Origin of the sequence: Thioalkalivibrio sp. ALMg13-2 (genome assembly GCF_000381185.1) — a bacterium.
Taxonomy (GTDB): Bacteria; Pseudomonadota; Gammaproteobacteria; order Ectothiorhodospirales; family Ectothiorhodospiraceae; genus Thioalkalivibrio; species Thioalkalivibrio versutus.
Map to the genome: position 1 here is coordinate 112,933 of NZ_KB906100.1, position 57,248 is coordinate 170,180.

51 protein-coding genes and 2 pseudogenes (2 of these 53 only partly in view) are annotated in these 57,248 nt (G+C 64.8%); 24 read left to right on the forward strand and 29 right to left on the reverse strand.

The genetic code is table 11. The features are described 5' to 3' along the window. The 7 genes from F618_RS0100535 to F618_RS0100565 all read left to right on the forward strand — a co-directional run. Positions 1-746, forward strand: the 3' end of a protein-coding gene (locus tag F618_RS0100535; protein WP_018950924.1) for a cytochrome c biogenesis protein ResB. It extends 1,327 nt beyond the left edge of the window; only the last 746 of its 2,073 coding nucleotides appear in the window; its start codon lies beyond the left edge, outside the window; the stop codon is at positions 744-746. A 26-nt stretch (positions 747-772) separates the two neighbouring features. Then, a complete protein-coding gene (ccsB, locus tag F618_RS0100540; protein WP_018948216.1) occupies positions 773-1,945 on the forward strand; it encodes a c-type cytochrome biogenesis protein CcsB in 1,173 nt (390 codons plus the stop codon). After that, on the forward strand, positions 1,946-2,578 hold the full coding sequence (locus F618_RS0100545; protein ID WP_019567479.1) for a thiol:disulfide interchange protein DsbA/DsbL: 633 nt from the start codon (positions 1,946-1,948) through the stop codon (positions 2,576-2,578). 27 nt (positions 2,579-2,605) lie between these two features. Next, complete coding sequence (locus F618_RS0100550) at positions 2,606-4,246, forward strand: acetolactate synthase large subunit (RefSeq protein ID WP_018950923.1); 1,641 nt, start codon at positions 2,606-2,608, stop codon at positions 4,244-4,246. Between the two features lie 37 nt (positions 4,247-4,283). Beyond that, positions 4,284-5,165 (forward strand): endonuclease/exonuclease/phosphatase family protein, encoded by an 882-nt coding sequence (locus F618_RS0100555; protein ID WP_019567480.1) that lies wholly within the window; start codon positions 4,284-4,286, stop codon positions 5,163-5,165. 117 nt (positions 5,166-5,282) lie between these two features. Next, positions 5,283-6,569: a GGDEF domain-containing protein gene (locus F618_RS0100560; RefSeq protein WP_018175966.1), complete on the forward strand. Its 1,287-nt coding sequence runs from the start codon at positions 5,283-5,285 to the stop codon at positions 6,567-6,569. Positions 6,570-6,588: 19 nt separating this feature from the next. Further along, a complete protein-coding gene (locus tag F618_RS0100565) occupies positions 6,589-7,473 on the forward strand; it encodes a carbohydrate kinase (protein ID WP_019567481.1) in 885 nt (294 codons plus the stop codon). 423 nt (positions 7,474-7,896) lie between these two features. Here F618_RS0100565 and F618_RS14655 read toward each other — a convergent pair. The 13 genes and pseudogenes from F618_RS14655 to F618_RS0100625 form a co-directional block, all read right to left on the reverse strand. Continuing rightward, positions 7,897-8,220 (reverse strand): annotated as a pseudogene (locus tag F618_RS14655) (hypothetical protein); the annotation flags it as partial. 882 nt (positions 8,221-9,102) lie between these two features. Next, positions 9,103-9,840, reverse strand: a complete 738-nt coding sequence (locus tag F618_RS0100575) for a hypothetical protein (RefSeq protein WP_155997964.1) — start codon at positions 9,838-9,840, stop codon at positions 9,103-9,105. 248 nt (positions 9,841-10,088) lie between these two features. Beyond that, on the reverse strand, positions 10,089-10,481 hold the full coding sequence (locus tag F618_RS0100580) for a hypothetical protein (protein ID WP_019567484.1): 393 nt from the start codon (positions 10,479-10,481) through the stop codon (positions 10,089-10,091). A 45-nt stretch (positions 10,482-10,526) separates the two neighbouring features. After that, a complete protein-coding gene (locus F618_RS0100585; protein ID WP_019567485.1) occupies positions 10,527-11,498 on the reverse strand; it encodes a hypothetical protein in 972 nt (323 codons plus the stop codon). 39 nt (positions 11,499-11,537) lie between these two features. Continuing rightward, positions 11,538-12,559: pseudogene (locus F618_RS14660) on the reverse strand (hypothetical protein). 281 nt (positions 12,560-12,840) lie between these two features. Next, the gene (locus tag F618_RS0100595; RefSeq protein ID WP_026331099.1) at positions 12,841-14,181 is read right to left on the reverse strand and encodes a calcium-binding protein; all 1,341 of its coding nucleotides are present in this window, start codon (positions 14,179-14,181) and stop codon (positions 12,841-12,843) included. 747 nt (positions 14,182-14,928) lie between these two features. After that, positions 14,929-15,492: a hypothetical protein gene (locus tag F618_RS15890; protein WP_155997966.1), complete on the reverse strand. Its 564-nt coding sequence runs from the start codon at positions 15,490-15,492 to the stop codon at positions 14,929-14,931. A gap of 423 nt (positions 15,493-15,915) precedes the next feature. Further along, entirely contained in the window at positions 15,916-16,041 is a 126-nt protein-coding gene (locus F618_RS16515) for a hypothetical protein (protein ID WP_019567489.1), read from the reverse strand. 6 nt (positions 16,042-16,047) lie between these two features. Then, the gene (locus F618_RS0100605) at positions 16,048-16,344 is read right to left on the reverse strand and encodes a hypothetical protein (RefSeq protein ID WP_019567490.1); all 297 of its coding nucleotides are present in this window, start codon (positions 16,342-16,344) and stop codon (positions 16,048-16,050) included. A 6-nt stretch (positions 16,345-16,350) separates the two neighbouring features. Next, the gene (locus F618_RS0100610; protein WP_019567491.1) at positions 16,351-17,016 is read right to left on the reverse strand and encodes a hypothetical protein; all 666 of its coding nucleotides are present in this window, start codon (positions 17,014-17,016) and stop codon (positions 16,351-16,353) included. Further along, the gene (locus F618_RS0100615) at positions 17,013-17,960 is read right to left on the reverse strand and encodes a hypothetical protein (protein WP_019567492.1); all 948 of its coding nucleotides are present in this window, start codon (positions 17,958-17,960) and stop codon (positions 17,013-17,015) included. The genes F618_RS0100610 and F618_RS0100615 overlap by 4 nt, the downstream gene beginning before the upstream one ends. Positions 17,961-18,057: 97 nt before the next feature. After that, entirely contained in the window at positions 18,058-19,110 is a 1,053-nt protein-coding gene (locus F618_RS0100620; protein ID WP_026331100.1) for a hypothetical protein, read from the reverse strand. Between the two features lie 103 nt (positions 19,111-19,213). After that, positions 19,214-20,245 carry a hypothetical protein gene (locus tag F618_RS0100625; protein ID WP_019567494.1) on the reverse strand — a complete coding sequence of 344 codons (1,032 nt, stop codon included), beginning with the start codon at positions 20,243-20,245 and terminating at the stop codon, positions 19,214-19,216. 388 nt (positions 20,246-20,633) lie between these two features. Here F618_RS0100625 and F618_RS0100630 point away from each other — a divergent pair, with 388 nt between their 5' ends. Genes F618_RS0100630 through ubiB form a run of 4 tightly spaced genes read left to right on the forward strand, consistent with a single transcriptional unit; the run spans position 20,634 to position 24,075 of the window. Beyond that, the gene (locus tag F618_RS0100630) at positions 20,634-20,999 is read left to right on the forward strand and encodes a gamma-butyrobetaine hydroxylase-like domain-containing protein (protein WP_019567495.1); all 366 of its coding nucleotides are present in this window, start codon (positions 20,634-20,636) and stop codon (positions 20,997-20,999) included. A gap of 13 nt (positions 21,000-21,012) precedes the next feature. Beyond that, the gene (gene ubiE, locus F618_RS0100635) at positions 21,013-21,762 is read left to right on the forward strand and encodes a bifunctional demethylmenaquinone methyltransferase/2-methoxy-6-polyprenyl-1,4-benzoquinol methylase UbiE (RefSeq protein ID WP_018168865.1); all 750 of its coding nucleotides are present in this window, start codon (positions 21,013-21,015) and stop codon (positions 21,760-21,762) included. 7 nt (positions 21,763-21,769) lie between these two features. After that, positions 21,770-22,390, forward strand: a complete 621-nt coding sequence (locus F618_RS0100640) for an SCP2 domain-containing protein (protein WP_019567496.1) — start codon at positions 21,770-21,772, stop codon at positions 22,388-22,390. After that, on the forward strand, positions 22,390-24,075 hold the full coding sequence (gene ubiB / locus F618_RS0100645) for a ubiquinone biosynthesis regulatory protein kinase UbiB (protein ID WP_019567497.1): 1,686 nt from the start codon (positions 22,390-22,392) through the stop codon (positions 24,073-24,075). Before F618_RS0100640 ends, ubiB begins: the two co-directional genes overlap by 1 nt. Positions 24,076-24,138: 63 nt before the next feature. On the opposite strand, the gene odhB is transcribed toward ubiB, so the two are convergent. Both odhB and F618_RS0100655 read right to left on the reverse strand, forming a co-directional pair. Next, positions 24,139-25,482 carry a 2-oxoglutarate dehydrogenase complex dihydrolipoyllysine-residue succinyltransferase gene (odhB, locus tag F618_RS0100650; RefSeq protein WP_019567498.1) on the reverse strand — a complete coding sequence of 448 codons (1,344 nt, stop codon included), beginning with the start codon at positions 25,480-25,482 and terminating at the stop codon, positions 24,139-24,141. Positions 25,483-25,517: 35 nt separating this feature from the next. Further along, entirely contained in the window at positions 25,518-28,328 is a 2,811-nt protein-coding gene (locus tag F618_RS0100655; protein WP_019567499.1) for a 2-oxoglutarate dehydrogenase E1 component, read from the reverse strand. A gap of 189 nt (positions 28,329-28,517) precedes the next feature. Here F618_RS0100655 and uvrD point away from each other — a divergent pair, with 189 nt between their 5' ends. After that, positions 28,518-30,722 carry a DNA helicase II gene (uvrD, locus tag F618_RS0100660; protein WP_019567500.1) on the forward strand — a complete coding sequence of 735 codons (2,205 nt, stop codon included), beginning with the start codon at positions 28,518-28,520 and terminating at the stop codon, positions 30,720-30,722. Between the two features lie 207 nt (positions 30,723-30,929). Here the strand turns inward: uvrD and F618_RS0100665 are convergent, their stop codons facing one another. After that, complete coding sequence (locus F618_RS0100665) at positions 30,930-31,460, reverse strand: DsrE family protein (RefSeq protein WP_019567501.1); 531 nt, start codon at positions 31,458-31,460, stop codon at positions 30,930-30,932. A 158-nt stretch (positions 31,461-31,618) separates the two neighbouring features. Between F618_RS0100665 and rpsT the strand changes: the two genes are divergently transcribed. Next, complete coding sequence (gene rpsT / locus F618_RS0100670; protein WP_019612252.1) at positions 31,619-31,888, forward strand: 30S ribosomal protein S20; 270 nt, start codon at positions 31,619-31,621, stop codon at positions 31,886-31,888. A gap of 167 nt (positions 31,889-32,055) precedes the next feature. On the opposite strand, the gene ggt is transcribed toward rpsT, so the two are convergent. Genes ggt through coaD form a run of 3 tightly spaced genes read right to left on the reverse strand, consistent with a single transcriptional unit; the run spans position 32,056 to position 34,547 of the window. Beyond that, entirely contained in the window at positions 32,056-33,765 is a 1,710-nt protein-coding gene (ggt, locus tag F618_RS0100675; protein ID WP_019563768.1) for a gamma-glutamyltransferase, read from the reverse strand. Between the two features lie 8 nt (positions 33,766-33,773). Then, positions 33,774-34,025: a YfhL family 4Fe-4S dicluster ferredoxin gene (locus F618_RS0100680; RefSeq protein WP_018145021.1), complete on the reverse strand. Its 252-nt coding sequence runs from the start codon at positions 34,023-34,025 to the stop codon at positions 33,774-33,776. A 33-nt stretch (positions 34,026-34,058) separates the two neighbouring features. Beyond that, the gene (gene coaD / locus F618_RS0100685) at positions 34,059-34,547 is read right to left on the reverse strand and encodes a pantetheine-phosphate adenylyltransferase (protein WP_018939163.1); all 489 of its coding nucleotides are present in this window, start codon (positions 34,545-34,547) and stop codon (positions 34,059-34,061) included. 103 nt (positions 34,548-34,650) lie between these two features. Here coaD and F618_RS0100690 point away from each other — a divergent pair, with 103 nt between their 5' ends. Further along, positions 34,651-34,878, forward strand: a complete 228-nt coding sequence (locus tag F618_RS0100690) for a hypothetical protein (protein WP_018937461.1) — start codon at positions 34,651-34,653, stop codon at positions 34,876-34,878. A gap of 96 nt (positions 34,879-34,974) precedes the next feature. Here the strand turns inward: F618_RS0100690 and F618_RS0100695 are convergent, their stop codons facing one another. From F618_RS0100695 to F618_RS0100705, 3 genes are all read right to left on the reverse strand, one after another. Next, positions 34,975-35,985, reverse strand: coding sequence for a PA2778 family cysteine peptidase (locus tag F618_RS0100695; RefSeq protein ID WP_019567502.1), 1,011 nt, complete (start codon positions 35,983-35,985; stop codon positions 34,975-34,977). 12 nt (positions 35,986-35,997) lie between these two features. Then, positions 35,998-36,411: a PA2779 family protein gene (locus tag F618_RS0100700; protein ID WP_018145017.1), complete on the reverse strand. Its 414-nt coding sequence runs from the start codon at positions 36,409-36,411 to the stop codon at positions 35,998-36,000. 104 nt (positions 36,412-36,515) lie between these two features. Next, entirely contained in the window at positions 36,516-36,953 is a 438-nt protein-coding gene (locus F618_RS0100705; protein WP_018145016.1) for a hypothetical protein, read from the reverse strand. Between the two features lie 152 nt (positions 36,954-37,105). On the opposite strand from F618_RS0100705, the gene F618_RS0100710 reads away from it, so the two are divergent. Together F618_RS0100710 and merB are read left to right on the forward strand one after the other, a co-directional pair. Next, positions 37,106-37,330, forward strand: coding sequence for a GDCCVxC domain-containing (seleno)protein (locus tag F618_RS0100710; RefSeq protein ID WP_019567503.1), 225 nt, complete (start codon positions 37,106-37,108; stop codon positions 37,328-37,330). Then, a complete protein-coding gene (gene merB / locus F618_RS0100715; protein WP_019563766.1) occupies positions 37,327-37,962 on the forward strand; it encodes an organomercurial lyase in 636 nt (211 codons plus the stop codon). The genes F618_RS0100710 and merB overlap by 4 nt, the downstream gene beginning before the upstream one ends. Here merB and F618_RS0100720 read toward each other — a convergent pair. After that, positions 37,959-39,224 carry a 6-phosphofructokinase gene (locus F618_RS0100720; protein WP_018145013.1) on the reverse strand — a complete coding sequence of 422 codons (1,266 nt, stop codon included), beginning with the start codon at positions 39,222-39,224 and terminating at the stop codon, positions 37,959-37,961. The two genes, merB and F618_RS0100720, sit on opposite strands and share 4 nt — an antisense overlap. A 217-nt stretch (positions 39,225-39,441) precedes the next feature. On the opposite strand from F618_RS0100720, the gene F618_RS0100725 reads away from it, so the two are divergent. After that, entirely contained in the window at positions 39,442-40,455 is a 1,014-nt protein-coding gene (locus F618_RS0100725; RefSeq protein ID WP_018168849.1) for a class 1 fructose-bisphosphatase, read from the forward strand. A gap of 135 nt (positions 40,456-40,590) precedes the next feature. After that, positions 40,591-41,934, forward strand: coding sequence for a chromate efflux transporter (gene chrA / locus F618_RS0100730; RefSeq protein ID WP_019567504.1), 1,344 nt, complete (start codon positions 40,591-40,593; stop codon positions 41,932-41,934). Between the two features lie 36 nt (positions 41,935-41,970). Here the strand turns inward: chrA and F618_RS0100735 are convergent, their stop codons facing one another. The 3 genes from F618_RS0100735 to F618_RS0100745 form a co-directional block, all read right to left on the reverse strand. Beyond that, positions 41,971-42,972 (reverse strand): 2-hydroxyacid dehydrogenase, encoded by a 1,002-nt coding sequence (locus F618_RS0100735; RefSeq protein WP_018937466.1) that lies wholly within the window; start codon positions 42,970-42,972, stop codon positions 41,971-41,973. 238 nt (positions 42,973-43,210) lie between these two features. Continuing rightward, on the reverse strand, positions 43,211-45,238 hold the full coding sequence (locus F618_RS0100740; RefSeq protein ID WP_019567505.1) for a CocE/NonD family hydrolase: 2,028 nt from the start codon (positions 45,236-45,238) through the stop codon (positions 43,211-43,213). Then, positions 45,235-46,557 carry an acetyl-CoA carboxylase biotin carboxylase subunit family protein gene (locus F618_RS0100745; RefSeq protein ID WP_019567506.1) on the reverse strand — a complete coding sequence of 441 codons (1,323 nt, stop codon included), beginning with the start codon at positions 46,555-46,557 and terminating at the stop codon, positions 45,235-45,237. Before F618_RS0100745 ends, F618_RS0100740 begins: the two co-directional genes overlap by 4 nt. Positions 46,558-46,743: 186 nt before the next feature. On the opposite strand from F618_RS0100745, the gene F618_RS0100750 reads away from it, so the two are divergent. The 6 genes from F618_RS0100750 to F618_RS0100775 are packed head-to-tail and all read left to right on the forward strand — an operon-like array spanning position 46,744 to position 51,971. Then, a complete protein-coding gene (locus F618_RS0100750) occupies positions 46,744-47,856 on the forward strand; it encodes a 4Fe-4S dicluster domain-containing protein (protein WP_026331102.1) in 1,113 nt (370 codons plus the stop codon). Next, entirely contained in the window at positions 47,853-48,326 is a 474-nt protein-coding gene (locus F618_RS0100755; protein ID WP_019567508.1) for a cyclic nucleotide-binding domain-containing protein, read from the forward strand. The genes F618_RS0100750 and F618_RS0100755 overlap by 4 nt, the downstream gene beginning before the upstream one ends. Continuing rightward, positions 48,316-49,176, forward strand: coding sequence for an FAD/NAD(P)-binding protein (locus tag F618_RS0100760; RefSeq protein WP_019567509.1), 861 nt, complete (start codon positions 48,316-48,318; stop codon positions 49,174-49,176). The genes F618_RS0100755 and F618_RS0100760 overlap by 11 nt, the downstream gene beginning before the upstream one ends. Then, positions 49,173-49,985 (forward strand): oxidoreductase, encoded by an 813-nt coding sequence (locus F618_RS0100765; protein ID WP_019567510.1) that lies wholly within the window; start codon positions 49,173-49,175, stop codon positions 49,983-49,985. Before F618_RS0100760 ends, F618_RS0100765 begins: the two co-directional genes overlap by 4 nt. Beyond that, the gene (locus F618_RS0100770; RefSeq protein WP_019567511.1) at positions 49,982-51,280 is read left to right on the forward strand and encodes a Ni/Fe hydrogenase subunit alpha; all 1,299 of its coding nucleotides are present in this window, start codon (positions 49,982-49,984) and stop codon (positions 51,278-51,280) included. The genes F618_RS0100765 and F618_RS0100770 overlap by 4 nt, the downstream gene beginning before the upstream one ends. A gap of 40 nt (positions 51,281-51,320) precedes the next feature. Beyond that, a complete protein-coding gene (locus F618_RS0100775) occupies positions 51,321-51,971 on the forward strand; it encodes a hydrogenase maturation protease (RefSeq protein ID WP_019567512.1) in 651 nt (216 codons plus the stop codon). Here F618_RS0100775 and F618_RS0100780 read toward each other — a convergent pair. The 3 genes in view from F618_RS0100780 to F618_RS0100790 are tightly spaced (at most 13 nt apart) and all read right to left on the reverse strand, a layout consistent with a single transcriptional unit that may run on beyond the window. Beyond that, positions 51,968-55,030: a type I restriction endonuclease subunit R gene (locus F618_RS0100780; RefSeq protein ID WP_019567513.1), complete on the reverse strand. Its 3,063-nt coding sequence runs from the start codon at positions 55,028-55,030 to the stop codon at positions 51,968-51,970. The two genes, F618_RS0100775 and F618_RS0100780, sit on opposite strands and share 4 nt — an antisense overlap. Before the next feature lie 13 nt (positions 55,031-55,043). After that, positions 55,044-56,282 carry a restriction endonuclease subunit S gene (locus F618_RS15165; protein ID WP_019567514.1) on the reverse strand — a complete coding sequence of 413 codons (1,239 nt, stop codon included), beginning with the start codon at positions 56,280-56,282 and terminating at the stop codon, positions 55,044-55,046. Next, a protein-coding gene (locus tag F618_RS0100790) for a virulence RhuM family protein (protein ID WP_019567515.1) crosses the window boundary here: on the reverse strand, positions 56,279-57,248 show its 3' portion. 44 nt of this gene lie beyond the right edge of the window; 970 of the gene's 1,014 nt are visible here — the last part of the coding sequence; its start codon lies beyond the right edge, outside the window — the gene reads right to left on this strand; the stop codon is at positions 56,279-56,281. The genes F618_RS15165 and F618_RS0100790 overlap by 4 nt, the downstream gene beginning before the upstream one ends.

Here is a 57,248-nt window from a genome sequence, read left to right on the forward strand (position 1 = left end):
TCCATTACCTGTTCCTGCCGGCCGATGCCGACAACTCGCTGGAACGTTTCCGCACCTATCTGGCCATGCTGCACAACCCCGAGGTGCGCAACGAGATCGCCCGCCAGGTCGCCCGTGACGACGACACCGTCGAGGGGTCGCAGAACCAGGCGATTGCGCAAACCGCGGCCGAGTTGATGGGGCTGTTTGCCCAGGGCGGCTACATGGCCGTGCACAACGAGATCGAACGCCGCGTCCCGGCCGATCGCATCGAGGAAGTACGTGACCTGATGGTCCGCATCCTTCACGCCGGCCTCCAGGGGCTTTACATGGAGGTCCTGCAGGACGAGGGTGTGGTCTCGATCCAGGAAGAAGAACAGCGCTTCCTGGAGGACACAATCTCGGCGATCAACGCGATCAGCCTGTATCAGTCGCCGTTCTTCTTCCACCTGAAGGACTTCGAGCACCGCGAGGCCTCGGGCCTGCAGATCGCCCGCGCCCCGGGCCAGAGCACGGTGTACGTCGGCAGCACCATGCTGATTGTCGGGATCTTCCTGCTGTTCTACGTGTCCTATCAGCGCCTGTGGATCATGGCGCGGCGGCGCGAGGACGGCGAAGGCACCCACGTGGTGATGGCCGGCACCAGCAACCGCCATCAAGTGGAATTCGAGGAACGTTTCGCGCATCTTAAGCGCTGGATCATCGATCAGAAGCCAGTCGGCAACGCCGATGACAGCACCCGTGAATCAAACAACAAGAACGACTAGAAGTTAATCAGTCGGAGGAGCGATCCATGTCAGTACCCCACGAGGCCCTGGATTTCGAACGGCCCGGCATCTTCCGGCGCATTCAGCTGCGCGACTGGGCGTATATCGCCCTGACCATCGCGGTCGGCGTAATTGCCTTCTGGCAGTACGGCCACATGATGGACCGCTACGACACCGGCGGCCTGATCCTGGCCGTGGGTCTCAGCGCCTGGATGGGCTGGTTCTGGCGACCATGGCAGGCCTTCTCGATCATCGTGGGCGTACTCGCACTGTTCGGGATCTGGTTATACGCCGATGACCTCGCCCGCGGCAGCACCAACTTCTGGCTGAACTACGTCGGTTCCGGTCAGGCCGGTGTCATGTGGATGAGCGTCTTCCTGTACCTGTCCACAGTCGCCTACGTCACGGGCCTGTTCAGCCGCTCCGACTTCCCCACCCGCGTCGGCGGGGCTTTTGCCTGGATCGGCGCCGGCGCCGGCTTGATGGCCCTGCTCGTGCGCTGGCGCGAGATCTACCTGACCGACCCGACCTGGGGCTACATCCCGGTGGCCAACCTCTACGAGGTGTTCATCCTGCTGGCCGCCATGACCACCCTGATGTACCTGTACTACGAGAGCCGCACCGGCCAGCGCACCATGGGTGCGTTCGTGATGCTGGTTATCGCCGCGTCGGTCACCTTCCTGCTGTGGTACATGTTCAGCCGCGGCGCGCAGGAGATCGAACCCCTGGTCCCGGCGCTTAACAGCTGGTGGATGAAGATCCACGTGCCCACCAACTTCGTTGGTTACGGCGGCTTTGCCATCGCCGCCATGCTGGGCGTGGCCTACCTGATCAAGCACCGTCTGGAACGGACCCGCCCGGACGCCGCCATCACCCAGCGCATTCCCAGCAAGGAAGCGCTGGATAGCGTGATGTACAAGGCCATCGCAATCGGCTTCGCCTTCTTCACCATCGCCACCGTGCTCGGCGCGATGTGGGCCGCCGAGGCCTGGGGCGGCTACTGGACCTGGGATCCGAAGGAGACCTGGAGCCTGATCCTGTGGCTGACCTACGCGGCCTGGCTGCACATGCGCTTTACCAAGGGCTGGCGCGGTCCGGTCATGGCCTGGTGGGCGATCATCGGCCTGTTCGTCACCACCTTCACCTTCCTGGGTGTGAACATGTTCCTGTCCGGCCTGCATTCCTACGGAGAACTGTAAATGAAGCGTCGTGAATTCATGGGCGCTCTGGGCGGCGCCGGCCTGCTGCTCGCCACCGGTACCAGCCTCGCGGCCGAATACCGCGAAGGTCAGCACTACCGCGCCATCCAGCCGCCGCTCGACACCGGCCTGGAGGACGGCAAGATCCAGGTCGTCGAGATCTTCTGGTATGGCTGCCCGCACTGCTACGAATTCGAGCCCAAGGTCCAGGCGTGGAAGCCCGGCCTGGCCGACGACGTACAGTTCGAATACCTGCCAGCACCGATGAACGATGTCTGGGCGCTGCATGCCCGGGTCTACTACACCGCACAAAAGCTGGGCGTGCTCGACGAAGTGCATCAGGCGTTCTACGACGCGATCCACGATCAGGGCCGCCAGCTGCGCTCGGAAAGCGCCATCCTGCGCTTCATCAACCAGCGCGGACTGGACGCCGACGAGTTCCGCGAAACCATGCGCTCCGACGCGATTCGCCAGCGGATCGTCGAGGCCACCGAGGCGGTGCAGGACTACGGCGTGGGAGGCGTCCCCACCCTGGTCGTCAATGGCGAGGCTATCGTCTCGGCCAGCATGGCCGGCGGGCACGACGAAATGCTGGAGGTTGCCGACTACCTGATCGAACGTGCCCGCGGCTAACGCGGGCCCGTTCCGGCGGGTTCGGCCATGAGCGATCCGACCACCGCGCAACGTCTGGTCGAGTGCCTCGAACAGGAGGGCGTGGAACGCATCTTCGGCCTCCCCGGGGAAGAGAACATGGCCGTTCTCGACGCCCTGGCCGATTCCCCCATCGAGTTCGTCACCACCCGTCACGAGCAGGGCGCGGCCTTCATGGCCGACGTTCACGGGCGGCTGTCCGGCAAGGCGGGCGTCTGCCTGGCGACCCTGGGGCCCGGTGCCACCAACCTGATCACCGGCGTCGCCGACGCCAACATGGATCACGCCCCCCTGGTCGCAATCGCCGGCCAGGCCAGCACCCATCGGCTGCACAAGGAATCGCACCAGGTCCTCGACCTGAAGGGCCTGTTCCAGCCGATCACCAAGTACAGCTCACAGGTGCTGGAACCCGAGATCCTGCCCGAGGTGATCCGCAAGGCCTTCAAGTGGGCCGAAGGCGGCAAACCCGGTGCCAGCTTCATCGAGCTGCCAGAGAACATCGCCTCGCTGCCGTGCCCGAATCCACCCTTGCCGGTACATGCCGGCCCGGCCGCCGTACCGGCCGAAGCCTCCCTGGAGGCGGCCGCGCGCCTGCTGAACGAGGCCCGGCACCCGCTGATCCTGGCCGGGAACGGCGTGATCCGTTCCGGCGCCAGCGGCGCCCTGGCCATGCTCGCCAGCGCCCTGAACATTCCGGTCGCCAACACCTTCATGGCCAAGGGCGTACTGCCGTTCCGCCACCCGCTGGCGCTGGGCTCGGTCGGCCTGCAAAGCCAGGACTTCGTGAATTTTGGCTTCCACAAGGCCGATGTGATCGTCTGCATCGGCTACGACCTGGTCGAATACCCGCCCAGCTTCTGGCATCCGGACGCCGACCGGACCCTGATCCATATCGACTCCGCGCCGGCCGAAATCGACGGTCACTACAATGTGACCGCCGAGGTACTGGGCGATCTGACGACCTGCCTGCACCGCCTGGCGGAACAGGTGAGCCCCCGCGAAGAGACCATCCTGCGCCCGCTACGCCAGAGCCTGATCGACGACATGAACGAGCACCGCAACGACACCCAGGTGCCGCTCAAGCCGCAAAAGCTGATCTGGGATCTGCGCACCGCCGCCGACCTCGACGCGATCATGATCACCGATGTGGGCGCTCACAAGCTCTGGATGGCGCGCATGTTCCGCTGCGAGCTACCCAATACCTGTCTGATCTCCAATGGCTTTGCCAGCATGGGCATTGCGCTGCCGGGCGCCATTGCCGCCGCAAAGCTCCATCCCGAACGCCAGGTGGTCGCGGTCACCGGCGATGCCGGCTTCCTGATGAACGTGCAGGAACTGGAAACCGCCGTGCGCCTGGGCCTCAACTTCGTCGTCCTGATCTGGAACGACAACGCCTACGGCCTGATCGAGTGGAAGCAGGTGCGCGAATATGGCCGCAAGGCCTTCGTCGAGTTCGGCAATCCGGACTTCGTGCAGCTGGCGCAGTCGTTCGGGGCGCACGGCGTGCGCATCGAACCCGGCGACAGCCTGGAGATGGCGCTGCGCGAGGCCCTGGTAACACCCGGCGTAACAATCATCGACTGCCCGGTCGACTACAGCGAGAACATGAAGCTGACGGAACGTTTGGGCGAGCTGGTTTGTCCATTCTGACAACGCGGACTTCCCCGCCAGCAGGAGACGACCCGCGATGACCTCGATCGCGTCCGGCCATGATCGCACCGCGCCCACCGGGCCCGAGGGCGCGACACAACCGGAAGCCTCCACCCCGGAACGCCTGGGATATCACCACGAGCAGGGCCGCCAGCGCCTGCGGCTCTTGAGCTTCAACGCCCAGGTCGGCATCCACTCCTCCCGGTTGCATCACTACCTGACCAACAGCTGGAAGCACGTGCTCCCCTACGGTGGGCGCATGGACAACCTCGACCGGGTGGCGCGCTTTATCTCGGAGTTCGACATCGTCGGTGTGCAGGAGCTGGACGGGGGTAGCCTGCGTAGCAACTTCGTCGATCTGGCCTCCTATCTCTCCGAACGTGCGCATTTCCCGTATACCTACAACCGGATCAACCGCGATCTGGGGCAGTTCGCCAAGCACTCTCTCGCCCTGTTCTCGCGCCTGGAGCCGGACCGGGTGCAAATGCACCGTCTGCCCGGAGCGCTGCCCGGCCGCGGCGCGATCGAGGCCCGCTACGCCATGGGCGACGGCGAGGAGCTGGTGCTGTTCCTGCTGCACCTGGCCCTGGGCAAGCGCACGCGGAAATCCCAGCTGGCCTATGTCGCGGAGCGCATCCAGGATTTTCCGCATGCCATCGTGATGGGCGACCTCAACTGCCAGCAGGACAGCGAGGAACTGCGGCAACTGATCGCGCGTACCGGGTTGATGGAGCCGATGGCCTGCCCCGCCACCTATCCCGCCTGGGACCCGCGTCGGGTCTTCGACCACATCCTGCTGACCCCCGACCTGCACGTCAGCGACGTGCGTGTCTACAACGTGGCGCTCTCCGACCACCTGCCGGTCGGTATCGAGATCGAACTGCCACAGCGCCAGGCCCTTCATGATCCAGCGCACTAAACCGATGTCGAAAGACGGGTACGGTTCGAGCGCCAGTGTGCACATTAGTCCGTGTTTCCCTGGCATCCACCCCATTTCCGCGTTTAAATAGGCGCGCCTACTACCCGGGATTTCCCGATGTCCGACAGCGATCTGCGCAAGACCATTATCGAGCTCGAGCGCTCGCTGGATCGGGAGCGCGCCCTGCAGGACGCGATCCGCCGTGTCGCCCTGCGATCGCTCGCGGTGGTCTCCGCGAAGGTGCCGGCACTGGAAGGCGCCGTGCGCGACCTGACCCGCGCCATCGAATCCGACCCCGGCGACACCGCCTGGCTGGATCGCCTGAGCGGCCAGCTGGCCGATGCCGTGCGCTCCAGCGATCAGCGAGAGGACCTGGCCGACGGCATCCTCGCGGTCGTCCAGCGTGGCCTGCTCGGCTTCGAATTCCTCGACCCCGAGCTGGAGGCCCTCACCCGGGCCGCCGATCGGCGCGACAAGGCAGAGATCGAACGCACCCTCACACGCCTCTTTTCGGTGATGCACGACAAGTGCGAACAGGCAATGACGGAGCGCGAAGAACTCACCGAGGTCGTCGGCGAGATCTGGCACCGCCTGGAAGACGTGGATACCGCCCTGTCCGAAGACGAGGCGCGCGGCCAGCGCGCCCGGGAATCGGTCTCCGAACTGCACGCGGGGATCTCCGGGGATGTCGAACACATCAAAGGCCGGGTGGTCGACGTCGAGGACCTCGCGACGCTGCGCACCGAGGTGACCCGCGGTCTCGACCGCATGGTGGAGCGCGTCACCACGTTTCGGAACGAGCAGGAAGACGAACTGCAGGTGGTGCAGGAACGGAACCGCCTCCTGCGCTCCAAGGGCCGCAGCCTGGAGGGTCAGGTGCAAGCGCTGCGCAACCGGCTGGAACAGGCGCGCGCCGAAGCCAGCCGCGACAGCCTCACCGGCCTGCCCAATCGAATGGCCTTCGAACAGCGGCTGGAGCAACTCCCCGCAGAACTCGAGAAATCGGGCGCGGCCTCGCTGCTGGTCTGGGACATCGACCACTTCAAGACCATCAATGACGAGTACGGCCACACTGCCGGCGACAAGGTCCTGCGGGCGGTCGCCGAGATCCTGGCCGAGGGCGTGCGCGAGCCGGATTTCGTCGCGCGCTACGGCGGGGAGGAATTCGTGATGATCATCCATCGCGAACCTGACGCTGCATACAGCCAGGCCAATACCATCCGCGACGCTGTGGACCGTCTGATCGTGCGCTCCGGCAAGACGCGTCTGAAGGTCACCATCTCCGCCGGGCTGGCCGGAATCGACCCCGCCGCCGCCCCGGAGGCGATATTCGATGCCGCCGACCACGCGCTGCTACAAGCGAAAAAGCGAGGCCGTGACCGCATCGAGCGGGCCGGCGACTGATCCACTGCCGAGGGAACCCATGAACGGCACGCCTCAACCCCACCTGATCTTCGGCGAAGTCCTGTTCGATTGCTTCCCCGACGGTACGCGCGTCCTCGGCGGCGCGCCCTTCAACGTCGCCTGGAACCTGCACCAGCTGGGCGAGGCCGCCTGTTTCGTGGGCGGAGTCGGGGACGACGCGGACGGCCGCAGCATCCGCGAGCGCATGAACCGCATCGGGATGGACACCCGCGGCCTGTACAGGCACCCCGCGGCCCCCACCGGCCAGGTCCGCATCGCCCTGGAAGACGGCGAACCGACCTACACCATCGTCCCTGACCAGGCCTATGACACCGTTCCGGCGGAATGGGCGGACCAGCTGCCGGACACCGCGGGCCTCCTCTATCACGGCACGCTCGCCCTGCGCGCGGACAACCGCGAGCTACTGGAACGGTTACAGGCCCGTGCACAACATCGTTTCGTCGACGTGAACCTGCGCGCCCCGTGGTACCAGCCCGACGACGTCCTCGCGCTGATGCGCGGGGCCGACGTGGTCAAGCTGAACACCGACGAGGCGGCCACGCTGGCCCCCGACGTCGCCGCACCGGAGCGATCGGCGGCGCTCCTGGAACGCGCCGCGATCCGCTCCGCCCTGATCATCACCCACGGCGCCGACGGCGCAGCCATCCACACCACCGATGGCCAGCACTGGCCGGCCCCGGTCCCCCCGGTCGACGGCTTCCGCGACGCCGTGGGCGCCGGCGACGCGTTCGCCAGTGTCGCCATCATCGGCCTGCAACACGACTGGCCCTGGGCGACCACGCTGGAGCGCGCGCTCGGGTTCGCAGCCGCCGTCTGCTCCCTGCAGGGCGCCACCAGCGAAGACTCCGACTTCTACCACCGCGCCCGCACCGCCTGGAGCTAATCGCTCCCTTCGCACAAACAATGCCCCGCGCACAAAAACCGGCGGCAATCTGACTCCAGAGAAGGGACTCAGCCCATCGTCACGACACCGGGCAGCGATGAGAGCCAAGCCGAGCATGTATCGCTTGGGGGCACTACAATCCCGCAACTAACCCAATGGGACGCTGATCGCTTTGCAGCTCGCCCATACAGCGCGGTGACAGATCATTAACCGTGCCCGGTCAGTACACAGACCGACTCCAACACGAACGTTTACATCATGCGATGCCGCCCTATCGCCTAGGTGTGATCTCTCAATAGGTTGTCCACGGGGCGACTCCGAAGGATGCTGAGTTTGCCGACTTAGCCATTCCAAGGAGGACGCCCCGTGAACCTTCACCAAAATGCCTTGTTTGGACCGCGCGGTCGAGAGCGGATGGTCCGTTGTGTCGTGGATCGCCAGCGCCTCGAACCCGTTCATGGCGGTCACGCCATCCTCGATCTCGCTGGCGTTCCCGAACAACTCGCTGCCGGTCTCGATCTCCTCGTTCCCGGTCAGATCCATCGCCAGCAGCGCATCCGCGGGCCCCACCCAGCCGGTCGCCTGCGCAAACCCGTCGCCGTTGTGGTCGAACTGTACGCCGGCATCCAGACCCAGCGTCGAGATGCCGTTGCCGTCGAGGTCCAGGATGACGGGGGAGGCGTGGGACTCCGCGAGGTTGAACTTTTCGACCGCTTCCTCAACCCGAACCGTCGCATCCTCGATCAGACTGGCCGCCTCCTCGGTGATTCTGCGCTCCAGATCTTCCAGGGTCAGAAGCGGCGGGGCGTCGTCGCCGAAGGCAAATGCCAGGTCCCCCTCGGCCGTGCTGAAATTGCTCTCGAAGCGCTCGTCGTAGGCCCGCATCTGCTCGCCTTTCTCGGCGAAAAGATCAATCCAGTCCTGCAGCTCGGCCGGTGTCGGATCATCGCTGAACGCGCCGAAGACCGCCGCTTCCATGTAGCGTCGCCTGGCGATACCGCCTTCCTGACTGGCGTTGCTGTTGTAGCGGATCTCCCACCAGGCCTCGGCGCGGTTGCCGTCCGCCAGCGCACCGCTGAGCCCCGGGCCGATCAACGTGTGGCTATTGAAAGCCAGCGAAAGCAGTGCCCGTCCCTCCTTGGTGCCCTCTACCGACTCGAAAACCCGGTCGCCCTCCTCCGAGCCAAGGTGATGGCGCAGACGGGCCTTCAGGCCGATCTCCGCTCCTTCGAGCTCGTTCACCAGCAGCTCGGTGGCCGCCGCCGAATCCGCGGGCACCATCCAGGGCGAGTTGTCGCCGGTGATTTCCTTTGCCAGTTCGGAGGCCTTTGCGTTATTCCCTTCGTTCTTCGCCGTAGCTATGCGCTCCAGCACATCTATGGTCTTACTATCGGGTGGCTCCAGCCCCACCTTCTGGAGTGTCTCTTCGAGCCCGTCGAGCACTCTCCAACCATCGGCGTACTCCCGTACGAGCGCAGAACCATACCCCAGGGTGGGGATGCCTACGCCATCGTCATGTAGGTAGGCGTCATAGTCAGCGTTCTCCAGCGGCTTCAGCAATTCGGCGGCACCCGCCTTCCAGTCATCAGAACTTCGGTAATCAATACTCATCGTCTGCCCTCCTGGCGTTTACTCCGAATCGTAATAGAAATAGCTGCAGTATTTTTCAGTACCGGGATAGATAAGCCGCACTATAAGAAATTGATCCTTCGGATAACGGACCGCGCCATTAAAATAGAAAAGCTCTCCTTCGTACCTCACAATGAACAAATCCCTGGTCGGAGGATCGGCCAGATCCTTGCTCCGACCCCTGGTGCTCGCTGAGTAGCGCGGAACGAATTCGCAGGTTTCGGGATTGACCCCGGCAATCCGACCGAAGTCTGCATCACGCCGCTCGTAGCCGCGCCGTTCTTCCGGCGTGCGGTACGGATTTAACGGATCATCCGTCAAGACGTACCTTGGTCCCTGCCATACCAGCACGACGTCTTCCGGATAGTCCGGGTCGATCGACTGCAGCGACCACAGCGCAAATCCCTCGTCTGCGTAATAGGCACTGCGCGCGTAGCCCGTGTCCGCCATGCCCGGCGTTTTCTCCTGCACAAAGGTCAACTCCTTCCGCGAACAGCCGGGCAGCATCGCTCGTAACGCCGGATCATCAAAATCGTCCGTCTCCACGTCCGGGCGGATGCGCTCGAACTTCTCGGGGCGCTCCTGGAAATCCGCACGCAATTGCTCACAAAACGGCGTCCGATAGTCCGTAATTCTGTCCCCCGGGCGAAGATCATGCGTTTGCGAAGGCATCCGTTCCCAGAGTTCGTCGGCGGTTTCCGGATACGCCTCCGCCAGAGCCTGCTGCGTCAGGGCCATACCCCCGATCACCAGTGCGAGGACGCCCAGGCGCCTAAAGAGTCCTCGTCCTGCACCCTCGGGCAAGTCGCCACCCCAGTTGCTTCCGGTCTCCATCGCTCAAGCTCCTTGTCCATTCATCGTCCGCTGCCCGGCAAGATCCCGACGGGGCTTCGTCTCCGGGGCTGGCGCGATCTTCTGCCTGGGCCATCATTCACACGGCACGTGCCTTTCGCCTTTCGGGGTCAGGTCTTGCCTCTTGCCGTCCGTCAGAGCCCGAAGAGGGCAAAAGGCAAGACCTGACCCCGTCGTCTGCGCGCCTCGCTGTGGTTTGTCTCGCGAGAGATGACGCCTTGGTCGGATATATCCAGAATTCCTTGGAGCGTGACCAAATATTGATCCGCCATATCACTGCGGATTGCATCAGTCTCAGATTCTCCAAAAGGGATTCCCTCACCTTCTGCCGCAGCCTCCATAAACCTTAAGGCGACCTGGCCGGACATCGTATCTCCCTCTACGACCCCTCTGGCTAATATGGAATACCTATCACCAAAGGTAGCCAGGTAGTCATACATATCTGCGAGCCGGCCTTCTGCCTGGAGGCTCCTGGCATAATCCAGATCGTCTTGGGTTATCGGCGTATGAATCCCTTCATTGGTCATCAGTCTCTCTCCCTGTAGACTAAATTTATTGCAATCCTAAATTCACTAGATGTCGGAATCCGACTCAAAGCCAAGAACGACGTCCCGCACCGCCGTCTTCATTTCGCGCCACTCGACAAGCTTGTTGCGTGGAAACCGAAACGCTACGCGGCCCCCCCATTCAGGAATGGTGAACTTATAGCGGCATGTATGAACAAAATCGGGGTTCGCCGTACTTCCGGCCCGGCATTGGAAATAGTCGGTCACAACACCATCGACGTCACCCTTCCAATAAAGAGTCTGGTTCCATAACTCGAGCTTATCCGTCCCCGGCCCCACAGGCTTCGCCCACTGGAGCCCGGTTTCGGGGTCGCGCCCCCTCATTTCATACCGAACGTTTTTCAGATATTTGTAACGCCCCTTCTCATCATCCCACTCATGAGTGATGCGCTCACCCTCGTCGAGTCTCTGCATGACTCCTCGAAGGGCGGGGGCCCAATCACCGCGCTCACGGAGAAGTTCATACGAAAACTGGCCATCGCGACGAAAACCGGAAATCGCCACCACCCCGACTAACAGCCAGATGTCGCCGTCAGGGTCATCCCTGGTCCAGAAACTGGACTGCGTCTCCGGGCTTCTGGGAGCCATGTCCGGCCAGCGGACGTAAAGCGAGAAAGCTTTCGCGTCGTCTTCGACGGTGCGCTCATCGGGCTTCGGCGTATCCGGATCCCGTGGCGCCCAGGTGCTCTGGTCCTTGTATTCGATGCCGACCAGTGCAAGGTAGTTGGAGGGAATCGCAATCGGCACACCATTGATGTTGGCCTTGCGGATCGGGACCGGACGCTCCTCGACCAGCGGCGGGGGCTCCCCATAAAGCTGGCGCCAGGCTTCGGGTACGCCATGCTCGATCAGCAACGGCCGGGCGATGCCCGACCACAGGGCCGAAGCGACAATCCACAGCAGAACCAGAACACCGACCAGCAGTCCGAATCGGCCCCAGGCGGTTCCGAGCCAACGAGAACCTTGCTTGTGGCTCATACCTATACCTCACCCATGAGAAACGATTTCAGCGATCGGCTACCATTCTTCAGCCACTGAGAGCCGGTCAATGAGAGTTTTTACTTCTTGATCAATTCGACGCCAGTCCGACAGGTAATCATTGGAATAGCGGTACTCCAGAACCACGGCGTCTCGGAAATTACTCTTTACCCTGCAGCTCGGATATGGCACCTCCCTCGGGTCCACGCAGCTAATGGAAAGCTGGGGCGATTTCGTCCGTGGTATGTATCTCACGCCCATTGCGGATGAGAATGCCTTAAGCTCGTGACCGATAGCATCAACACCGTAAGCTTCCGCTTCCTCATTTGACATGCGACGGTCGTCTTCTTCATTCAGACGCTGGCGGATTGCCTCATACCAGTTTGGCGCCCTGTTTTCGGTAATCATCACATCAAGCCGATCTCCACGACCGCCCCCGTCGAGATTCCAGAGGTGTTCCTCTTCCGCATAAAAAGGACGAAGCTCAGGAAGCAGTACGCTAAAGGACAGAGCTCCTGCATCCACGCGGTGGTTCCTGGCGCGCGGCCAATATCCGCGTTTGACGTAACCGTCCATGACGAAATACCGCATCGGGATATCGAAGCTTTCTCCCGCGACCTCGGAGCGGACTACCTCGTTCTCAAGATTGTCCGCGCCAATATAGTCGTACACCGATTGCGTAAGAGGGTTGTGGGTCAGCATCACGCCGACGATGGCAAAGGCCACGATGCCCAGGAACACGATGTGCCGGTGCCAAGCCCCGACCGAAAGGCGGAAACTCCTCGGCTCCGGGTCGGGGACTCCGAGATGAGGATGGCGATGCAGGAAGTGCCAGGCAATCAGCCAGGGCGCAACCACGAAGGCCAGCAGGATCAACGCGGTAATGGCGATCGCCGCGGAATCCGGTCCGAGAAAGGCCTTGCCGATGGCCATCAGCGCCGGGGCGCTGCCAGCGCCACTACCGCGTAGATCATGCGCATGCGGAACGATCCGCGGCGTCGTTCGGAGAGGATCCCGACGGCCGTCAGGATCGCGATCACATAGGGAATCAGCCACGCCATGGGGACCTCCCAAGGCTTGGGGCTGTAATAGCCAATCCGGGCAAATCCGCGGCTAGGTCAAAACACAACGGAAGCCAATCCAGCGGTGTACCGGAACACATAGCAAGGCAACACGCCGACAATATCGGAGCGCGATGCGGCACAAACCGAATCGGTACTCTGGGCATTACGCCGATCCGTGGCGAGGTCATGGCTTTTCCCTGTCCATGAGTGATAGTTTTAAAGGCTGCCGGCTTCAGGCGGCCCTGACAAAGTTGCTGCTGAACGCTCTGGCGTGGCGTTCATTGGGGAAGCTCCAGGGTCTGCCCGTCGGCGAGGCGCACGGCGCGCAGACGATGGCGCTCGCGGTGGATGGAGCCAAACCAATTCTGGACGCGGATGCTGTCCTTGCCATTTCGGTGGGCGATCACCAGCTCGTGGTCCTCGACGTGAATATCGACATCTTCTGGGCGGATGTCCGGGCCCAGCTCGAGTACGCTACGGCCGCGGTCTCCGTGCATCTCCACCAGGATGTTATGGCCGGTACCCACGTCAAAGCGGTAGGTATTGTCGCCAGCGCCGCCATACAACAAATTGTCACTGGGCCCGGGCTGCAGGACATTGTCGCCATCGCCCCCGAGCAGCCAGTCACCGCCGGATCCGGCCTTCAGCGTTCCGGCATCATTGCGGGCCAGGACAATCTCGCGCCCCACCGTGCCTTGGCCACCCATGCGCACGCCGTCCCAGCCCAGGGCCGATAGCGCCGCCTGCACACTCGGGTCGCTCCCGGCCTCGAGCAGCCAGTCACGCATCAGGCGGTAGGGGTCAAAGCCCATTGCGCGCAGGCGCTCGCCACCCGCCCGCTCGAATTCGAACAAATCGGTCAGCCCCCGGATCGGGTCGCGCTCGAAGCTGTCCTGCAGGGCGCTCGTGGTATCGGAGAAATCGAAGCCGGGACCGGATTCGTTCAGGGCAAAGCTGATCGCATCGAAGTAGGGCGCCAAGTGCGTCTGCCGCATGAGCTCGCCGTACATCGCCGTTTTCAAGATCGCGAAGGCCTTGTGCAACTCCGATGCGCCTCCCGGGCGAGGGTCGGGGCTGCCCTGCTGGCGGAAATCTCTGTCCAGGAAGGCCTCCAAGGTGACAAGCTTGCGGCCATCGATGTTCGGCCCACGGTCTTCCGGATCGACGTCGGCGGCTCCGGCCCATTCAAACAGCAACGCGTTCATGCGGGCGGCACGCGCCTGCACGTCGGTCTCGTCTCGAAAGGCCTCGACATGCTCGCGCAAACGGCCGCTGTCGTCGCGCTCCAGGGCCACGCGCAGGTTCGGCACGTTGCCGTAGCCCTTCAGGTCAACGTCAGCGCCAGAACCGGCCGGAATACTCGAGTCCCGAACATCGCCCAGGGGTCGCGGCTCCGAACCACTCCGCCCGGTCGAAACCTCGGATGAAAGCTCTGACGAGTGATCCGGAGACCACCCCGGAAGAGGGACGCCACCAGCGGTCGAGGAAAACCCTTGCTTGAACCCCCGAGCGAACTCGGCCGCGAAGAGGTTCACGCCATGCCGGACCTCGGGTAGCAACGTATACACCGCACCCAGGCAGGCCAGCACGAATACAACGGTGACCAGGGCAGACCTCATGAGGCCACCCTCCCGAACGGCCGGAAAGAAGCGGCCTCGGGGATGCGAGCAGGAGACCCTGGGGCTGAACACCAGGCAAAACGGCGGTCCTGCGACTCTGCGCGGCGATCGTCCGCAAGGCGCGGGAGAGCACGACGGCCTATCCAGGCACCTGGCGCAAGGAATTCGTCGTCCGACTCTTGTCGAGATGGGGGCACGCCAATCCGTGGCGAAGTCATGGACATTCCCTTTCCATGAATAAGGCTGCGGACTCTGACGCGCCACCCAAAGGGTGTCAAGATCCGCAGACCTGCGGTGCGCGGGGAGATGCCACGCTGGTCCGCAGGGCTGGTATCCTCGCAGTCCATTGATGGCCGCCGTTTGGCGGTCCGCTGATTCGGTTCGGGCGGCGCCCGGACTGTGGATTCTGGAGGCCGCACGAAGCTTTCGGGGTCAGGTCTTGCCTCTTGCCGTCCGTCAAAGCCCGAAGAGGGTAAAAGGCAAGACCTGACCCCGTCGCCCCGTTATCAACCAAAGGGGCGCCCGCGAGCCCACACCCCTTATCGTTTTCCCTGCTACTGCGACAAACGTTTCCAAGGTGTTGAGAGCGGCTATTGTTGAAGCGGCAGTCTGACCCTGACTTGCGCCATCCACACTGGAAGCGATTTCCGCTGGCGATAGCTCCAACTGCAGGGCGCTCTGAACAAAATCCAGGGTCTGCTGGTCAACCCTATTAGATACATCCAAACCTCCTTGTATTTATATATTTCATTTGCCACCCGTGGGATTTTTATTTACCCACCAAACACGCACCAGTGGGATCAATCCAAGCACCAGAAGAAGCACAATCACTAGAACATCGTTTTCCTGCATTGTTTTTCTTCGGGACTCAGCATCTTCATAATTAATGATATATTCACCATCGAACTCCAACTGATAAAGGACGTTATTTCGCCCAAAAACAGAAATTTCGCTTTGGCTCCATACCACAACTCGTTTACCAGTAATCGTTTGGGAGTACTTGTGAGCGGTCGGCGCTCTGTAGCGAACCAGCCCTTCTTGATTCAACTTTAAAACGATCGACCCCGATGTCCTGTGACCCCCGGAGTTGACTTCCGTAACCACACCCTCTCGAGCATCCATATCTTTTATATCTAGAACAGGGTTCAGGCTTCCAATCCACCATGCCGTAGCCATCGCAACGGGCAATGCAGAAATGCCGTACCACACTTCCGTTGTTTTTCTTTGCAGCGCTCGAGCCACGAATATTTGATAGGGAGAGGTCTTCTTCACCCATCGAAGAAATCGCGAATTAGTTACCCATTTTGGCATTAGACGACCACCTGAATTCTTTTCTATTGACTGTCAAAGGTTCCCCGGCGGTCAAATACTGCCTTTGCCTTTCGCGAGAAATCAAAGCAGGGAAAAGAAAGAACTGACCGTGTTATCGTGCGAAAGGTCTGGGGCCGAGCGAATGGCGCGTGTCTCCGGGTGCCGGACGGCGGGAAGCTCAAAACCCAACCAACCAGCTATCATCGAACCACCGCCGCAGTTTGCTACCGAGAGCTGATAGCGGGAACGGCATATCGGCCATTGAGGTGGGGGCGGTGGACCGGACGTATAGCGGGCATCGCGCCGACGCTATCGGAGCGCGATGCGGCATCAGCCGAAGCGGCACTGCGGAGAGGACGCCGATCCGTGGCGAGGTCATGGCTTTTCCCTGTCCATGAGCGATGGTTTTAAAGGCTCCCGGCTTCAGGCCGCTCTGTCAACGGCTTTTCCGGAGGTCGCGTCGTTGGCGGCAGGGCGCACCAGCGCCTGATGCAGATCATGCACCTCGCTGCTGCCCATCAGGTCCGGCAGGACGGCGATAGTGCGCACGGGCCGTTACGCATGAACCGGCCAGCGCAACACAAACAGGGTACGGACCAGATACGGCGTCACAAGCGGGAGGTAGAACACCAGCGTCATCTCGAGCCACCGTGGCACGCCTTCGGGCGCACACCAGACACCCAGAGCCCCCAGGAAGAACACCAAAAACGGGGCCAGCAAAGTCAGGCATGCGCAGGACATCCGCGCACCCAGCCCAGCGCGTCTACGGGATCCAAGAATGATCAGGCTGAAGAGAGCCGTCCAGACAAAAAGAAAAGACAGCCATACCGAGAAGTAAGCCAAGGTGTACATGGACGATTAGCTTCCAGGATCCGTTGGCAATCGAGTTCGGCCAGCCCAGGCGGCCCTTACAAGCCTGGGAATCTCCGGAATCAAGGCAAGATGCACCCCAATAAAGAAACCGCAAAATATTGCCAATGGAACCCACGCCGACAACACTCCCAAATGAGCCTCAAAAAAAACACTGTAATGCCTGTACGATCTTTCATTCGGACCCATAACTGGATCTTGATCGGAAGAAAAAACAACGAAATAGACCGCGTAGTAGACGATTGGAAGCACGACGAGGATAACCGCCTGCCTAAAGATCCCCTCTTGGAGAAAATTGACGGCCATGCCGAACATCGAGCCACGGCGGTTACAGCAGGCCACCAGCGCAGCAGTTGCGATCACCAATAAGAAAAACACCACAAATACGTACGGCATCTGTGCGCGAAGGGCGTAGGAGCTGTTCGTGAAACCACGTGCAGCGGGAACATGCTCCCATAGCCAGCCCGCCGGAGCAGTTAACCAGAATGGGGGAGCAGCCGGATCCATGTGATAAAGGATGAAGACAAGGCTCCCTTCGGCGACAAGGGCCAGTGCACCCATTGCGACCAAGGCGTACCGCCAACGACGGGCCTCGGCCTCCGTCGGGCCGGGGTATTTCGCCAGAAGGTTGATGAGCGATTGGCGAATGCTCATGGATCCTCTTCTGCGTTCTCCAGGGGGGCCACCTCAAAGTCCAGAATGAGATCGCGCACGGCAGACCGAATCTCCCGCCATTGCGGAAGCAAAGCGCGCGGGTAACCGAAATCAACCCATGCACCCCACTCGGGCAGCGTGAATCGATGCCGGCAGACCGGGCGACCCTCGGGCGTCGGCATTTGACCGTTGTAGCACTCGATCATGTCGCTGACGTAGCCGTCGAGATCGCCTTTCCAGTGGAGCGTTAGATTCCAGGCATGAAAGCGTTCGGTCCCGGGACCCATTGGCTTGGCCCATTCCAGGCCAGTCTCCGGATCGGTACCCCGCATTTCGTAGTGGATTCGCACTTCTTCTGTCCCACCCCATCTTTCCGTTGGGTTTCGTGGAGGGAGCCTCCTGGTGTGGGTGCGTTCCTCGATCCTCTCGATCCTTCCACGCACAAGCGGTGCCCAACCAAGATCCCGCCCGGTTGCGTCCGGATTGCTGTAGGCGCCGAGGCCAATCTGCAACCATGGATCGCCATCGGGATCGCCCTTGGTCCAGTAGCTTTTCCGCGTTTCCGGGCTGCGCGGCTTCCGATCCGGCCATCGGACCGCGAGCGTTAAGGCATGGGCCTCATCCTCGAAAGTCCGCTCATCGGGCTTCGGCGTATCCGGGTCCCGTGGCGCCCAGGTGCTCTGATCCTTGTATTCGATGCCGACCAGCGCGAGATAGTTGGACGGGATCGCAATCGGCACTCCATTGATGTTGGCCTTGCGAATCGGGGGCGAAAACTCCTGGATCTCGAGCCTCGGCGGCTCGCCATAGATCTCGTGCAGGGTGTCGAACACCCCCACCCCGGCGAGCCAGGGCCGTGCGAGGCCCGACCACAGGGCGGAACCCGCTAGCCAGATCGCCACCAGGACGACCACGATCAGGGTCAGCCGGCCGGCGCCGCTCATGCGCCCCTGCCCCGGTTCTGCGTCCGGATCACGAAGATCGGATAGAGAGTGAAACGGGACCGCCACTCATGGGGGATGGAAAGACGCGCGGAAGGCCTCATGGCGCGTCGAGCTCGACCGAAAGGGAGTCCAGGAGCTGTCGAACCTCGCGATCCATTCGCTGCCAGTCCGGAAGGTGCTCGGGGGCGAAGCGATAGGTCAATGCGAGATCATCGCGAAAGACGGTCAAGGCCATGCATTCAGAAGCGGGCTGATCGCCTGGCGGGGCACAATGGATTACGAGGTTCTTTGATGCGTCTTCAGGGATGAAAAACGGCGGCTGGCCCAGGGCCTTCAGGCTCACTTCCTGGGGATCGATGTCGAACACGGCGAGGTCATCATCGGATGCCCGGACGTCCTGAGGGTTCTCCCTTGCGAGCCGCGCCATCGAGCCAACAAACGACAACGGCGGATCATTCAAAAGCGTGATTTCCACCCGGTCTCCGAGTGCGTCGTCATCCCGAGTCCAGCGATCACGGTCTTCGTGGTGATAAGGCCGCAGATCCGGCAGGAGGACGCTCAACTGGAGGGTCGCCGGTTCATGCCGCCCCTCTCTGGGGTACGGCCAGTGGCCCAGCTCTTCATAGACCGAGTAGAAAAACCGCACCGGCACATCGAACTTGTGGCCTGACAAGTCGAAGTGCGCCGTTGCGATATTCAGATAAATCCTGCCCGCATAGTCGTTGATCTTGTGCGAGACCGGGTTCTCCGTGAAGACGACCAGCACCACCAGGGCTACGAGGGCCAGCTCCAGCCTCCAGTAGCGAAACGTAAGGCGGAAGCTGCGCACCGTGGGGGCGACGGGCGCGCCCGTCTCCAACCGCACTGGGTGGCGCCGCCGAAACCACCAGACGGCCATCAGCGGAATGCCAATCAACGCGAACAGGGCCACCGGCAGTCCCGTGGATATCTCACGCCCATACTCTTCCAGAAGAAGTATGAATCCCAGCATCACGGCCACCGGCAGGGCCAGCATGAGCAGGGCATAGCCGATCCTGACAGCAGCCGACGCACGACGGACGGCAATCAGCACCCCAATGGCCGCAACAATGGCAACCGCCATGGGAATCAGGGCAATGAGCACTGATCCCATCAGGCCGGCGACGCTCATGACCTCCGCCCTCGTTTCCGTGGGGCCGACTTTCGGCTGGGCCACTGAATAAACCCGAGCGCGAACCATTCGACATCGAGGGCGCAAAAGCGCCTGAGGGTCATCATGGGTTGGCCCCTTCGACCGCCAGAGAATCCACCAGCCGCTCGCTCTTGGTCGCGATGCGGCGCCAATCGGGGAGGTATTCAAGGCCGAAGGTCTTTTCCAGCGCGATGCCGGGACGGAATGCGGTCTTCATCCGGCAACTGGGGGAAGGGACGTCCTTCGGACTCGCGCAGGTGATAAACCACGCTTCGGATTCATCGCGAGGAAACAGACGGAGTCTGCGAGCGTACAACAAAGCTTCCACATCCTCATTGTGCCGATCAACGCCATACGTCTTTGCCGTTTCCGGGGCGAGGGGCTCCCCTGATTCGGCGGCCCGCGCTCGTAAGGTTTTTACGTTGGATTTGGAAAAATCATCCTCCCAGATCGTCACACGAACCCGGTCCCCGCGGCCGTCACCCTCCAGATTCCAGAGATGTTCCTCTTCGGGATAGAAGGGTCGCAGATCCGGCAACAGGACGTAGATGCTCAGGGCGCCGACATCCACCCGGCGATTCTTGGCTCTCGGCCAGTATCCACGCGGCACGTACGCATCAATCACGAAATATCGCATCGGGATATCGAAGTGCTGGTCCGCCAGCTTGGCCCGGACTACCTCGTTTTCGAGGTTGTGCTGCCCAACGCGGTCGTACGCCCATTGCGTGAGCGGGTTGTATGTGGCGCCTATCCCGACCACGACAAACGCCATGAAGCCAAGAATGAGGATATGGCGATGCCAGGCGCCAACCGCCAGACGAAAGCTCTTCAGTTTCGGAGCATGCCGTGCGGATGCCGGCAGCGGATAGCGATACAGGAAGTACCAGGCCACCAGAATGGGGCCGATGACGTATGACAGAAGCCCGAGCTGGGCCGCGATCAGATCATGGGGTTCATCGCCCAGGAGCATCCAGCCGAAGGTCTGCAGCACGAATGGCACCGCGAGAACGGCAAGGGCGAACAGGACCCTGGCCCGAACGGGCGCCCGCGATCGCTCGGACAGGATGCCAGCCGCCGCGATCAGTGCGATCACATAGGCGATCAACCAGAACATGGAGTGCCTCTCGCGGTTCGTGATATGCCCAACTGGAACCGCAAGGGGGGATGGGAAAAACCTCCGCGGCGACAATCGAACGCCCGCCCGAATCCGACCCGCGCGAGCGTGGGAGCACGAAAGGTCATGGCGGCTGCAAGATCGAGGTGTGCCTGTACGGCGAATGCGCCAGTCCGTGGCGAGGTCATGGACATTCCCTTTCCATGATTAAGGTTGCCGACTCTGGCGCGAGGTCCGAAGGGTGTCAAGGCCGGCAGACCTGCGGTGCGCGGGGAGATGCCACGCTGACCCACAGGGCTGGTATCCTCGCAGTCCGTTGGCGTCCGCCGTTTTGGGCGGTCGCGAAAGATCTTCCGGGCCATCCCGGACCGAGGATTCTGGAGGCCACATGAGCAGTACCCACCGACCCACCGATATCCAGCTGCATCAGAAGTCGCGCATCCTGGAGCTGGCGTATTCGGACGGCTCGCATTTCGAGTTGCCCTGCGAGTTCCTGCGCGTGTATTCGCCCTCGGCCGAGGTGCGCGGGCACGGCAAGGGCCAGGAGGTGCTGCAGGTCGGCAAGGAAGACGTGAACATCACCGGGATCGAGCCGGTCGGAAATTATGCGGTGAAGCTCGTGTTCTCCGACGGGCACGACACCGGCATCTATGACTGGGACTACCTGCACGAGCTCGGCACGAACCAGGAGCGACTGTGGCAGGATTACCTGGATCGGCTGAAAGAGGCCGGACACGAGCGCAAGACGCACTGACAACGGCACTTTGATGAAAGAAGAATCCGGCAAGACCCACTTCGGCTACCAGAGCGTCCCCGAGTCCGAGAAGGCCTCGCGGGTCGGCGAGGTGTTCCATTCGGTCGCGTCGCGCTACGACGTCATGAACGACCTGATGTCCATGGGCGTCCATCGCATCTGGAAGCGCTACACCCTGGAGCGCACGGGCGTGCGCCCAGGCATGAAGATCCTGGACCTGGCCGGCGGCACCGGCGACCTGGCCGGGGCCTTTGCGCCACGCGTCGGACCGAAGGGGCAAATCGTAGTCTGCGACATCAATGCCTCGATGCTGGAGGCCGGGCGCGACCGCATGCTGGACGAGGGCCATGTGGGCAACCTCGACTTCGTGCAGGCGGACGCCGAACAGCTCCCTTATCCGGACGACTACTTCGACCGCGTGACCATCGCCTTCGGCCTGCGCAACGTGACCCGCAAGGAGCGCGCGCTGGCCGAGATGCGCCGAGTGATCAAGCCGGGCGGGCGCGTGCTGGTGCTGGAGTTCTCGCAGCCGATGGCGCCGCTGCGCCCGATCTACGATGTCTATTCGTTCAAGATGCTCCCCCTGATGGGCAAGCTGGTCGCCAACGACGCGGACAGCTACCGCTATCTGGCCGAATCCATCCGCATGCACCCGGACCAGGAGACCCTGGCCGGCATGATGCGCGACGCCGGGCTGGAACGGGTCGAATACGACAACCTGACCGGCGGCATCGTCGCCCTGCACCGCGGCACCAAGCTCTAGCGTTCTCATGGCCGAACCCTTCGCCCTGCCCAGTCCGTTCGCGGCCCTGATCGAAGCCACGCTGAACGAACACCTGGCCAGCGCCCCGGAGAAGGACCGGGCGCGGCTGGCCGGGCGTGCGATCGCGATCGTGATCGAGCCGCCGGGGCTCACGCTGTCGCTGGTCGGGGCCGCCGACCGGCTGCAGGTTACAGGCGGCGTCGAGGAGCCAGTGGACGTGCAGCTGAAGGGCTCGCCGCTGTCACTGGCCGCGGCGATGGCACGTGACGACCGCTCCGGGTTGACGATCACGGGTGATGCAACCGTGCTCTCCGACCTGCAACATGCACTGCGCGATGCCGGCATCAACTGGGAAGATCTGTTCGAACGCTTTGCCGGCGCCGGAGCGGCCGGGCCGCTGCGCCACCTGCTGGACCAGGCGCGCGACAGCCTGCGGCACCTGGGCCGGCGGTCCGCCGAGGACACGGCCGACCACCTGCGCGACGAGCTCGAGTGGCTACCGGCCGGCGGCGCGTTCGAGGCCTTCGCCGAAGACGTAGCCACGCTGCGCGACGACGTCGCCCGACTGGATGCGCGGCTGCGTCGTCTGGAGGCACCGGCCTCCGCACCTGACGACCGGCAGGCCTGATGCGCCGCGCGCTGCACCGGGGCCTGCGGCTGTGGACCATTGCGCGGGTCCTGGTGCGCTATCGCCTGGACGTCATCCTGTTCACGCTGAAGCCGCTGCGCCCGCTCAGCTTCCTGCTCTATCTCGTGCCCTGGAACTGGTTCCGCCGCACTGAAGGCACGCGCGGCGAGCGCATCCGCAAGGCGCTGGAGGATCTAGGACCGATCTTCATCAAGTTCGGACAGATGCTCTCCACCCGGCGCGACCTGCTGCCGGACGACATCGCGATCGAGCTTGCGCGCCTGCAGGACCGGGTGCCGCCGTTCCCCAGTGACCAGGCGCGCGCCGTGATCGAGGCCGAGCTGGAACGCCCGATCGAGATCGCCTTCGCCGCCTTCGAGGACACACCAATCGCCTCGGCCTCCATCGCCCAAGTGCACGCGGCCACGCTGCAGGACGGGCGCGAGGTGGTCGTGAAGGTGGTGCGCCCCGGCATCCTCAAGACCATCCGTGCGGATCTCGAGGTCATGCACCTGATCGCGGACCTGGCGGACCGCTACTGGTCCGAGGCCAAGCGCCTGCGCCCGCGCGAGGTGGTGGACGAATACGAAAAGACCGTCACCGACGAGCTGGACCTGATCCGCGAGGGCGCCAACGCCGCCGCGATCCACCGCAACTTCGAGGACAGCCACCTCCTCTACATCCCGGAGATCATCTGGGATTACACCCGCCGCAGCGTACTGGTGATGGAGCGCATCGGCGGCCTCCCGGTGGCCGATGTCGCCGCCCTGCGCGAACGCAACGTGGACCTCAAGCTGCTGGCCGAGCGCGGCGTGGAGATCTTCTTCACCCAGGTGTTCCAGCACAACTTCTTCCACGCCGACATGCACCCGGGCAACATCTTCGTCGATGCCACCCACCCGGACGACCCGACCTACCTGGCCGTGGACTTCGGCATCGTCGGCTCGCTGCTGGACTCCGACCAGCGCTATCTGGCCGAGAACTTCCACGCCTTCTTCAACCGCGACTACCGCCGCGTCGCCGAGCTGCACGTGGAATCCGGCTGGGTCCCGAAGGACACCCGCGTCGACGAGTTCGAGGCGGCGATCCGCACCGTGTGCGAACCCATCTTCCAGCGCCCGCTGGACGAGATCTCCTTCGGCCAGGTCCTGCTGCGCCTGTTCCAGACCGCGCGGCGATTCAACATGGAGGTCCAGCCGCAGCTGGTGCTGTTGCAGAAGACCCTGCTGAACATCGAGGGCCTGGGCCGCCAGCTCTACCCCCAGCTGGACCTGTGGACCACGGCCAAGCCGTTCATCGAGAAATGGATGCACGAACGCATGGGCGTGCGCGCATTCATCCGCAACGCGCAGCAACACCTGCCGCGCCTGCTGGCGCACCTGCCGGAACTGCCGATACACCTGGAGAAGGCCCTGACCGTGGAGGAACAGCGGGCCGAGCGCGACGCCGCGCTACGCCGCCAGATCCTCGAGCTGGAAAACGGGCTGAGGCGCCAGTCCCGCCGCCGCAACGAAGGCTGGGCGGGTGTGGCCCTGCTGGCCCTCGCGGGGCTGGCCACGCAGCTGGAGGTCACCGCCTGGCAGGGGCTTGCCTGGCCGGTCTGGCCGCTCGCCCTGTTCGGCGCCGGCGTGCTGCTGTTCAGCTTGCGCCCCGGCCCCCGGCGCCGTCCCGTCACGGACGACTGAGCCAGCCATCACGTGGGATGCGGCTTGAGTCGTAGCCTGACGCCACCACTCCACCTCACAGGGTCAAACGTCGAGCAGCAACCGCGCCGGGTCCTCGATGGCGTCCTTGATGGCGACCAGGAACTGCACCGCCTCGGCACCGTCGACCAGGCGGTGGTCGTAGGACAGGGCGACGTACATCATCGGCCGGACGACGACCTCGCCGTCCACCGCGACCGGGCGTTCCTTGATCGCGTGCATGCCGAGGATCGCGCTCTGCGGCGGATTCAGAATCGGCGTGGAGAACAACGAACCGAACACGCCCCCGTTGGTGATGGTGAAGGTGCCACCGCGCAGCTCGTCGATATCCAGCTTGCCGTCGCGGGCACGCTCGGCGTAGTCGCGGATACGCCGCTCGATCTCGGCAATGGAGGCGTTGCCGGTATCGCGCAGGACCGGCACCACCAGTCCGCGCGAGGAGGAGACTGCGATGCCGATGTCGCTGTAGTGGTGATAGACGATCTCTTCGCCATCCAGTGCGGCATTGACGACCGGGAAGCGCTCGAGTGCGCGGCTGGCCGCGGCCACGAACAGACCCATGAAGCCGAGCTTGATGGAATGGCGCTTCTCGAAGGGCTCCTTGTAGCGGCTACGCAGGGCCATCGCCGCGGACATGTCGACCTCGTTGAAGGTGGTCAGCATCGCGGTGGTCTGCTTCGCTTCCAGCAGCCGTTCCGCGATGCGCGCCCGCAGGCGGGTCATCGGCACACGCTCGATGCGCTCGGCTCGGTCTCCGGGGTCGGCCGGATGCGCCTGGGGTCGCGCCGCCCCGACGGAACCCGATGGCGTCGAAGAAGCCGCGGGCGCGCTGCGATCGCTGCGCGCCCGCTCCACGTCGGCACGCTGGATGCGCCCGTCGTCGCCGGTGCCCTCGACATCCTCCGGACGCAGGCCGGCTTCCTGCAGAAGGCGCCGCACGGCCGGCGTGGGCGGCGGCGGGCTTCCGGCCGATCCGTTCCCGGCCCCGGACGGCGCGGGCTCGGGTGAGGAGGCAGCGGCCGGCTCCTCTTCCCGATCCCCCGTTGCAACAGACGCCGGCTTGCCGCCCTCCGTGGCTGTCGATGCCCTGGAAGGCGCTGCCTCATCCTCGGTCTCTTCGTCCGGGTCCTCCGGGGCGGCTTCGGCGGGCCCCAGATAACCCAGGATCGCGTCGGCCTTGACCACATCGCCCTCGTTGGCGGAGAGCTCGACCAGGGTGCCCGCACTGGGGGCCGACACCTCGAGGACCACCTTGTCGGTCTCCAGCTCGGCGATCAGCTCGTCGCGCTTGACGGCGTCACCAGCCTTTTTGTGCAGGGCGATCACGGTCGCATCGGCGACCGACTCGGGGAGTTCCGGGACCTGGATCGGGGTGCGATCGGATGCCATCTCGCTTCCTTGTTCTGTGCGTCTTTATCGAATGTTCAGGGCGTGGGGTGCGGCGTGTCACGCGAGCTGATCGGCCCGAACGCGCGCTCGAGCAGATCTTTCAGCTGCGCTTTGTGCACCTCGGGGTAACCGACGGCGGGCGCGGCGGCCGGGGGTCTCGCGACGGCGTGCAGGGTCTGGCCACGCACCGCCAGCAGCGGGTTGATACGCGGGGCGACAAACTCCAGGTAACCCTGGTTCTCCGGTTCATCCTGGACCCAGACGAATTCATCCGCCTCCGGATAACGCCCCAGCAATTCGGTCAGGCGCGCCTCGGGGAAGGGGTAACACTGCTCCAGGCGCAGGATCGCCGTATCCGCGTGCTCGCCCTCGGCCTGGCGCGCGGCCAGATCGTAGAAGATGCGCCCACTGGTCATCAGCACGCGCTTCACCTTGCCGGGATCCTCGATACGGGCGTCGTCGATGACCGTCTGGTACTGGCCCGTCGCCAGCGCATCGAGGTCGGAGACCGCGTCCTTGTGGCGCAAAAGGCTCTTCGGGGTCATCACGATCAGTGGCTTGCGATAGGGCCGCAGCATCTGCCGGCGCAGCAGGTGAAACATCTGCGCCGGCGTAGTGGGCACGCAGACCTGCATGTTCTCCTGCGCCGCCAGTTGCAGGAAGCGCTCCGGGCGGGCCGAGGAGTGCTCCGGCCCCTGCCCCTCGTAGCCGTGGGGCAGCAACAGGGTCAGGCCGGACAGGCGCCCCCACTTCTGCTCGCCGGAGGAGATGAACTGGTCGATCACCACCTGGGCGCCGTTCACGAAGTCGCCGAACTGCGCCTCCCAGACCACCAGAGCCTCGGGCGCGGCGGTGGCATAGCCGTATTCGAAGGCGAGCACGCCCTCCTCGGACAACAGCGAATCGATCACCAGGAAACGCGGGTGGTCCGGATCCAGGCGCCGCAACGGGACGATGGCCTTGCCGGTCTCCTGGTCGTGCAGGACCGCATGGCGGTGGAAGAAGGTGCCTCGGCTGGAGTCCTGCCCGGACAGGCGAATGCGGTAGCCGTCCTGGATCAGCGCGCCGTAGGCCAGGGTCTCGGCCGCACCCCAGTCCAGCGGCTGCTCGCCGCGCGCCATGGCCACGCGGGCATCCAGGATCTTCTGCACGCGGTCGTTCAGTCGGAAACCCTCCGGCGGGGTGGAAAGCTGCTCGAGGGTGCGCGCCAGACGGTCGGCGGGGGCGCCGGTGTCCACGTCCTGGTCCCAGGTCTGGTTCAGATAGGGGCCCCAGTTGGTCGAGGATCCGGCATGGCTGTTGCGCTCGCGCAGCAACGACAGCGCCACCGGCTGGCCGGCATCCAGTCGGCCGCGATAGTCCTCCAGCGCTTGTTCCTGTGCGTCCTCGGTCGTCAGGCCCTCGCGGATCAGGCGTCTGGCGTAACGCTCGCGGGTGGTCGGCAGGTCGCGGATACGACGATACATATGCGGCTGCGTCGCGGCCGGCTCGTCGGCCTCGTTGTGGCCCTGGCGGCGGTAGCAGACGAGATCGATGACCACGTCCTTGCCGAAGCGCATGCGGTAGTCCAGCGCGATCTGGGTGATGAACACCACGGCCTCGGGATCATCGCCATTCACATGCAGGATGGGCGCGTTCACCATCTTGGCGACATCCGTTGCGTAATGCGTCGAACGAGCGTCCTTCAGGGTCGAAGTCGTGAAACCGATCTGGTTGTTCACCACCACATGCACGGTGCCCTTGGTGGAGAAGCCCCGGGTCTGGGACATGTTCAGGGTCTCCATGACCACGCCCTGCCCGGCAAAGGCGGCATCGCCATGGATCACCACCGGCATCACCCGGTTGCCCTTGCGGTCGCCGATGCGCACCTGGCGCGCGCGCACTGAACCCTCCACCACCGGGGTGACGATCTCCAGGTGCGAGGGATTGAAGGCCAGCGCCAGATGCACCCGACCGCCCGGGGTATCCAGGTCCGAGGAGAAACCCATGTGGTATTTCACGTCGCCGGTGCCACGGTCGTCGCGCGGACGCCCCTCGAACTCGTTGGCCAGCTCCTCCGGGGACTTGCCGAACAGGTTGACCAGCACGTTGAGGCGTCCGCGGTGTGCCATGCCGACCACGAACTCCTGCAGCCCGCGCGCGCCGCCCCGCTGGATCAGGGCATTCAGCAGCGGGATCAGGCTTTCCGCGCCTTCCAGCGAGAAGCGCTTCTGCCCGACATAGCGCCGATGCAGATAGCGCTCCAGACCCTCGGCCGCGGTCAGACGTTCGAGAATCGCCAGGCGGGTGTCGTCATCGAAACCGAAGCGGCCATGTGCCGACTCCAGGCGCTCCTGCAGCCAGCGCTTCTCGTCGGTGGCCATCAGATGCATGTATTCCACACCGATGCCGGCGCAGTAGGTCTCCTTCAGCACCCGCTCGATCGTATCCAGCGAGACCCGGCCGTCGATGAACAGCGAGCCCGGATCAAAGGTGACATCGGGGCCGACCTGATCCAGGCCGTGATGCTCGCGGCTCAGCTCGCGCGGCGGCTCCGGCGGTTCGCGCTCCAGGGGGTCCAGGCGGGCACCGAAGTGACCGAGATAGCGGTAGGCATTGATGAACTGCAGCACGCGGATCTGCAGCTGTTCATGGGCCAGGTCCGGACGATCGGTGGAGCGCCGTCGGCGCTCCGGGCGCGGCGCACCTTCCAGCGAGCGGAAGTAATCGGCCCAGGCCGGCGGGACAGAATCGGGATCGGCCTGGTAGCGCTCCAGCAGATCTTCGGCGAAAGCGAGGTTATCCGGGTGCAGTTCCTGCCCGGATACGGGGCTGTCCAGCCGGTGCCGGGATGGCATCTCGTTCATTCGCGGTCTCTTCTCATTCCTGATGCGTCGGCCTTTGGGACCTGATCGGCGCGCGAGGTTCCCGCACGGAGTCGATGAATCAGCGTCTTCTTCAAGGCTGCCTCCGAGGGTAGCGCGTTTGCGCGGGCGAAGGCACACGGCCCGCATGCAGAACGTGCGATTCCGGCCGGGTTTCCCTACCATTCGCGCATGGATGTCTCCCCCCTGCTCGATTCCCTCAACCCGGCCCAGCGCGAGGCCGTGGCCGCCCCGCCGCATCCGGTGCTTGTACTGGCCGGCGCCGGCTCCGGCAAGACCCGCGTGCTGGTGCACCGCATCGCCTGGCTGATCGAGGTCGAAGGCGTGGCGCCGCACAGCCTGCTGGCGGTTACCTTCACCAACAAGGCGGCGGCCGAGATGCGTGGGCGCATCGAATCGCTGCTGGGCCACCCGGCCACCGGGCTGTGGGTCGGGACCTTTCACGGTCTGGCCCACCGCCTGCTGCGCCAGCACTGGCAGGAGGCCAAGCTGCCGCAGGCCTTCCAGATCCTCGATTCCGATGATCAGCTGCGCATGGTCAAGCGCGTGCTGCGCGGGCTGGAGCTGGACGAGTCGCGGTGGCCGCCGAAGCAGGCGCAGTGGTACATCAATGCGCGCAAGGACGAGGGCTCGCGCCCGGAACACCTGCCGGATACCGGGGACCCTGTCGCTCGCCAGTGGGTGCGTGTCTACACCACCTACCAGCAGGCCTGCGAACGCGCCGGCGTGGTGGACTTCGCCGAGCTGATGCTGCGCTCGCTGGAACTGCTGCGCGACAACAAGGCCCTCCTGGAGCACTACCGCACACGCTTTCGCCATGTGCTGGTTGACGAGTTCCAGGACACCAACGACATCCAGTACGGCTGGCTGCGCCTGCTGGCCGGGGGCAGTCCGGTGTTTGCCGTGGGCGACGACGACCAGTCGATCTACGGCTGGCGCGGCGCGAAGATCGAGAACATCCAGCACTTCCAGAAGGACTACCCGGGCACCCAGGTCGTGCGTCTGGAGCAGAACTACCGCTCCAGCGCCAACATCCTGAACGCGGCCAACGCCCTGATCCGGCACAACTCCGGCCGCCTGGGCAAGGAACTGTGGACCGAAGGCCACGAAGGCGCACCGGTACGCCTGTACACCGCGCTGAACGAGCAGGAAGAGGCGCGCTTCATCGCCGAGACCATCGCCCGCCACGTGGATCAGGGCGGGCTGCACCGCGAGTGCGCCGTACTGTATCGCTCCAACGCCCAGTCACGCGTGCTGGAAGAGACCTTCATCGGCCGGCGCATGCCCTACCGGGTCTACGGTGGCCTGCGCTTCTTCGAGCGCCAGGAGATCCGCGATGCCCTGGCTTACCTGCGCCTGGCCGGCAACGGCGATGACGACGCCGCCTTCCTGCGGGTGGTCAACCAGCCGCCGCGCGGGATCGGCGAGAAGACCCTGGAGGGCCTGCGCCAGGCCGCGCAGGCAGCGGATACCAGCCTGCTCCAGGCGGCCACCCACGCGGTGGACGCCGACGCCCTGCCCGGACGCGCTCGCACCGCGGTCGCCGGTTTCGTACAGCTGATCCGCACCCTGCAGCAGGAGCTCCCGCGCCAGCCGCTGGCCGATCAGGTGGAACAGGCGATCGAGCGCGCGCAACTGCGCGAGCACTACAAGAAGGAAAAGGGCGAGCGTGGCGAGGCGCGCCTGGAAAACCTGGACGAGCTGGTGGGGGCCGCGCGCGCCTTCGACATGGGGAGCACCGCCGAGAGCGAGGAAGGCGAGGGTAATCGCCTGACCGAGTTCCTCGCCCACGCCGCGCTGGAGGCCGGCGAGGGCGCGGCCGACCCGCACGAGGACGCAGTGCAGATGATGACCCTGCACTCGGCCAAGGGCCTGGAGTTCCCGCTGGTGTTCCTGACCGGCATGGAAGAGGGGCTGTTCCCCAACGCCCGCTCGCTGGAAGAGCCGGGGCGGCTGGAAGAGGAGCGCCGCCTGGCCTATGTCGGCATGACCCGCGCCGAACAGGAACTGTACCTGATCCATGCCGAGACGCGGCGGCTGTATGGGCGCGAGTCCTACAACGTCGCCTCGCGCTTCATCAACGAGATCCCCGAGGGCGCGCTGGAAGTGCTGCGCCCGCAGGCCTCGCCCTATGGCGCGGGCCGCTTTGCCGCGGCCCGGAACAAGACGGCGGGCTTCGGGGCCATGGATACGCAGGCCGCCGAGGCCTCCGCGGCGGGCCTGGCGATCGGCGCACGGGTGCACCACGCGAAGTTCGGCGAGGGGCTGATCACCCAGTTCGAGGGTTCCGGCAACTCGGCCCGGGTCCAGGTGAACTTCGCCCACGCCGGCTCCAAGTGGCTGGTGCTGAGCTTCGCCAAGCTCGAAGTCCTGTAATCCACGGCTGAACGGCACGCCCGACGCGGCCTTCCTGCACCACGAAGGGCACGGAGAAAAAGGACTCGAGGGGGTATTGCGCAAGGCCGGCGCACCCCGCCCGCGATGCCCCAGTATCGCACCCACCCCTGGCCGTCTCCGGACCTTCGTGGAGACACGAAAAAGCCCCGCCGAGGCGGGGCTTCGGGTCAAGCATGCGGAAGGCCCTTACTCGATCTTGATGTAGGCGAAGCCTTCCTCGTTCTGCAGCTCGGCCACGCGCACCACACCCGAGGGCACGAAGTTGACGTGATCGTAGATCAGGTCCTCGTCCAGACCGATCTGCGAGCGGGTGATCTCGCACAGCTCGAGCTTCACGCCGTGGGTGCTGGCGAGGCTCATCAGGCGCCCACGCAGGGTGTCGCGCTCTTCCTTGAGTTCCTCGTCGGCCTCGAACGGGGTATCGGCCAGGTCGTCATCGGTCAGGAAGCGGATGCCGTGCGCCACGAACACGATGCGCACGTCGGCATCGATAAACTCGTTCTGATAATGCGTCATCATGTTGTTGATGCTGGTCAGCATCGCGGAGAAGCGGCGCGGGTCGGCGAAGTCGGCGTGATAGACGACCTTGGCCTCCGGCTCGAAGGCCTTGGCCTGCGGCATGAAGGCAATGCTCGCCACCAGGAGCGCCGCGAACAGCAGGGCCATGGCCGATGCTGTCGCCGGTGCGGCCCGAAGGGTCTGGTTGAATCGATTCATCCTGTTCTCCTTTGAATGGCTTTCTTTCTTCTACAGTAGACGCATGGACGGCCCCAGGCCATCCCCATCACGCGCACGGCCCGGTTGACGCTGAAGTGCCCCGGGGGTATGCTCTGCCGCCTTTCCAGAACCTAGCGATTTAACGCGAGGGAAGTACTTTGGCAAATATTGCTTCTGCCCGTAAGCGGGCCCGTCAGGCGGTCAAGAACCGCGCCCACAACATGGGGCTGCGCTCCCGTTTCCGTACGGCCATGAAGGCCGTGCTGAAGCCGCTGCACAAGGGCGATGCCCAGGCAGCCGCCGAGGCCTACAAAGAGGCCGTTCCGGTGATCGACAAGACCGTGAGCAAGGGCCTGATTCACCGCAACAAGGCGGCTCGCCACAAGAGCCGTCTGAACGCCCGCATCCGCGATCTGGCCCAGGGCTAAGACCCCGGGTTCCGGGCCGGCACTGCCGGCCCAGCGGTTGCAGTGAATCGAAAAAAGCCGCTCCCCGATCTCGGGGTGCGGCTTTTTGTGTGGGCGCAATTCGTGAAGGCCTAGGATACTCTGATCCATTCGCGCGCCTCCCGGCACGCGCGTCCATCAGCGCGTCTTCAGGGCTGGAACACCCGCGCCTCGCCCTCGCCGCGCGGATCGGAAGCCGCCTCCAGGCGACCCGCCCCGCGCTCCCACAGGATGGCGTGCATGTCACCGAACGGACGCACCTGCGGCACCAGCTGATGCCCTCGCGAGACCAGCTGGCCACGCAGTTCGGCATCGAACGCCCCGGTTTCGTGTTCCACCCGATCGGGCAAATACTGGTGGTGATAGCGAGGCGCCGCGACGACCTCCTCGATGGATTGCCCCTCGAGCACGCCGAACACGCCGTGCAGGACCATGGTAATGATGCGGCTGCCACCCGGCGTGCCCAGGATCGCGACGCGATCCTCGGTCTCGACGAAGGTCGGGCTCATGCTCGACAACGGGCGGCGCTGCGGCGCGATGGCATTGGCCTCGAAACCGACCAGGCCATAGGCGTTGGGCTCGCCCGGCTTGGCCGAGAAGTCGTCCATCTCATTATTCAGTAGTACGCCCGTCCCGGGCACCACGTAGCCGGACCCAAACGGGTAGTTCAGCGTCAGCGTGGCCGCGACCCGGTTGCCCTCGGCGTCGATCACGGAAAAGTGCGTCGTCTCGCGACTCTCGGCCGCGGCCGAGCCCGGAACCTCGGGCTGCGGCTCCACTGACAGCGGCAGGTAGCGGCTGGGCGTGGCCGTGTCGGGATGGATGGTGGCGCGCAGACCGGCTGCGTAGTCGCGTGACAGCAGCCGCTCCAGCGGCATATCCACATGGTCCGGGTCGCCCAGGTACTCGGCGCGATCACGATAGGCGCGGCGCATCGCCTCGATGGTCAGGTGGACGCGCATATCCGGCGCCAGTGCCTCGAGGTCGTAGAACGCCAGGATGTTCAGGATCTGGCCGAGCGCGACCCCGCCGGAAGATGGTGGCGAGGCGGTGGTGATCGTGGCGCCAAGATAGTCCAGACGCACGGGGTCACGCTCGACGACCGCGTATCCCGCCAGGTCGTCCAGAGTCCAGATACCGCCGGCCTCGCGCACGCCGGCGACCAGGCGCTCGGCCAGATCACCGGTATAGAAACCATCACGGCCTTCGTCCGCCAGGCGCCGGAGGGTCACGGCCAAGTCCGGCTGGCGCAGAATCGCGCCTTCGTCCGGCAGGCGACCCGCCTCAAGGTAAATGTCTCGTGCGTCAGCCCCGTGGCGCAGGGCCTGATGACGAAAGCCCGCCATCTGCAGGTAGCGGCCGCTGACCGGAACACCGTCCTCGGCCAGACGGATCGCCGGGGCCAGGCTGTCGGCCAGCGAAAGGCGTCCGTATTCCCGCGCCAGGTGATCCATGCCGGCGGGCATGCCGGGGATGCCGGCGCCAAGCACGCCATCCAGCGACAAGCCGTCGATCACCTCGCCGTCGGCATCCAGATACATGTCGCGGTCGGCCGCGGCCGGGGCGGTCTCGCGGGCATCGAGCATCACGCTGCGGTCAGAGGATGCCTCGTACAGCAGGAAGAACCCGCCGCCCCCGAGCCCGGAGCCGTAGGGCTCGGCTACACCCAGGGCAGCGGTAATCGCGACGGCGGCATCGAAGGCATTGCCGCCGTCGCGCAGTACGGCCTCGCCCGCCTCGGTGGCGGCCGGATGCGCACTCGCCACTGCGTGCTGCCCCGGGCCGGCCAGCGCCAGCGGCGCCGCCAGCGACAGGGTGACGAAGACCGCGCAGTGCAGGAGCGGGCGGCGCCAATCCATGTCGCGGCCTACTTCGCGGCCATCAGGGCGTCGTACTTGGCCGTCAGCTGCTCGCGGGTCTCCTTGTGATCGGGATCCAGCGGGATGCAGTCCACCGGGCAGACCTGCTGGCACTGCGGCTCGTCGAAATGGCCGACACATTCGGTGCACAGCGTGGGGTCGATCTCGTAGATCTCGTCCCCCGGGTAGATGGCCTCATTCGGGCACTCGGGCTCGCAGACATCGCAGTTGATGCATTCGTCGGTGATCATCAGGGCCATGGGCCGTTCCTCGTATCCAGTGGCGGGGCCCGGCTAGCGTGCTGCGCCGTTTTGTTCGGCCAGCATGCGCGCCACACCGGGGCTAACGAATTTTGAGACGTCGCCGCCCAGTCGGGCGATTTCCCGCACCAGACTGGAGGAGACGAAGCTGTACTCCTCCGCTGGCGTCAGAAACAGCGTTTCGACCTCCGGCGCAAGCTGTCGGTTCATCGCTGCGAGCTGGAATTCATGTTCAAAGTCGGACACCGCGCGCAATCCGCGCAGGATCACGTTGGCCTGCTGCGCATGGACAAAGTGCGCGAGCAGGACATCGAAGCCCTGCACCTCCACGCCCGGGATGTCACCCACCGCCTGCTCGGCCAGGGCCACGCGGGTCCCCAGCGGGAAGGCCGGACCCTTGTTGGGACTGGCGGCCACCGCGACCACCACGCGATCGAACAACCGTGCCGCACGCCGCACGATGTCCGTGTGACCGTGGGTGATCGGGTCGAAGGTGCCGGGATAGATGGCGGTAACGGACATGGGCGAAAGGCCGGCCGGGAAAGCCCCCATTAGACCGCAAGCACCACGAACAGACAAAATGCCTTTCGCGCACACCGCGCCCGCCCCAACCAAGGACTGCCCGATGAGTGATGACTACCGCCCCCCGCTCGCCGACTACTGGGACCAGCTCGAGTCCCGCTACGGCGGCGGCTTCAACTTCCAGCAGATCTCGCGCGACGAACTGGCGCAATTGGTGGAGCACCTGCGTCAAGCGGTAAAGAATGACCCGCAGGTCACGGACGTGGAGAAGCAGAACCTGGGCCTGGTGCTCAAGCACGCCGAACAGGCCCTGGAAAAACGCTCGGCCTGACGCAACAGGGACTGTCCCTGCGAGCGTTGCGCGGTCATCCACACCCTGCCGATCGCCGCGGGCTTCGCGCCTCGCGATGACGGAACCCGTGCGGTCTTACCGCGCGCGTGCCTCGGTCGCCACGCCACAGGGCGGCAGGGCCCGACACTCGGCGCCGCCGTCCGGAGCCTCCGCCGCAGCGCCCAGGGTGCGCGCATACGCTCCCGGTCCCGCCAGATCGGCCGCACAGCTCGCGGCCTCGCGTGCCTGCTCGCCGCATTCGCGGGCGATCAACACGTGCGCGAGGTTGTTCCAGCCCTCGTGGCGGGCCGGGTCGCGCTCGACCAGCGCCCGCAGGGCATTCTCCGCCGCCGGCAGATCGCCCTGGGCAAAGGCCACGTTGGCGCGGCCCACATAGGGGATCGGTTCATTAGGCCAGCGATCCATGGCGGTTTCGTAGCCCATGGCCGCCGCCGCAAAACGCCCAGTCTGTTCCAGTTCGTTGACCGCACGCAGCCAGCGCAGCGGCTGGGCGGTGGCCGGCAGGGTATCGGGGGGCATCACAAGGAAGGCCCAGCGCTCACCCCGCGCCCAGGTGCGCTCGAAGCGGGCAAAGGAATTCACATGACGCTGGATCGGGCCGCTGCGCAGGAAGATCTCCCGATCGTCCAGGTCGTATCCGATAACCACCGCAAAGTGCCATTCCGGGATCAGGGCCACCCCAAGGTTCTGGAACACCACCACCGGGTTGCCCGCCGCCACCTCGCGGAGGATCGCCTCCAGTTGGGGCTCGATACGGTAGGCCACCTGGTCGCGCGCACGCACCGCCGCGCGCATCTCGGTCTGCAGGCTGCCCTCACGGGCGGGGATGTAAACCTCTTCGATCAGATCATCCAGCGCGGCGTCGATACCCCGGGCATTCAACGCCGTGGCCAGCGCGGCGGGGCCGCACTGGTATTGCTCCTGGGGAAAGAACGGCGTGTCAGCCAGTTCGACGCGCGCCGGCAGGTCCGTCGGACGCTCGCTCGCCAGACCCGCGCTCTGCGGCGCGGTGGCACAACCAGTCAGCCAGATAAGCGCGGCGAGCGCGAGAAACCCCGTGACTCGCCGCGTCGAGATGAACCCCATGCAGGGCGTGGCTTAGCGGGACGGCCCGACAAACGAGAAGATGTCGGTCACACCCACCGCATCCAGGATCACGAACACCACGAACACGATGGCGACCACACCCAGGACGCTGGCCGCGCCAGCCGGGTCGGTCTCCATGTGCGCCTCCAGCTGCGCCAGTTCGTCGTCGGTCAGGCGGGCCACACGCTGCTCGGCACGTTCGGGATCAACCCCCATCTCGATCAGCTGTGCGCGAACCTCGGCGTCATTGAGCTGTTCCAGCAACTGGGCGCGGGTGTCGTCCGCGCTGGCCTGCTGGATCATGCTGCCGGTATCCAGCATGCCGACATCGGCGAATGCCGGGGTGGCGGGCAGCAGGGTCAGGGCCAGCGCGACCAGCAGTGCCGCGGGTGCGGACAGAACTCGACGGAACGAATGAACGCTCATGGGCAGACTCCTTGAAATCGGTGAACGGTTGTTAGAAGTGTAGCCCGCCAGAGCCGCGAATTGACCGGCCGCAAACGAAAATCGCGGCCGGTTTCACACGTCTGTCAGCTTTCGTCGGGGGCGTCGACTACCTTGATCTCGTACTCCAGGACCTCGACACCACGCGCCCAGGCCCCGCCGCACACGGAGTTGTCGCGCGTGCGCTCCTGGGTCTCGCCCGGACCCAGCGTGCGCCACAGGCGGGTCGTCGTGCGCACGTCGTCTTCCAGCTCTCCGGGGCAGTTGTAGGCGGTCTTGGTGACCCGGACTTCCAGCCAGTCATCCGTGTTGTTGGTCGCGCGCCACTGTCCGCGCACATTGGCGCAGCCGTATTCGTGCATGCGGTATTCGAAGGCGACCTCGTCCGGCGAACCGTCCGCCGGGGCAAAGTAGGCGCCCTGGGCCGCGACCTGGCCGGGCGCGACAAACGCGGCGGCCAGCACACTGGCAGCGGTCAGGGCGAGGGTGCGATTGAGAATGCGCGAGTACATGATTTCCTCCATCCGGGATCCGGTTGTGGGCCCGTCTTGCGCGGGCTTGGCAGAGAATAGACGCTGGCCAGACGGCGTTTGTGCCGATTCCGGTTGTCTGGCGGGGTTTTTCCCGCCAGCCCCGGTCGTTGGCTCCCATCCTCGCAAACCGAGCTGAAACGCATATGAACGAGATCGTGCCCGAATCGACCCTGACCTGCCCGGAATGCGGGCACCAGAAGACGGAAACGATGCCCACCGACGCCTGCCAGTGGTTCTACGAATGCACCGGCTGCGGGGCCCTGCTCCGGCCACTTCCAGGGGACTGCTGCGTGTTCTGCTCCTACGGCACGGTGCCCTGTCCGCCCATCCAGCAGGAGGGCCCGGGCGGCTGCTGCGCCTCGTCATGAGGCCGGCGCGCGTGACCGCCGCCCTGGGACGCCTGCGCGGCGACTTCCCGCTGGAACAGCGCCTGCGGGATGCCCCCGAAGCCGTGCGCGCCGCCTATCTCGAAGTCCTGGAACACTGGCGCCAGCGCGGACGGCCACCAGAGGCCCGGGAGCTGGATATCCGCGCGCTGGAGCGACTGGCCGCGCTGGATGCCGTGGCCCATCAGGCCCAGGGTCTGGGCTGCTACCCGTACAGCGCCGCACCGGGGCGGATCACGGTCAGCGTCGCCGGGCGCGGTCCAGTCGCCGCGATGTGCGCCATCGACGCGCTGGCCATCCCGATGCTGAGCGGCGCGCATAGCCAGCTCGAGGCGGCTTGCAGCCACTGCGGTGCGGCGCTCAGCCTGGAATCCGGGCCCACCGCGGTTGCGGATACGGCCTCCGTGTGGGTGCATTACCGGCCGCGCCGCACGGACAACACCCCGTGCTGCACCAGCCTTTGTGAGGGCATCACCTTCGTCTGTGCGCGTTGTGCACCGGCCGAACACGCGGACTATCTGCGCGTCGACGAGGCGGACAGGGTCGCCCGGCAGTTCTTCGCCTTCCAGCGGGCCTGGCTGGACGCCGACGCCCACTCGCCCGGAAATGACTAGTCGGTCTTGACCTCGAACGGAGGGCAACGCTTGGGCAGCAATTCGCCCCGGATGCGCGGGTAGCAGGGCAGGCCCTGGTCGAACGGCGGGGCGTCCTCGCCCTGGATCAGCGGGCGCAGGTAATCGCGCGCGGCCTGGGTGATGCCGTAGCCGTCCGGGGTGATGTACTCGCGCGGCATGCCCTGCTCGACGTCGGCCACGGTCTCCAGCGGGGTAAAACCGATACTCCAGCGGTAGGGATCGTTGGAATCGCGGCGGATGATCGGCATGAAGGCATCCTCGCCGGCCACCACGCCCTCCACCGCCGCACGGCCACAGGCATAGGCCTGCTCCACGTCCACCTTCGACGCGATATGCCGCGCGGAGCGTTGGATATAGTCGACCACCGCCCAGTGCAGCTTGTGTCCGGTCTGTTCGCGGATCAGCTCGGCCAGGCGCGGGGCGGCGCCGCCCAGCTGGGTGTAGGCATACACATCATGGCTTTGTGCCACCGAGAACAGGGTTCCATCCGGATTCTTCAGACCCTCGGAGACCACCACCACACAGTAGCCGTGACGCTCGATGGTCCGGTTCAGGTGCTCGAGAAAGTCGTCCTGGTCAAACAGGGTCTCGGCGAACAGGATCAGCATCGGCGGCTGGCCATCGAACTCCTGTGCCAGCGCGGCGGCGGCCGCCAGCCAGCCCGCATGCCGACCCATTACCTCGAGCACGAACACCTTGGTGGAACTGGTGTGCATGGACTCGACATCCAGGCTGGCCTCGCGCACGACCGTGGCGATGAACTTGGCGGCGGAGCCGAACCCGGGGCTGGAGTCGGTCACGGCGAGATCGTTGTCGATCGTCTTGGGCACGCCGATCGCCTTGATCGGGAAACCCATGCGATCCCCCATCCTGGCGATCTTCAGCGCGGTATCCATGGAACCGCCGCCGCCGTTGTAGAAGAAGGTGCCGATGTCATGGGCGCGGAAGACCTCGACCAGGCGTTCGTACTGCTCCGGATCCTTGTCAGGATCGCCCAGGTCGAAACGGCAGGAGCCGAACGCCCCGCCGGGGGTATGACGCAGGGCCGCGAGGGTCAGCGGGTCCTCCTGATCCAGGTCGATGATCTCCTCGCGCAGGACACCGAGGATGCCGTCGCGCGCCGCATAGATCTTGCCGAAATGGGCCGGATGGGCGCGCACCGCCTCGATCACCCCCCAGGCGCTGGCGTTGATGACGGCGGTAACCCCGCCGGACTGGGCGTACAGCGCGTTTTGCGGCATGCGAATCTCCCTTGTGGATACAGCCCCGGATGCCATGCACGACAAGTGCCAGCCCGCTCAAGCCATGAACTACCCGTCGGATCGGCCCATCCGGGTGCTTTTGCTACACTATGCCGGTTAAGACACTCGGCGCACCGGGGCCGTTCGCCCCGTCATGGTGCTCACGCACCTCGATTGCGCGGTGTCACCCGATTCACAACAGCATCAGGATTGCATCATGCATATCGGCACGACTTTGACCAACTACATTATCGAGACTCAGCGCGGTATCCAGGGCGCGACCGGCGAATTCACCGGCCTGCTGAACGATATCTCGGTGGCCTGCAAGAAGATCTCCGACCTCGTCGACAAGGGTGACCTGGTCGGCGTTCTCGGCTCCGCCGGCTCCGAGAACGTGCAGGGCGAGACGCAGAAGAAGCTCGACATCATCACCAACGAGGTGTTCATCGAGGCCCTGGGCCACAACGGCCACGCCGCCGGCCTCGCCTCCGAGGAGATGGACGAGATCTGCGAGATGCCGGCCGGCGCCCCGCGTGGTCATTACCTGGTCCTGTTCGACCCGCTGGACGGCTCCTCCAATATCGACGTGAACGTCTCCGTCGGCACGATCTTCTCCATCCTGAAGGCGCCGGAAGGCGTCTCCGATCCGAAGACCGAGGACTTCCTGCAGCCGGGCACCAAGCAGATCGCCGCCGGCTACTGCCTGTACGGTCCGTCCACCATGATGGTGCTGACCACCGGCAAGGGCGTGCAGATGTTCACCCTGGACAAGGACTTCGGCGAGTTCCTGCTGACCAAGGACAGCGTGCAGATCCCGGAAGACACCGAGGAATTCGCGATCAACATGTCCAACAGCCGCTTCTGGGAGGCCCCGGTCAAGCGCTACATCGACGAATGCCTGGCCGGCAAGGAAGGCGCCCGCGACAAGGATTTCAACATGCGCTGGGTGGCCTCCATGGTCGCCGAGGTGCACCGCATCCTGTCGCGCGGCGGCGTGTTCATGTACCCGATGGACTCCAAGATGCAGGCCAAGGGCACCGCCGGCAAGCTGCGCCTGATGTACGAGGCCAACCCGATGAGCTTCATCATCGAGCAGGCCGGCGGCGCCTCCACCACCGGTCGCGAGCGCATCATGGATATCAGCCCCACCGGCATCCACCAGCGCGTACCGGTGGTCCTGGGCGCGAAGAACGAAGTGGAGCGGATCACCCGCTACCACAACGAGGGCTAAGAACCCCTCGCGCATCGGGCACCCCGATGCGCTCCCCGAGGCCCGGCTCCGCAAGGCGCCGGGCCTTTTTGTTGCAATCAAGGACAACGCGGATGGGCTCGGACAAGCGCTGCCCAACCCGAACGGACGTGACGGATGACAGAGCCCTCGGATAAACGACCGGACGCCCCGACCCGGGGCGAGGCCTTTCGTTACTGGCTCAAGCTCGGCTTCATCTCGTTCGGGGGTGCCGCCGGGCAGATCGGGATGATGCACGAGGAGCTGGTGGAACGGCGGCGCTGGGTCTCCGAGAACCGCTTCCTGCACGCGCTGAACTACGCGATGGTCCTGCCGGGGCCGGAGGCGCAGCAGCTCGCCACGTATCTCGGCTGGCTGCTGCACGGCACTTTCGGCGGCGTGATGGCCGGGCTGCTGTTCATCCTGCCTTCGCTGGTCCTGATCACCGGGCTGTCCTGGGTGTACCTGGCCTTTGGCGATGTGGCGGCGGTGGAGGCCGTGTTCTACGGCATCAAGCCAGCGGTGATCGCAATCATCGTCTATGCCGGCTGGCGCATCGGCGGACGCGTGTTGAACAACGGCCTGCTATGGCTGATGGCCATTGCGGCGTTCCTGGCGATCTTTGTGCTCAACATCCCGTTCCCGTACATCATCATCGCCGCGGGGCTGCTCGGCTGGCTGGGCAGCCGGGTCTGGCCGGAACGCTTCCGCAGCGGCGAATCGCACAGCGCCGGCAGCCACAAGGCCACGGGGCCGGCCGTGGTGGACGACGACACCCCACCCGCGCCCTGGATGCAGTTTCGCTGGTCGCGCGTGATCCGCTTCCTCGTGGTCGGCCTCGGCCTGTGGGCCGCCGTCTTCGGCTTGCTGCTCGCGGTATTTGGCTGGGACGCCACGCTGACCCGCATGGGCCAGTTCTTCACCCAGACCGCGTTGGTGACCTTCGGCGGGGCCTACGCGGTGCTGCCGTATGTCTATCAAGGCGGAGTGGAGACCTACGGCTGGCTGAGCCCGACCCAGATGATCGACGGGCTGGCGCTGGGCGAGGCCACGCCGGGGCCGCTGATCATGGTGGTCACCTTCGTCGGCTTCATCGGCGGCTGGACCCAGGCGTTTCTCGGCCCGGATCAGGTACTGCTGGCCGCCTTGCTCGGGGCGCTGGTCGCGACCTTCTTCACCTTCCTGCCGTCGTTCCTGTTCATCCTGGTGGGCGCGCCCCTGGTCGAGCGCACCCGGGGCGATCTGCACTTCACCGGACCGCTGACCGGCATTACCGCCGCCGTGGTCGGGGTGATCGTGAACCTGGCCGTGTTCTTTACCTGGCACGTCCTGTGGCCTGCCGGCTTCGAGGGCACCTTCGAGTGGTTCTCGGCCCTGCTCGGCATCGCCGCCTTTATTGCCCTGGCCCGTTTCCGGGTGGGCATCATCCCGCTGATCCTCGTCTGCGCCGTGCTCGGCGCCGGGTATCGGCTCCTGCCGTAGGCACCCTGGCCTGCCGGGCCAGGCGAAAGGCACCGATCAAACCACTCGGCCCTCCAGGGTAGCCGCAGCCTCGGTATTCGCCGCCAGCACCTGCAGGTTGGTCACCGTGTGGTCCGCGATGTTGGTCAGCGCCTCGCGAGTCAGGAAAGCCTGGTGGCCGGTGACCAGCACGTCGTCGCGCTGCATCAGCCGCGCCAGGCGGCGATCGGGCAGCCCGGCCAGCGACCAGTCGCGGAAGAACAGCGAGGCCTCGTTCTCGTACACATCCATCGCCAGCCCGCCGAGCTGACCGGACTCCAGCGCGGCCTCGGCCGCATCCGTATCAACCAGCGCCCCGCGGGCGGTGTTGATCAGGAAGGCCCCGCGCGGGAGCCGCGCCAGACTGTCACTATTGATCAGGTGGCGGTTTTCGCGAGTCAGCGGACAGCTGAGGCTGAGCACCTCGGACTGCGCCAGTAGCGCGTCCAGCTCGAGGTACTGGACACCCGCGGCCTGCAGCTCGGCGTTCGGATACGGGTCGTGCGCCGCCACCCGGCAGCCGAAGCCCAGCATGATGCGCGCAAAGGCCTGGCCGATGCGGCCGGTGCCGACGATGCCCACCGAGCGGCCAACGAGATCGAATCCGGTCAGGTGATCGAGGCGAAAATCACCTCGCCGCGTGCGGTCCCAGGCGAGGTGAACGCGCCGGTTCAGCGTCATCAGCAGGGCGACGGCGTGCTCCGCAATCGCGTTCGGGGAATAGGCCGGCACCCGGGCCACGCGCACGCCACGCTCGCGGGCGCGGTCGATATCCAGGTTGTCGTAGCCGGAACAGCGCAGCGCCACCACATGCACCCCGTGATCGGCGAGCCCGTCGATCACGCGCCGGTGCAAGTCATCGTTGGTAAAGACGCAGACCGCATCCGACCCTGTGGCAAGGTGCACCGTCTCTGCGGTCAGGCGTTCGGCATGCAGGAGAGGCTTCATGTCCGCCGCTTGAAAAGCAGGGAGCAGAAACTCGCGATCGTGTTGCTGAACACTGAATACGGTGACCCGCATAACGTTCTCTCTAATCCATAGGTTGAATAAGGGCTCGCGTAGTACCTGCGCACGCTAGGTCCCCAAGGGGTTTCCCAACGATGCCTCGTTCCGGTGTTTGCGCATGAGGGAGGAACCGGCCCTGGGCAGCGACGATGCGCGTGCCCCATGGAACCGCCCCCGAGACCGGACGATGGCACCAGCATAACGCAGGATCGGGCGCTGTCACGGGCAGACTCCAACCACCCTGGTGGCTTTGTCAGACGAGGTCGCGGGGGATCTTCACGTCCCAGTTGCGGGCATAGACGCGACGCTCGCCCTCGTACGCATCCAGCTGGGCGTGGATCTCGAAATCGGTGGGGCTCGAGGTAAGCACCGTTCGGGTTACCGTGCGCACCGCCCAGTCGCCGCGTCGGAAGCCGCGTTCCCATAGGGTCTCCCCACGCACCGAGTTGAAGTCATCACCCTGGTAGCTGTACCACTCCAGCGCCTTCCGCTGCATCTCCAGGTTCAGGTCGTCCAGCCGTACCGTCCCCGCATCGTTGGTCACCGCGAGAGTCGACTCGTCCTCCGCCAGGTCGCGAATGACCCGCCAGTTGTGCAGCTGCGGCGTTAGCTGATGGGTTTCCGTCGAGAGAGGCCCGCCCTCGGGGAGCGGGAAGGCGATTCGGGCATCCATGTCTTCGCGCGGCGCGCGACGGGGCAGAAGCAGACGGCTCGCGCCCGTCATGAGCCGCAGCCGGACCGGCCGCGGCGCCGGCCATGCCAGCGGGAAATACGAAGTCGACAGCGATAGCCGGATGCGATGTCCTACCGGGAAGCGCTGGGCCACGTCGTTGAACTTGACCCGGACGCGGTAGGTTTTCCCGGGCTCCAGGGGTTGCGGGGTCTCGGCGTCTTCGCGGTGGGTCAAGTTGAGCAGCCCGTAGGTGACGCGGGTCGCCTTGTCGTCAGCGGCAACATCGGACAACCGCGCCGCAACCATTGCGACGGGCTGGTCGACACTCAACTCCAGCTCCAGCATCGCGGCGCCGAGGACCTCCAGGGGCTCTTCCAGCGGGGCGCTGGTGAACACCAGGGCACCCCCATCCTCTTCGCGCTGGTCATGGGGCAGGTCCGGGGTCGCGGCATACGAGCACCACTTGCCAGCAAACAGGCCCACACTCAGCGGCGACTGCAGGGTCATTTCGCGTTCCGGCGCGACAGCCGATGCCCTCTCCAGCCGCCCCGGCCAGGCCAGGGTCAACGGTTCGAACTCGACGTTCGCCGAGGGCCAGTGTGGTTCGCCTACCCAGCGCCCAGGGCGCTCCTCGTAGCGGGTGGTCGGCGGGACGCTGTCCTGCATCCAGACCCTCAGCATGGGTTCGTCCATGATCCCGTTCTGCTCACCCTTCAGCCAGCGGTCCCACCAGCGCAGACATTCCTGCAGGAAACCGATGGCCGGGCCCGGTACACCCTGATGCGGATACTTGTGGCTCCAGGGGCCGACCAGACCCAGTCGCGGCCCCTGGAGGTTGGCCAGCAGGCGAAAGACCGCATTGGAGTAGCCGTCGGCCCAGCCACTGACCGCCATCACCGGGGCTCGCACCGCGGACCAGTCTTCGCAGATCGAGCCATGCTTCCAGTAGTCGTCGCGGCGCTGGTGGCGCAACCACTTCTCCAGCCACAGCCCGCTGCCCTCCAGGCGCTGGAACCACATCTCGCGCCAGCGTTCGCCCACGATCTCCGGATCCGGCGGCAGGGAGTTGTAGGCAAACATGGTCGAGGCCCAGGACAGGTTGTCCCCCAGCAGGCAGCCGCCCATGTGATGGACGTCGTCGGCATAGCGGTCATCGGTGGAACACACACTGACCACCGCCTTCAGCTCCGGCGGTTGCAATGCCGCGATCTGCAGGCCGTTGAAGCCGCCCCAGGAGATGCCGATCATGCCCACATTGCCGTTGCACCAGGGCTGTTCACCCATCCAGCGCAGAACCTCCACGCCGTCGTCCAGCTCCTGCTGCAGGTATTCGTCCTCCAGCACCCCCTCGGAGTCACCGGACCCGCGCAGGTCCACCCGCAAACAGGCGTAACCGTGACCGGCAAAGTAGCGATGCATCGCGTCGTCGCGCAGCCGGGTGGAATCACGGCGGCGGTACGGGATGTATTCCAGGATCGCGGGTACCGGCTGCTGTTCGGCGCCTTCGGGGCGCCACAGTCGGGCGGCGAGACGCGTGCCGTCAGCAAGCGGGATCGGGATGTATTCCTCGACCTCCACCGCGCAGGGAAAGTCGTGGACAACGTTCATGACTGTACCTCGCCCGGGGGTGTGGCGGGCTCGAACTCCATGGGTAGCCGCTCCATCACGCGTGTGTAGATCCGCTCCAGTTCGGTGTTGTCCGCGGCCCCGATAAACAGGGTTGCGACCTCGTAGGAGTAGCTGTCCTGATAACAAAGCTGCGACAGCAGCATGCCCTCCTCGACTTCGATCTGTACGACCACACCGGGGAACTCGGCCTCGACGGCCGCGATGTCCGCCGGCGTGGGCATCCGCACGACCCGTGCATCCTGGTACCGGCGAACCATGAACTTGGCCGCACATCGGAAGGCCCCCTGGCGATGGGGCATCGTCGGCGCGCGCCCCAAGCCCAAATCAATCATCACCTGATGGTGATAGCAGCCATCCACCATCCGGAACAGCGGGGCATGAGACTTGGAGATGCGGGTGTTGATCTCCAGCAGCCAGATCCGGTCCGTGGCCTCATCCCAGTAGAACTCCACGTTGAACGGGGCGCAGTCATAGCCCACCTGCCGGATCACGCGGTCCGCTATCTCCTCCATCCGTGCCTGTACCGTCTGCGGAAGGATGGACGGGTACTGGTAGCGGGAGAATGAGGAGCCGGCCGCGCCCTCGCGCAGGGAATCGACAGCACCGTAAATCCGGACCGCGCCCTGCCAGGCATACCCCTCCAGGGTGCACTGACGCCCCTCCGATATCAGCGCCTCGGCAATGCAGTGATTGCCATCGACCCCGGCCACCTCCGGAGGCAGTGTCGCGTGCCCCAGGACATGGTTGAAGGGCTCGCCGAAGCGGTCGATCTCCCTGCGGATCCGCTCCATGGCACGCCGGAAGTCGTCCACATCGCCGATGCGAAAGCCGAGGTAGGAGAGCACCGATTTCACCGGTTTGATCCAGAACGGAAAATCCAGGGTGACCTCGCGCAGGGGATCGTCGGCAAACGGGTTGACCGCGCAGAAGGCCGGGATGTGTTCGGGTGCAACGCGGGCCTGTTCAAGCCGGCTCCAGTACTTGTGCTCGCACTTCAGCACGCTTTCCAGGGTCGGCCCCGGCAGGTCCCTGGCCTGGCGCAGGAGGGGCAGGATCGTGCTGACCGGGAAGTCCCAGAAACCGACCACGGCATCCACCGTGCCGGGAAACTGGCTCAACCGTTCGCGACCCTCGATCAGGATCCGACGCACCGGAAACCGGGCGCAGGGCTTGACCTCCTCGCGTGTGAACAATGCGTGGAAGGCATAACCTTCCGCCCCAGGCAGGGTCTGGAGCTGGCCCAGATGGAAGTCGTCCAGACCGACCACGAAGATGTTGTGCCTCGCCGGCGCATTCATAACTGGCATCGTTTTCCCCGGACAACGGGTCGCCAGGGCCGCACACCGCCCTCCATGGAGTGTGGCAGGTATCCGGGTTATTACCAGCCCGGGATGTCGCTGGATCGCGCCACGCTCTTGCCGCACTATGGACGGGTGTGGGGCCTTGCCGTACCGAGCGGCTCGCCCAAGGGCCAGGAGCCGTCTGTGGAAGTGATCGCACCACAAGCCGTGGATACGCTGATCCGCCTGCTGAGCGGCGACGGCTACGAGGTGGTGGGGCCGACACGGCGCGATGGCGCGATCGTCTACGACCGGGTGGGCGGCCTCGAGGACCTGCCGGTGGGCTGGACCGACGAGCAGGCCCCCGGGCACTACCGCCTGCGCGAACGCGACGACGACGCGCTGTTCGGCTACGTGGTCGGGCCGCATTCCTGGAAGAAATACCTGTTCCCGCCCGAGGAGACCCTGTTCCGGCTGACCCGCCAGCCGGACGGCAGCTTCGTGACCGAGCCCGGCACCTCCGACGCGCCGCGCCGTGCCTTCATCGGCATGCGCGCCTGCGAGCTGGCGGCGATCGACGTGCAGGACCGGGTGTTCCTCGGCCAGGCGGTGCAGGACCGCGGCTATGCCGCCCGCCGGCGGGACCTTTTCATGGTTGCGGTCAGCTGCGCCGAGCCGGGCGGAACCTGCTTCTGCGCCTCCATGGACACCGGCCCGCGCGCCCGCGAGGGATTCGACCTGGCGCTGACCGAGGTGATCGACGCCACCCAGCACTTTCTGGTCGCCGAGGCCGGGTCCGAGGCCGGGCGCGCGATGCTCGACCGGCTCGATCCGCACCCGGCCAGCGATGCCGAGCAGGCCGCCGCCGAGCGGGTGTGGGCCGAGGCACCGGAAAAGGTGGGCCGGCAGATGCCGGCGGATGCCCGCGAGGTGCTCAACCGGGCCTTCGAGCACCCGCGCTGGGAGGAAACCGCCGAGCGCTGCCTGTCCTGCTCCAACTGCACCCTGGTCTGCCCTACCTGCTTCTGCTCGCAGGTCGAGGAGGTGCCGGACCTGGAAGGCCAGCGCACCGAACGCGTGCGGCGCTGGGATTCCTGCTTCAACCAGGAACACTCGCACCTGGTCGGCGGGCCACACCGCGAGTCCGTGGCCGCGCGCTATCGCCAATGGATCACCCACAAGCTGGCCACCTGGCACGACCAGTTCGGCACCTCCGGCTGTGTCGGCTGCGGGCGCTGCATCACCTGGTGCCCGGTGGGGATCGACATCACCGAGGAAGTCACCGCGGTGCGCCGCGATCCGGAGGGCCGGGGATGAACGAGCTGCTGGCCATCATCGAGAAAGAGCCCTTCTTCGAGGATATGGCGCCGGAGCACCGGCGCCTGCTGGCGGCCTGCGCGGCGAAGTGCAGCTATACGGCCGGCACCCGGCTGATGCGCGACCACGAGCCGACCGAGACCTTCTGGCTGATCCGCGAGGGCCAGGTCGCGCTGGTGAGCCCGCTGCGGGAAGGCAGCGTGGCGTTCCAGACCCTCGGGACGGGAGACATCCTCGGCTGGTCCTGGCTGCTGCCGCCCTATCGCGCCAGCTACGATGCGCGGGCGGTGACCGACATCCATACCCTGCGCTTCGATGCCGGCGTGCTGCGCGAACGTATGGAGGCCGACCCGGCGTTCGGCTACGTGCTGATGAAGCACTTCGCCGCGCTGATCGTCCAGCGCCTGCAGGCGGCGCGGTTGCAGGCGCTGGACATCTACAGCCACGGAGGGCCCGGCCATGGCGCCTGACGCGGTTGCAACCCTGCCGGATCAGGCGATGGCGCCAGAGCCCTGGCGCATCCACTCGGTGCGCCGCGACGTGGCCAGCAACGAGGTCTTCAGCTGGACGCTGTACCCCGAGCCGGGGGTGGAGCCCGGCGCCGCGCCGGCACCCGGGCAGTTCAACATGCTCTACCTCTTCGGCGTGGGCGAGGTGCCGATCTCGGTCTCGGCGATCACCGACGACGGCGGTATCGTGCACACCATCCGCGCGGTGGGCAGCGTGACCCGCGCGATGCAGGATCTGGAGGCCGGCGCGGTGATCGGCCTGCGCGGGCCGTTCGGCACGGCCTGGCCGCTGGAGCAGGCGCGCGGGCGCGACCTGGTGCTGGTGGCCGGCGGCATCGGCCTGGCCCCACTGCGGCCGGTGATCCACGCGGCGCTCCAGAGGCGTTCGGAGTTCGGGCGCGTGGTGGTCTGTTACGGCGCGCGCTCGCCCGGCGACATGATCTTTCGCGACGAGCTGGACGCCTGGGCCGAGCGGGATGATGTGGATCTGCGCATCACCGTGGATCGCGGCACCGCCGCCTGGCGCGGCGATGTCGGCGTGGTCACCCAGCTGGTGGATCGTGGCGGCTTCGACCGGCGCAACACCCTGGCGATGACCTGCGGCCCGGAGGTGATGATGCGCTTCACCGCGTCCGCGCTGGAGCGCCGCGGCCTGAAGCCGGAGGACATCTTTGTCTCCATGGAGCGCAACATGCGCTGCGCGGTGGGCTTTTGCGGCCACTGCCAGATCGGGTCGCATTTCGTCTGCCGCGACGGCCCCGTGTTCCCCTACCCGGTGATGGAGCCGGCCTTCCGGGTACGCGAGCTATGAGTCGGGAAAAGCCCACCCTCGCGGTGTTCAAGTTCGCCTCCTGCGACGGCTGCCAGCTCAGCCTGCTGGACTGCGAGGACGAGCTGCTGGCAGTCACCGACCGCATCCGGATCGCGCACTTCCCCGAGGCCACGCGCACCCGCATCGACGGGCCGTGGGACCTGACACTGGTGGAGGGCTCGATCACCACGCCACAGGCGGCGGAGGAGATCCGCGAGATCCGCCGCGCATCGAAGTTCCTCGTGACCATCGGCGCCTGCGCGACCACCGGCGGCATCCAGGCCCTGCGCAACTTCGCGGATGTCGAAGAATTCACCCGCCAGGTCTACGCCCACCCGGAATACATCGAGACCCTGGCCACCTCGGATGCCATCAGCCAGCACGTGCCGGTGGACTTCGAGCTGCGCGGCTGCCCGATCGACAAGTACCAGTTGCTGGAGGTCATCAGCGCCTTCCTCTACGGTCGGCGCCCGCAGGTCTCCAGCGCCAGCGTCTGCGAGGAGTGCAAGCGGGCGGGACAGGTCTGCGTGATGGTCGCCCACGGCACGCCCTGTCTCGGCCCGGTCACCCACGCCGGCTGCGGCGCGTTGTGCCCTGGTTGCAACCGCGGCTGCTATGGCTGCTTCGGGCCCAAGGAGACACCCAACGCGCCGGGCCTGTCCGGCCAGCTGGAGACCCTGGGGATGGATCGCGCCACGCGCGTGCGCTTCTACCGCACCTTCAACGCCGGCGCCGACGCCTTCCGCGAGGAGAGCGAACGTCAGGAGAGCGGCGCGGCACCGCCCGAAGAATCAGGAAACCGGCCATGAGCGAGACCCGCACCATCGAAGTCGACTACCTCGCCCGCGTGGAGGGCGAGGGCGCGATGTACGTGCGCACCGAGGGCGACCGCGTGGAGGAGGTGAAGTTGTCGATCTTCGAGGCGCCGCGCTTCTTCGAGGGCTTCCTGCGCGGGCGCGACTTCCGCGAGGCCCCGGACATCACCGCGCGCATCTGCGGCATCTGCCCGATCGCCTACCAAATGGGCGCCTCGCTGGCGATGGAGGACATCTGTGGCATCACCGTGGACGGCGTGCTGCAGGACCTGCGGCGGCTGGCCTACTGCGGCGAGTGGATCGAGAGCCATGCTCTGCACGTGTTCATGCTCCATCTGCCGGACTTCCTCGGCTATCCCGACGCGGTCACCGCCGCGAAGGACCACCCGGACATGGTGCGCAACGGCCTGCGCATCAAGAAGATCGGCAACGCCATCCTGCGCCTGCTGGGCGGGCGCGAGATCCACCCGGTGAACCTGCGCGTGGGCGGCTTCTACCGCGCGCCGTCGCCGGACGAGGTCGCCGGGCTGCGCGAGGACCTGTCCTGGGGCCTGGAGGCCTCCTGCGAGGTCGCCGAATTCCTCGCCACACTCGACTACCCGAACCTCGAACGCGACTACGAGTTCGTGTCGCTCGTCCACCCGGACGAATACCCGATCACCCACGGGCGCCTCGGCTCCAGCAGCGGCCTGGACGCGGCCATCCGCGACTACGACGACATCTTCACCGAAGAACACGTCGCCCACTCCAACGCCCTGCACAGCCACCGCTCGGACTCCGGCGAACCGGTGTTCATGGGCCCGCTGGCGCGCTTCGCCCTGAACCGCGAACGCCTCACCCCGCGCGCCGCCGAGCTGGCCGAGCGCGCCGGGCTGGGCGCGGCCTGTCGCAACCCCTTCCGCAGTATCCAGGTGCGCATGATCGAGATCGTCCTCGCCTTCGAGGAGGCCCTGCGCCTGGTGGACGGCTACCGGGCCGCGCCGGCCGAACCCGCGTTGCCGGTCACCCCGCGCGCCGGCACCGGCTTTGGCGCCACCGAGGCCCCGCGCGGCATCTGCTACCACCGCTACAGCATCGACGACGCGGGCCTGATCACCGACGCCAAGATCGTCCCGCCCACCTCGGTCAACCAGCCCACCATCGAGGCCGACCTGCGCGAACTGGTCCAGACCCACCTCGACCTGCCGGACGACGAACTGCGCCACCACTGCGAGGTCGCCATCCGCAACTACGACCCCTGCATCTCCTGCGCCACCCACTTCCTCGACCTGACCGTCGACCGAAAATGAACGGCGCCCGAAAGAAAGATGCGAGTTTCGGAAGGAACGCATGCGGAAGCCCACCAAACTGAATCAGGAAGAGCAGGAACTGCTCGATGCCTTTGAAGCAGGCGAGTTCGAATCGGACAAGGACAACGAACGCAGGGCATCCATTGTCGAGGCCGCGGAAAATGGATCCCGCAAGACTCCTGAACAAACCCAAGAGGCCTCGGCCGACGATGGAAGATCGGCAGGCAAGGGCCCACTCGTCATCGGCATAGGGAACCCCTGGCGCGGCGACGACGGCGTCGGCCACGCCGCAGTCGAGGCCCTGCGGGGCACCTCGGGCCTCACCACCGCCACCTGCAGCGGCGAGCCCGCCGAGCTCATGGACCTGTGGCAGGGCCACCACCCCGTCATCCTGGTCGACGCCATCGTCACCGGCGCCGCGCCCGGCACCCTCCATCGTCTTGACGCCCGCGAGCCGCTGTCGCGCGGCGCCCGCTACTCCTCGCACGGCATCGGCCTCGCCGAGGCCGTCGAACTCGCCCGTTCCCTAGGCGACCTCCCGGAGACGCTCATCGTCCACGGCATCGAACCCGCCTGCCTTGAGGATGGGGCCGATCTCTCCACAGCCATCGCCGAGAACATGCCCCGTCTCCTCCATAGAATCTGCGACGAATTTGGGCCATCGCCGAACGCAAATCACAGCGATTTCTAGCGGCCGGGAGTGCTCTCTGGTTCCTCGGTGCTCTGGAGGCGATCGTAGACTTCGCGCAGCAGATGATCGCTGGCCACGCGTCGGAAGTTGTCGTCGTTCATCAGGCGGCCGAAGATCTCCTCGTTGCCGTCCATGCGCTCGATGAACAGGTTCTCCAGCATACGGTTGAACACATAGGCGAAGTTGTCACGCGTGTTGGCCCGGGCGGCTTCGCGCAGGGTGTCATTTTCGACCGCGCTCTCGGCAATCTGATCGAAGAAGAGCTGGTCGGCCGGGGTGAATTCCGTACCGAAGCGTTCGTTAAGCTTGCCGATCAGGGTGGACAACTCCACTTCGTCATCTTCGGCCTTGCCCGTCCCGACCTCGGTGGGTCCATACAGCGGCTGTGCTTCGCCTACGCCGAGATCGATGGTGCCCTCGCTGATCTTCTGCAGGCGGTAATACTTCAACGAGACCTCGTCCTCCAGTTCGAAGACGGTGTCATCGGCGCGCCGGGGCAGTTTGTGGAGCAGAAAGCGCCCGTAGCTGTAGAGCTTTTCCAGACTACTGTCCTGGTAGGGGATGATCTGCGCCAGAAAGGCGTAGAGGTTGCGGAAGCTGGCCAATTGCCCTTTGAACTGGTCCTGTTCCTCCTCGTCCAGCGCCTCGTAGCGCTCCACGGCATGATCAAGGATCGCGTTAATCTTCTGGTGATGCGCCGCCGTGGGTTCGTTGCGGTTCTTGTACCAGATCTCCGCAAAGGCATTCACCTCATCGCTGGTGAAGACCTGGTGCTCTTCCAGCCGGTGCTGCAAATCGTAGAGCTGATGGGGATCACTGGGCTCACCAGCGGGCGTCACTTCGTAATAGGACTTGAAGGCCTCAAAGATCTCGCCCGGCTCGTTGACGAAATCCAGCACGAAGGTGTCTTCCTTTCCGGGGGCGGTCCGGTTCAGGCGGGAGAGGGTCTGCACCGCCTGAATACCCGACAGCCGCCGGTCCACATACATGGTGTGCAGCAATGGCTGGTCAAAGCCGGTCTGGTACTTCTCCGCCACCAGCAGCACCTGGTAGTGCTCGGAGGCAAAGCGGTCCGGCAGCTCCGATTCCTTGATGCCCTCGTTCATGCCCACTTCGGTGTAGGACTGGTCCGGGAAGTCCGGGTCGGTGACGCTGCCGGAGAAGGCCACCAGCGAGCGGATGCCGGTGATGTCGTGGTCCTTGATGTACTTGTCGAAAGCCTGCTTGTAACGCACCGCATGCAAGCGCGAGGCGGTGACCACCATCGCCTTGGCCCGACCGCCGATGCGGTGACAGGTGTTGTGGCGAAAGTGCTCGACGATCACCTCCACCTTCTGGGCGATATTGTGCGGGTGCAGGGACATGAAGCGCGCCAGCGCCCGGGCCGCCTTGCGCTTGGGTACCTTTGGGTCGTCCTCGATGGACTTGATCAGCCCGTAATAAGTCTTGTAGGTGGTGTAATGCTCCAGCACATCCATGATGAAGCCTTCCTCGATGGCCTGGCGCATGGAGTACAGGTGAAACGGCGGCTGGCCGTCCGGACCGGGCTCGTTGAACACCGCCTGGGTCTTAAACTTGGGCGTGGCGGTGAACGCGAAGAAGCTGATATTGGGCTGGCGCGGGCGCTTGAGCATTTCCTTGAACAGCTCGCGGCGCGCTTCCTCGGAGAGGTCTTCCTCCTCCACATCCAGAAACTCCTCGGCAATGGCCGATTCGATGCCGTCGCGGTTGAGCACCTTGCGCAGCTCCATGGCTGTCTCGCCGGACTGGGAACTGTGCGCCTCGTCCACGATCACCGCAAAGCGCTTGCCGCCGGTGTTGAGCGCCACCTCCTCGCCCTTCTTCGCCAGGGTGTCCATGGCCTGGGTGATAAAGGGGAACTTCTGGATGGTGGAGATGATGATGGGCACGCCGGAGGACAGCGCCTGGGCAAGCTGCTGGGTGTTCTCGTCGATCTTCTGCACCACCCCCTGTTTGTGCTCGAACTGGTAGATGGTGTTCTGCAACTGCTGGTCCAGCACCCTGCGGTCGGTAATCACCACGACCGTATCGAAGACCTTGTTGTCCCCGGCATCGTGCAGACTGGATAGCCGATGGGCCAGCCAGGCGATGGAGTTGGACTTGCCCGAGCCCGCCGAATGCTGCACCAGATAGTTGTGCCCCGGCCCCTGGGCGCGGGCGGAGTCGATCAGCCTGCGCACCGCATCGAGCTGGTGGTAGCGGGGGAAGATCAGGGTTTCCTTCCTGTGGCGTTTGACGCCCTTTTTGGTGGTGACCTTGCTCTCGCTCACCTCCAGATGCAGGAAGCGGGCGAGGATGTCCATCAGGCTGTTACGGGTCAGCACCTGCTCCCAGAGATACGCGGTACGGTAGTTGCCATCCTCGGCGGGCGGGTTGCCGGCGCCGAAGTGGTGGCCGCGATTGAAGGGCAGAAAACGGGTGTCGTCGCCGGTAAGGCGCGTGGTCATGAAGGCCTGGTCCGGGTCCACGGCGAAATGCACCAGCGCCCGCTCCTTGAAGCGGAAGATCGGCTCGGCCGGGTCGCGGTCACGCCGGTACTGGCCCATGGCGTCGTCCACCGTCTGCCCGGTCATGGGGTTTTTCAGCTCCAGCGTGACCACCGGCAGGCCATTGACCGACAGCACCATGTCCAGCGACTTCTTCGGATGCTTCTCACTGAAATGCACCTGCCGGGTCACCCGCAGGCGGTTGTGGCCGTAGGCTGCTGCCGCCTCCGGGTTCATGCCGGTATTCGGCGCAAAGAACGCCAGCCGGAAAGTCTTGCCGAAGCACTTGAAGCCGTGGCGCAGCACATGCAGGGCGTTCTTGGAGGCCAGCTCCTTGACCAGCGAGCCCAGCAACACCTCCCCCGCCTTGTCGCCATGCAGTTTCACCAGTGACTGCCAGCGCTCGGGCTGGCTGGCGGAGACAAAGGCAATGACCTCCTCCGGGAACAGCGCCCGCGCCGGATCGAAACCGCCAGCCTCGCCGCGTTCAAAGCCGCCCCGCTCAATCAGCGACTGCTCCATGGCCTGTTCGAAGTAGATTTCCTGGTGCATGGGCTTCCCCGTTTCAGGCCACCTTGATCTGGCCGGTGACGGCGTTGGTAATCAGGGCAGAGCGATACTCCGTCAAAGCTCCAATTGACTGCTTAACTAACGCTTCATGGTCGCCCATTTTTTTAAGCGTCTCATCCAAGTGATTTGTTATAGCCTCTTGTTCAGTCAGCGGAGGCCACGGTGTTTTCATTGGATGAACGCGGTTCCTGTTTACTGTTGGGTTCGAGGATCCACTATTAAAACTGGTCATGTCCAAGGTGTGCAGAACATACCATACATAACGCGGCAGATTGCCTCGGAACTCGCGAACATAAAGGGTTGTGTCATGTGGCCAAAAATCAGTAGAAATAAAATGAAGCTTTCCGGCCGACCCTTTTCGACCAATTAATACTCCCGGCCCAGAACAAAAGGCAGTATCATGAAAGTACTCGATACCTCCAGAAGAAATTACTGGATGCGGGCCGTTCACCCTTTCTGCTTTTGTGATATCAACGCCGCGCTGCAACTTTATTTTTTGCCCCAGAGCACAAAAATCCCAATGCGCCGGAACCTCCCCCAGCCACTCGATGCCGCTGTCTTTCATGGGGGCATCGGGGTTCAGGCCCTTGGTGACGGCGCGGGTGATCAGGGCGGTGCGCTTTTCGGCCAGCCGGTCGAGCAGGCGGCGCTTTTTGGCGATCAGGGTGTCGATCTCGGCGGTCTTGCGGTCGAGGAAGGCGGCCACCTTCAACTGATATTCCAGCGGGGGAACATCTATTACCGCATTCTTCAAGGCATGCTGAGATATGCCAAACCGGGTGACCCCTTTTGCAGACAATTTGAATTGGTCATTCAATACCGGAGACTGGGCCACCCAGGAAAGGAAGCGCCCGTCCACCTCGTCCGAATCAGGCTCAATAACGGCCAAGTGGTACCCACAGACCACTTCAGGCATCGTCTCGGCAACATAGGCCGGGACAGCGATATCCTCCCAGCTCTCACTGTCCTTGGTCAGGAGCACCTGCCCTTTCTTCAGCCCGAATCGTTCGATTTCGCTTCCCGTGGCGGAGCCCTGCATGAATGGTATGTCGGGCGTGATATTTTCGTGGTAGTAAACGTCCGTGTAATTACACAGGCGTACAGCGGCCTCACCTTCAACAATATGCTTATCGACATTGCTTGTACGCACACTGGATACGAACTTGAGCTTGCGTTTCCTCCAGTGCCGCGCCCGCTCGTCAGCGATTACCTGTTCATTTGAACTGACGGTCATTGCGGTTGCTCCTTCTTAATCCGCTCCTCCAACGCCTCCAGCTCCCGCAAATCCTCGGCATCGGCCTCTAGCGCCTCGTCCCGCCGCCGTTGGGCGTCGAACTGCTCATAGCGCTGGTGAGCGATCTGTTCCATGCGGTCGCGGCTGATGCTGCCCGCGCCGTCGAGGACAGGCCGTTCGTTGAACTCCAACAGCCGGTCCACATTGTGGCGCCAGTAGTCCAGGGTCAGGTCCTTGCGCTCTTTGGCGCGCAGCTCGGCCTGTTCCAGGAAGATCACCACCAGGCGGTTGAGGGTGTCCACCTCGTCGGCGCTGAGGTAGTTCTTGGCGATGGTGACATCCTGCTTGCGCACCCGCGCGCCCTTCCAGCTGGTCAGCGCCATGTTGGGGGAGTCGGCGTCGGCGCGCCGGACCACGATTTCGGCGGCGGTGTGGCCGGTAACGGCATAGAGCAGCTTGTTCTGCACCTCGGCGAAGAACAGGTTGGCGTCGCGGTCGTCGGGCTGGTAGTCGCTGGACAGGGCGAACAGATCGCGCACCTTCTGGTAAAAGCGCTTCTCCGAGGCGCGGATGTCGCGGATGCGGGCCAGCAGCTCGTCGAAGTAGTCCCAGCCTCCGGGCTCCTTCAGGCGCTGGTCGTCCATGACGAAGCCCTTGAGCAGGTATTCCTCCAGATGGGCGGTGGCCCACTGGCGGAACTGGGTGCCCCGGGGGGAGCGCACCCGGTAGCCCACGGCCAGGATCATGGGCAGGCTGTAGGCCTTGAGGCGGCGCCGCACCTGCCGCTGGCCCTCCTGGCGAACTTGTAAGGAATCCTTACAAGTTGCCTCCGCGCTCAGCTCGCCCTCTTCATAGATGGCCCGGATGTGCTGGGTAATGGCCTGGGGGGTGGTATCGAACAGCTCGGCCATCTCCGCCTGGGTCAGCCAGACGGTCTCGCCGTCTGCCCGGAGCTGAATTTCCGCA

Coding starts and splice junctions, on each gene's coding strand:
- F618_RS0100690 (WP_018937461.1), top strand. CDS start 34,651: ATGAGTGATGACTACCGCCCCCCGCTCGCCGACTACTGGGACCAGCTC.
- F618_RS0100780 (WP_019567513.1), bottom strand. CDS start 55,030: ATGCACCAGGAAATCTACTTCGAACAGGCCATGGAGCAGTCGCTGATT.
- F618_RS0100745 (WP_019567506.1), bottom strand. CDS start 46,557: ATGAATGCGCCGGCGAGGCACAACATCTTCGTGGTCGGTCTGGACGAC.
- F618_RS0100625 (WP_019567494.1), bottom strand. CDS start 20,245: ATGTTCTGGTTGATCGCCTATGTGATCGCACTGATCGCGGCGGCTGGC.
- ccsB (WP_018948216.1), top strand. CDS start 773: ATGTCAGTACCCCACGAGGCCCTGGATTTCGAACGGCCCGGCATCTTC.
- F618_RS0100725 (WP_018168849.1), top strand. CDS start 39,442: ATGCATATCGGCACGACTTTGACCAACTACATTATCGAGACTCAGCGC.
- F618_RS0100565 (WP_019567481.1), top strand. CDS start 6,589: ATGAACGGCACGCCTCAACCCCACCTGATCTTCGGCGAAGTCCTGTTC.
- F618_RS0100555 (WP_019567480.1), top strand. CDS start 4,284: ATGACCTCGATCGCGTCCGGCCATGATCGCACCGCGCCCACCGGGCCC.
- F618_RS0100740 (WP_019567505.1), bottom strand. CDS start 45,238: ATGAACGTTGTCCACGACTTTCCCTGCGCGGTGGAGGTCGAGGAATAC.
- F618_RS0100560 (WP_018175966.1), top strand. CDS start 5,283: ATGTCCGACAGCGATCTGCGCAAGACCATTATCGAGCTCGAGCGCTCG.
- F618_RS0100735 (WP_018937466.1), bottom strand. CDS start 42,972: ATGCGGGTCACCGTATTCAGTGTTCAGCAACACGATCGCGAGTTTCTG.
- F618_RS0100765 (WP_019567510.1), top strand. CDS start 49,173: ATGAGTCGGGAAAAGCCCACCCTCGCGGTGTTCAAGTTCGCCTCCTGC.
- coaD (WP_018939163.1), bottom strand. CDS start 34,547: ATGTCCGTTACCGCCATCTATCCCGGCACCTTCGACCCGATCACCCAC.
- F618_RS0100585 (WP_019567485.1), bottom strand. CDS start 11,498: ATGAGCCACAAGCAAGGTTCTCGTTGGCTCGGAACCGCCTGGGGCCGA.
- F618_RS15165 (WP_019567514.1), bottom strand. CDS start 56,282: ATGACCGTCAGTTCAAATGAACAGGTAATCGCTGACGAGCGGGCGCGG.
- F618_RS0100575 (WP_155997964.1), bottom strand. CDS start 9,840: ATGGCCCTGACGCAGCAGGCTCTGGCGGAGGCGTATCCGGAAACCGCC.
- F618_RS0100580 (WP_019567484.1), bottom strand. CDS start 10,481: ATGACCAATGAAGGGATTCATACGCCGATAACCCAAGACGATCTGGAT.
- F618_RS0100775 (WP_019567512.1), top strand. CDS start 51,321: ATGCGGAAGCCCACCAAACTGAATCAGGAAGAGCAGGAACTGCTCGAT.
- ubiE (WP_018168865.1), top strand. CDS start 21,013: ATGAAAGAAGAATCCGGCAAGACCCACTTCGGCTACCAGAGCGTCCCC.
- F618_RS0100680 (WP_018145021.1), bottom strand. CDS start 34,025: ATGGCCCTGATGATCACCGACGAATGCATCAACTGCGATGTCTGCGAG.
- F618_RS0100760 (WP_019567509.1), top strand. CDS start 48,316: ATGGCGCCTGACGCGGTTGCAACCCTGCCGGATCAGGCGATGGCGCCA.
- F618_RS0100700 (WP_018145017.1), bottom strand. CDS start 36,411: ATGAGCGTTCATTCGTTCCGTCGAGTTCTGTCCGCACCCGCGGCACTG.
- F618_RS0100655 (WP_019567499.1), bottom strand. CDS start 28,328: ATGAACGAGATGCCATCCCGGCACCGGCTGGACAGCCCCGTATCCGGG.
- F618_RS0100695 (WP_019567502.1), bottom strand. CDS start 35,985: ATGGGGTTCATCTCGACGCGGCGAGTCACGGGGTTTCTCGCGCTCGCC.
- F618_RS0100665 (WP_019567501.1), bottom strand. CDS start 31,460: ATGAATCGATTCAACCAGACCCTTCGGGCCGCACCGGCGACAGCATCG.
- F618_RS0100755 (WP_019567508.1), top strand. CDS start 47,853: ATGAACGAGCTGCTGGCCATCATCGAGAAAGAGCCCTTCTTCGAGGAT.
- F618_RS15890 (WP_155997966.1), bottom strand. CDS start 15,492: ATGCCAAAATGGGTAACTAATTCGCGATTTCTTCGATGGGTGAAGAAG.
- ubiB (WP_019567497.1), top strand. CDS start 22,390: ATGCGCCGCGCGCTGCACCGGGGCCTGCGGCTGTGGACCATTGCGCGG.
- chrA (WP_019567504.1), top strand. CDS start 40,591: ATGACAGAGCCCTCGGATAAACGACCGGACGCCCCGACCCGGGGCGAG.
- F618_RS0100620 (WP_026331100.1), bottom strand. CDS start 19,110: ATGAGCGTCGCCGGCCTGATGGGATCAGTGCTCATTGCCCTGATTCCC.
- odhB (WP_019567498.1), bottom strand. CDS start 25,482: ATGGCATCCGATCGCACCCCGATCCAGGTCCCGGAACTCCCCGAGTCG.
- F618_RS0100595 (WP_026331099.1), bottom strand. CDS start 14,181: ATGAGGTCTGCCCTGGTCACCGTTGTATTCGTGCTGGCCTGCCTGGGT.
- F618_RS0100615 (WP_019567492.1), bottom strand. CDS start 17,960: ATGAGCGGCGCCGGCCGGCTGACCCTGATCGTGGTCGTCCTGGTGGCG.
- uvrD (WP_019567500.1), top strand. CDS start 28,518: ATGGATGTCTCCCCCCTGCTCGATTCCCTCAACCCGGCCCAGCGCGAG.
- F618_RS0100630 (WP_019567495.1), top strand. CDS start 20,634: ATGAGCAGTACCCACCGACCCACCGATATCCAGCTGCATCAGAAGTCG.
- F618_RS0100545 (WP_019567479.1), top strand. CDS start 1,946: ATGAAGCGTCGTGAATTCATGGGCGCTCTGGGCGGCGCCGGCCTGCTG.
- F618_RS0100710 (WP_019567503.1), top strand. CDS start 37,106: ATGAACGAGATCGTGCCCGAATCGACCCTGACCTGCCCGGAATGCGGG.
- F618_RS0100550 (WP_018950923.1), top strand. CDS start 2,606: ATGAGCGATCCGACCACCGCGCAACGTCTGGTCGAGTGCCTCGAACAG.
- F618_RS0100605 (WP_019567490.1), bottom strand. CDS start 16,344: ATGTACACCTTGGCTTACTTCTCGGTATGGCTGTCTTTTCTTTTTGTC.
- F618_RS0100770 (WP_019567511.1), top strand. CDS start 49,982: ATGAGCGAGACCCGCACCATCGAAGTCGACTACCTCGCCCGCGTGGAG.
- merB (WP_019563766.1), top strand. CDS start 37,327: ATGAGGCCGGCGCGCGTGACCGCCGCCCTGGGACGCCTGCGCGGCGAC.
- F618_RS0100720 (WP_018145013.1), bottom strand. CDS start 39,224: ATGCCGCAAAACGCGCTGTACGCCCAGTCCGGCGGGGTTACCGCCGTC.
- ggt (WP_019563768.1), bottom strand. CDS start 33,765: ATGGATTGGCGCCGCCCGCTCCTGCACTGCGCGGTCTTCGTCACCCTG.
- F618_RS0100705 (WP_018145016.1), bottom strand. CDS start 36,953: ATGGAGGAAATCATGTACTCGCGCATTCTCAATCGCACCCTCGCCCTG.
- F618_RS0100610 (WP_019567491.1), bottom strand. CDS start 17,016: ATGAGCATTCGCCAATCGCTCATCAACCTTCTGGCGAAATACCCCGGC.
- F618_RS0100640 (WP_019567496.1), top strand. CDS start 21,770: ATGGCCGAACCCTTCGCCCTGCCCAGTCCGTTCGCGGCCCTGATCGAA.